Annotated in this window: 53 protein-coding genes (2 of these 53 cut by a window edge); 18 read left to right on the top strand and 35 right to left on the bottom strand. The window is 34.6% G+C overall.

Translation table 11 applies throughout. From position 1 onward, the window contains the following. Positions 1-1576 carry the beginning of a T9SS type B sorting domain-containing protein gene (locus tag BLV84_RS09655; protein ID WP_093244469.1) on the bottom strand. Its footprint begins 2951 nt before the window's first position, so the window shows 1576 of its 4527 coding nt (coding positions 1-1576); its start codon is at positions 1574-1576; its stop codon lies beyond the left edge, outside the window. A 172-nt stretch (positions 1577-1748) separates the two neighbouring features. On the opposite strand from BLV84_RS09655, the gene folE reads away from it, so the two are divergent. From folE to lgt, 4 genes are read left to right on the top strand one after another with little or no spacing between them, the layout of a single operon-like run. Continuing rightward, positions 1749-2426 (top strand): GTP cyclohydrolase I FolE, encoded by a 678-nt coding sequence (folE, locus tag BLV84_RS09650; RefSeq protein WP_093244468.1) that lies wholly within the window; start codon positions 1749-1751, stop codon positions 2424-2426. A 9-nt stretch (positions 2427-2435) separates the two neighbouring features. Beyond that, on the top strand, positions 2436-3923 hold the full coding sequence (gene cysS, locus BLV84_RS09645; RefSeq protein WP_093244467.1) for a cysteine--tRNA ligase: 1488 nt from the start codon (positions 2436-2438) through the stop codon (positions 3921-3923). Further along, the gene (gene yidD / locus BLV84_RS09640; protein WP_093244466.1) at positions 3920-4171 is read left to right on the top strand and encodes a membrane protein insertion efficiency factor YidD; all 252 of its coding nucleotides are present in this window, start codon (positions 3920-3922) and stop codon (positions 4169-4171) included. The genes cysS and yidD overlap by 4 nt, the downstream gene beginning before the upstream one ends. An 11-nt stretch (positions 4172-4182) precedes the next feature. After that, a complete protein-coding gene (lgt, locus tag BLV84_RS09635) occupies positions 4183-4998 on the top strand; it encodes a prolipoprotein diacylglyceryl transferase (protein ID WP_200796271.1) in 816 nt (271 codons plus the stop codon). A gap of 346 nt (positions 4999-5344) precedes the next feature. Here the strand turns inward: lgt and secDF are convergent, their stop codons facing one another. The 4 genes from secDF to gyrB form a co-directional block, all read right to left on the bottom strand. Continuing rightward, positions 5345-8365: a protein translocase subunit SecDF gene (secDF, locus tag BLV84_RS09630; RefSeq protein WP_093244465.1), complete on the bottom strand. Its 3021-nt coding sequence runs from the start codon at positions 8363-8365 to the stop codon at positions 5345-5347. A gap of 179 nt (positions 8366-8544) precedes the next feature. Further along, on the bottom strand, positions 8545-9471 hold the full coding sequence (locus BLV84_RS09625; protein WP_093244464.1) for a malate dehydrogenase: 927 nt from the start codon (positions 9469-9471) through the stop codon (positions 8545-8547). Between the two features lie 30 nt (positions 9472-9501). After that, positions 9502-10512 carry a DUF6588 family protein gene (locus tag BLV84_RS09620; protein ID WP_093244463.1) on the bottom strand — a complete coding sequence of 337 codons (1011 nt, stop codon included), beginning with the start codon at positions 10510-10512 and terminating at the stop codon, positions 9502-9504. A 12-nt stretch (positions 10513-10524) separates the two neighbouring features. Beyond that, the gene (gene gyrB / locus BLV84_RS09615; RefSeq protein ID WP_093244462.1) at positions 10525-12465 is read right to left on the bottom strand and encodes a DNA topoisomerase (ATP-hydrolyzing) subunit B; all 1941 of its coding nucleotides are present in this window, start codon (positions 12463-12465) and stop codon (positions 10525-10527) included. Positions 12466-12644: 179 nt separating this feature from the next. Between gyrB and BLV84_RS09610 the strand changes: the two genes are divergently transcribed. After that, entirely contained in the window at positions 12645-13184 is a 540-nt protein-coding gene (locus BLV84_RS09610; protein WP_093244461.1) for a DUF2911 domain-containing protein, read from the top strand. A 63-nt stretch (positions 13185-13247) separates the two neighbouring features. Here BLV84_RS09610 and BLV84_RS09605 read toward each other — a convergent pair whose 3' ends face one another. The 11 genes from BLV84_RS09605 to BLV84_RS09555 all read right to left on the bottom strand — a co-directional run bounded on the left by BLV84_RS09605 (position 13248) and on the right by BLV84_RS09555 (position 22343). Continuing rightward, on the bottom strand, positions 13248-14639 hold the full coding sequence (locus BLV84_RS09605; RefSeq protein WP_093244460.1) for a pyridoxal phosphate-dependent decarboxylase family protein: 1392 nt from the start codon (positions 14637-14639) through the stop codon (positions 13248-13250). Between the two features lie 12 nt (positions 14640-14651). Beyond that, positions 14652-16259, bottom strand: coding sequence for a bacillithiol biosynthesis cysteine-adding enzyme BshC (gene bshC, locus BLV84_RS09600; protein WP_093244459.1), 1608 nt, complete (start codon positions 16257-16259; stop codon positions 14652-14654). 70 nt (positions 16260-16329) lie between these two features. Next, entirely contained in the window at positions 16330-17631 is a 1302-nt protein-coding gene (rimO, locus tag BLV84_RS09595) for a 30S ribosomal protein S12 methylthiotransferase RimO (protein ID WP_093244458.1), read from the bottom strand. A gap of 4 nt (positions 17632-17635) precedes the next feature. Continuing rightward, a complete protein-coding gene (locus BLV84_RS09590) occupies positions 17636-17938 on the bottom strand; it encodes a hypothetical protein (RefSeq protein WP_093244457.1) in 303 nt (100 codons plus the stop codon). Beyond that, positions 17938-18897, bottom strand: coding sequence for a signal recognition particle-docking protein FtsY (gene ftsY / locus BLV84_RS09585; protein WP_093244456.1), 960 nt, complete (start codon positions 18895-18897; stop codon positions 17938-17940). Before ftsY ends, BLV84_RS09590 begins: the two co-directional genes overlap by 1 nt. A 122-nt stretch (positions 18898-19019) precedes the next feature. Next, complete coding sequence (locus BLV84_RS09580; RefSeq protein ID WP_093244455.1) at positions 19020-19169, bottom strand: DUF4295 domain-containing protein; 150 nt, start codon at positions 19167-19169, stop codon at positions 19020-19022. A gap of 7 nt (positions 19170-19176) precedes the next feature. Continuing rightward, on the bottom strand, positions 19177-19359 hold the full coding sequence (gene rpmG, locus BLV84_RS09575) for a 50S ribosomal protein L33 (protein ID WP_093244454.1): 183 nt from the start codon (positions 19357-19359) through the stop codon (positions 19177-19179). A gap of 7 nt (positions 19360-19366) precedes the next feature. Beyond that, positions 19367-19606 carry a 50S ribosomal protein L28 gene (rpmB, locus tag BLV84_RS09570; RefSeq protein WP_093244453.1) on the bottom strand — a complete coding sequence of 80 codons (240 nt, stop codon included), beginning with the start codon at positions 19604-19606 and terminating at the stop codon, positions 19367-19369. 104 nt (positions 19607-19710) lie between these two features. Then, positions 19711-20952 (bottom strand): competence/damage-inducible protein A, encoded by a 1242-nt coding sequence (locus BLV84_RS09565; protein ID WP_093244492.1) that lies wholly within the window; start codon positions 20950-20952, stop codon positions 19711-19713. Positions 20953-20956: 4 nt separating this feature from the next. Continuing rightward, on the bottom strand, positions 20957-21571 hold the full coding sequence (locus tag BLV84_RS09560; RefSeq protein WP_093244452.1) for a fumarylacetoacetate hydrolase family protein: 615 nt from the start codon (positions 21569-21571) through the stop codon (positions 20957-20959). Position 21572: 1 nt separating this feature from the next. Then, on the bottom strand, positions 21573-22343 hold the full coding sequence (locus tag BLV84_RS09555) for a 3'-5' exonuclease (RefSeq protein ID WP_093244451.1): 771 nt from the start codon (positions 22341-22343) through the stop codon (positions 21573-21575). 180 nt (positions 22344-22523) lie between these two features. Here BLV84_RS09555 and BLV84_RS09550 point away from each other — a divergent pair, with 180 nt between their 5' ends. Then, the gene (locus BLV84_RS09550; protein WP_234953128.1) at positions 22524-22925 is read left to right on the top strand and encodes a BLUF domain-containing protein; all 402 of its coding nucleotides are present in this window, start codon (positions 22524-22526) and stop codon (positions 22923-22925) included. Between the two features lie 62 nt (positions 22926-22987). On the opposite strand, the gene BLV84_RS09545 is transcribed toward BLV84_RS09550, so the two are convergent. Both BLV84_RS09545 and BLV84_RS09540 read right to left on the bottom strand, forming a co-directional pair. Next, a complete protein-coding gene (locus BLV84_RS09545; RefSeq protein WP_093244449.1) occupies positions 22988-23941 on the bottom strand; it encodes a transketolase family protein in 954 nt (317 codons plus the stop codon). 21 nt (positions 23942-23962) lie between these two features. After that, positions 23963-24808 (bottom strand): transketolase, encoded by an 846-nt coding sequence (locus BLV84_RS09540; RefSeq protein WP_093244448.1) that lies wholly within the window; start codon positions 24806-24808, stop codon positions 23963-23965. A 324-nt stretch (positions 24809-25132) separates the two neighbouring features. Between BLV84_RS09540 and BLV84_RS09535 the strand changes: the two genes are divergently transcribed. From BLV84_RS09535 to BLV84_RS09500, 8 genes are all read left to right on the top strand, one after another. Further along, positions 25133-25390 carry a hypothetical protein gene (locus BLV84_RS09535; protein WP_093244447.1) on the top strand — a complete coding sequence of 86 codons (258 nt, stop codon included), beginning with the start codon at positions 25133-25135 and terminating at the stop codon, positions 25388-25390. A 28-nt stretch (positions 25391-25418) separates the two neighbouring features. After that, positions 25419-25928, top strand: coding sequence for a hypothetical protein (locus BLV84_RS09530; protein WP_143521346.1), 510 nt, complete (start codon positions 25419-25421; stop codon positions 25926-25928). Between the two features lie 111 nt (positions 25929-26039). After that, on the top strand, positions 26040-26963 hold the full coding sequence (locus BLV84_RS09525) for a hypothetical protein (protein ID WP_093244445.1): 924 nt from the start codon (positions 26040-26042) through the stop codon (positions 26961-26963). A 237-nt stretch (positions 26964-27200) separates the two neighbouring features. Beyond that, complete coding sequence (tgt, locus tag BLV84_RS09520; protein WP_093244444.1) at positions 27201-28331, top strand: tRNA guanosine(34) transglycosylase Tgt; 1131 nt, start codon at positions 27201-27203, stop codon at positions 28329-28331. Between the two features lie 4 nt (positions 28332-28335). Further along, on the top strand, positions 28336-29406 hold the full coding sequence (locus tag BLV84_RS09515) for an LptF/LptG family permease (protein ID WP_093244443.1): 1071 nt from the start codon (positions 28336-28338) through the stop codon (positions 29404-29406). Positions 29407-29493: 87 nt separating this feature from the next. After that, positions 29494-30447 (top strand): acetyl-CoA carboxylase carboxyltransferase subunit alpha, encoded by a 954-nt coding sequence (locus tag BLV84_RS09510; RefSeq protein ID WP_093244442.1) that lies wholly within the window; start codon positions 29494-29496, stop codon positions 30445-30447. 162 nt (positions 30448-30609) lie between these two features. Then, positions 30610-32148, top strand: coding sequence for a replicative DNA helicase (gene dnaB, locus BLV84_RS09505; RefSeq protein WP_093244441.1), 1539 nt, complete (start codon positions 30610-30612; stop codon positions 32146-32148). Between the two features lie 14 nt (positions 32149-32162). Further along, positions 32163-33419, top strand: coding sequence for an asparagine synthetase B (locus BLV84_RS09500; protein ID WP_200796270.1), 1257 nt, complete (start codon positions 32163-32165; stop codon positions 33417-33419). Here the strand turns inward: BLV84_RS09500 and lptB are convergent. The 5 genes from lptB to BLV84_RS09475 are packed head-to-tail and all read right to left on the bottom strand — an operon-like array spanning position 33416 to position 37022. Then, a complete protein-coding gene (gene lptB / locus BLV84_RS09495) occupies positions 33416-34171 on the bottom strand; it encodes an LPS export ABC transporter ATP-binding protein (RefSeq protein WP_093244440.1) in 756 nt (251 codons plus the stop codon). The genes BLV84_RS09500 and lptB overlap by 4 nt on opposite strands. A gap of 6 nt (positions 34172-34177) precedes the next feature. Next, the gene (locus BLV84_RS09490) at positions 34178-34846 is read right to left on the bottom strand and encodes a hypothetical protein (protein ID WP_093244439.1); all 669 of its coding nucleotides are present in this window, start codon (positions 34844-34846) and stop codon (positions 34178-34180) included. Further along, on the bottom strand, positions 34839-35198 hold the full coding sequence (locus BLV84_RS09485; RefSeq protein ID WP_093244438.1) for a carboxymuconolactone decarboxylase family protein: 360 nt from the start codon (positions 35196-35198) through the stop codon (positions 34839-34841). The genes BLV84_RS09490 and BLV84_RS09485 overlap by 8 nt, the downstream gene beginning before the upstream one ends. 26 nt (positions 35199-35224) lie before the next feature. Continuing rightward, on the bottom strand, positions 35225-36058 hold the full coding sequence (gene tatC / locus BLV84_RS09480; RefSeq protein WP_093244437.1) for a twin-arginine translocase subunit TatC: 834 nt from the start codon (positions 36056-36058) through the stop codon (positions 35225-35227). Between the two features lies 1 nt (position 36059). Next, complete coding sequence (locus BLV84_RS09475) at positions 36060-37022, bottom strand: KpsF/GutQ family sugar-phosphate isomerase (RefSeq protein ID WP_093244436.1); 963 nt, start codon at positions 37020-37022, stop codon at positions 36060-36062. 91 nt (positions 37023-37113) lie between these two features. On the opposite strand from BLV84_RS09475, the gene recQ reads away from it, so the two are divergent. After that, positions 37114-39297 (top strand): DNA helicase RecQ, encoded by a 2184-nt coding sequence (gene recQ, locus BLV84_RS09470; protein WP_093244435.1) that lies wholly within the window; start codon positions 37114-37116, stop codon positions 39295-39297. A gap of 75 nt (positions 39298-39372) precedes the next feature. Here recQ and ctlX read toward each other — a convergent pair whose 3' ends face one another. From ctlX to BLV84_RS09455, 3 genes are all read right to left on the bottom strand, one after another. Continuing rightward, positions 39373-40302 (bottom strand): citrulline utilization hydrolase CtlX, encoded by a 930-nt coding sequence (gene ctlX, locus BLV84_RS09465; protein WP_093244434.1) that lies wholly within the window; start codon positions 40300-40302, stop codon positions 39373-39375. A gap of 3 nt (positions 40303-40305) precedes the next feature. Further along, positions 40306-41220: a dimethylarginine dimethylaminohydrolase family protein gene (locus BLV84_RS09460; RefSeq protein WP_093244433.1), complete on the bottom strand. Its 915-nt coding sequence runs from the start codon at positions 41218-41220 to the stop codon at positions 40306-40308. Positions 41221-41360: 140 nt separating this feature from the next. After that, positions 41361-41786: an organic hydroperoxide resistance protein gene (locus BLV84_RS09455; RefSeq protein ID WP_093244432.1), complete on the bottom strand. Its 426-nt coding sequence runs from the start codon at positions 41784-41786 to the stop codon at positions 41361-41363. An 88-nt stretch (positions 41787-41874) separates the two neighbouring features. On the opposite strand from BLV84_RS09455, the gene meaB reads away from it, so the two are divergent. Further along, complete coding sequence (gene meaB / locus BLV84_RS09450; protein WP_093244431.1) at positions 41875-42966, top strand: methylmalonyl Co-A mutase-associated GTPase MeaB; 1092 nt, start codon at positions 41875-41877, stop codon at positions 42964-42966. On the opposite strand, the gene BLV84_RS09445 is transcribed toward meaB, so the two are convergent. The 3 genes from BLV84_RS09445 to BLV84_RS09435 are packed head-to-tail and all read right to left on the bottom strand — an operon-like array spanning position 42956 to position 45106. Next, positions 42956-43525 (bottom strand): phosphatase PAP2 family protein, encoded by a 570-nt coding sequence (locus BLV84_RS09445; RefSeq protein WP_317041017.1) that lies wholly within the window; start codon positions 43523-43525, stop codon positions 42956-42958. The genes meaB and BLV84_RS09445 overlap by 11 nt on opposite strands. A gap of 2 nt (positions 43526-43527) precedes the next feature. Then, positions 43528-43755, bottom strand: coding sequence for a hypothetical protein (locus BLV84_RS09440; protein WP_093244429.1), 228 nt, complete (start codon positions 43753-43755; stop codon positions 43528-43530). After that, on the bottom strand, positions 43742-45106 hold the full coding sequence (locus BLV84_RS09435; RefSeq protein WP_093244428.1) for an MATE family efflux transporter: 1365 nt from the start codon (positions 45104-45106) through the stop codon (positions 43742-43744). Before BLV84_RS09435 ends, BLV84_RS09440 begins: the two co-directional genes overlap by 14 nt. A gap of 133 nt (positions 45107-45239) precedes the next feature. Between BLV84_RS09435 and BLV84_RS09430 the strand changes: the two genes are divergently transcribed. Then, positions 45240-45824: a hypothetical protein gene (locus BLV84_RS09430; RefSeq protein WP_093244427.1), complete on the top strand. Its 585-nt coding sequence runs from the start codon at positions 45240-45242 to the stop codon at positions 45822-45824. A 33-nt stretch (positions 45825-45857) separates the two neighbouring features. On the opposite strand, the gene BLV84_RS09425 is transcribed toward BLV84_RS09430, so the two are convergent. The 3 genes from BLV84_RS09425 to BLV84_RS09415 all read right to left on the bottom strand — a co-directional run bounded on the left by BLV84_RS09425 (position 45858) and on the right by BLV84_RS09415 (position 48947). Continuing rightward, positions 45858-47015, bottom strand: coding sequence for a sigma-54-dependent transcriptional regulator (locus BLV84_RS09425; RefSeq protein WP_093244426.1), 1158 nt, complete (start codon positions 47013-47015; stop codon positions 45858-45860). A gap of 204 nt (positions 47016-47219) precedes the next feature. Next, positions 47220-48335: a molecular chaperone DnaJ gene (dnaJ, locus tag BLV84_RS09420; protein WP_093244425.1), complete on the bottom strand. Its 1116-nt coding sequence runs from the start codon at positions 48333-48335 to the stop codon at positions 47220-47222. 6 nt (positions 48336-48341) lie between these two features. Next, positions 48342-48947, bottom strand: a complete 606-nt coding sequence (locus BLV84_RS09415) for a nucleotide exchange factor GrpE (RefSeq protein WP_093244424.1) — start codon at positions 48945-48947, stop codon at positions 48342-48344. Positions 48948-49078: 131 nt separating this feature from the next. On the opposite strand from BLV84_RS09415, the gene BLV84_RS09410 reads away from it, so the two are divergent. Beyond that, entirely contained in the window at positions 49079-49747 is a 669-nt protein-coding gene (locus BLV84_RS09410) for a YceI family protein (RefSeq protein ID WP_093244423.1), read from the top strand. A 75-nt stretch (positions 49748-49822) separates the two neighbouring features. Here BLV84_RS09410 and BLV84_RS09405 read toward each other — a convergent pair whose 3' ends face one another. The 3 genes in view from BLV84_RS09405 to rpoB are tightly spaced (at most 48 nt apart) and all read right to left on the bottom strand, a layout consistent with a single transcriptional unit that may run on beyond the window. Continuing rightward, on the bottom strand, positions 49823-50137 hold the full coding sequence (locus tag BLV84_RS09405) for a DUF3467 domain-containing protein (RefSeq protein WP_093244422.1): 315 nt from the start codon (positions 50135-50137) through the stop codon (positions 49823-49825). A 10-nt stretch (positions 50138-50147) separates the two neighbouring features. Next, a complete protein-coding gene (gene rpoC, locus BLV84_RS09400) occupies positions 50148-54455 on the bottom strand; it encodes a DNA-directed RNA polymerase subunit beta' (RefSeq protein ID WP_093244421.1) in 4308 nt (1435 codons plus the stop codon). Between the two features lie 48 nt (positions 54456-54503). Then, positions 54504-57671, bottom strand: the 3' portion of a protein-coding gene (rpoB, locus tag BLV84_RS09395; protein ID WP_093244420.1) for a DNA-directed RNA polymerase subunit beta. 651 nt of this gene lie beyond the right edge of the window; the window shows 3168 of its 3819 coding nt (coding positions 652-3819); its start codon lies beyond the right edge, outside the window — the gene reads right to left on this strand; it ends in the stop codon at positions 54504-54506.

Here is a 57671-nt window from a genome sequence, read left to right as displayed (position 1 = left end):
GCACAAAACGCCATGCTTCTTCCTGCGTACTCCATGGTGATTCAGGTCCAGCATTTCGACCTGGAGGAACAAATGCGACATCTCCTGTTTTATTTTGAATTCCTACAATTGAACTTCCATTATTAAAACTACATTCGTCTTTATTTTTGATGTAAACCTCAATCACGTTAGTTGTTTGGTATAAAATAATCTGTGAAGTTTGGTGCTGAGTATTACAACTATACTGAGAAGTATTATAAATATTGAAAACAAATCGATCACTTTTCCCATCTTCGCTTTCTATAAATCCATAGTTAATTGACTGGTCTGCAGGATTATTACCAGAATATGGATGCAAATCTTGAAGAACACCAAAAATCGAGTTGACATATGGCGCATTAATACCTCCTGCATCTGTTGGTATTCCTTCGTTGTAGCTAAAATCTGCATAACCTCCTGGCGTATAGCGACCACCTGGCACAACACCAGCAATATCAAAACTGACCGCTCCATTATCGGTAATGATTATATCATCATAGCAATTTCCAAAAAAGTTAACTTCATAAGCTAATTGAAAAGCTTGAGACCAATCATCATCACCATCCAGCTCAGTAAAAACCTCAGTATCTGAAGGATAACACGCATCAAAGATGTAAGGAGTATTAGAAGGGAATTCATCCGAAATATTAATCACCTCGTAAGAAGTTGCTTCTTTTACATCCATATAAGTGGCAGATAAATCAACCGTCATTGGTGTACCTGGCTCTTCACATAAACGTATATTATCACCAGCATCTAAATTTACAGAACCTGGGCTGTTATTTGGATTTAAAACTACTCTAACGGTAAGTGTTAAATTCTCTCTTTGTTGACAATTGTAGCCATCTTCTAAATCTAAAGTAATAACAAAATCACAGAGTTCTGAATATCTATAAGTCACCTCTGCACCTTCACCGGTTCCATTACCAAAATCCCAATTATAATGCGCATTTTCCTGAGCGTAATTATCTTGAAAATGAGAACTCGTCTCAATCGTAAAATCTTCATTAAAGTAGACCAAATAGTCAATATCATCTGGATAATTAGGATCATTTTGAACATTAACACCTCCCGTAAAACTAACTATTTCTGGAGCATCTGTAATACATTGAGGCCGCGTACCAATAATTGCCTTCCAGCCCTGAATTTCATCATTGGAAAATGGAGAATCGAACTCAAATGTTAAACATCCAGAACTGTTAGCATCTGTCCCTGAATAAACACTATTCAAATCTGGTATTAATACCTCACCCTGCTGTGTGAAATCGTATAATAAGTCAGCTAATGTATTTTCTCCATCATAAATTTTTAAATGAGTGGGACCAATGTTAAAAAAATCAATAAATTCAATTGTGGTGTATAAATCACCATCAGGACAAATGGTATAAACAAAACTACCTTCCTGAATACTTGAATCAGGTGGACCTGGATCATAAAAAAAACCAGAGTTTGTAGTTACAGTTTCTCCGTCTTCCATGTAAAAATCTTGAGCAAATGACTCAGAAAAACTGAAAATGAAAAAAAGTATAAAGATGTTAAAATATGTATTAAATTTCATTTTAAATATATTTTATGGGGTATAAATATTAACAATTATTTAAATTTTCGAGCGAAATATAATAAATAAAAGTGAAAGAATGGTTAATCTTTTTTGATTAAAACAACTTATTAGGAATCATTCGAAATTAAAGCGTAAAAAAATTATCTTTGCAGCCTTATATGACATAATAATGAGTGATAATAAAAATACAGAATTCAACGATAATATAGGTGATAATCATGTTGCCACATGCACAGAAAACCCTTTAAAGCCTGATGCTTTTGCGATAAGTGATGACAAGAAAATTGAACTTATCCAAGATGATGTCAAAAAAATTCTTGATACTTTAGGAATGGATTTAAACGACGACAGCTTGAAAGGCACTCCTAAACGTGTTGCTAAAATGTTTGTTAATGAAATTTTTTCTGGTTTAAATCCTAAAAACAAACCAAAAGCCTCTACTTTTGAAAACAATTACCAATATGGTGAGATGTTAGTTGAAAAAAACATTACAGTTTACTCTACTTGCGAACATCATTTGCTTCCTATTATTGGTCGAGCGCATGTGGCTTATATTTCTTCTGGTCGCGTGATCGGTTTATCTAAAATGAATCGTATTGTTAATTACTTTGCTAAAAGACCGCAAGTACAAGAGCGTTTGACAATGCAAATTGTAAAAGAAATGCAAGAAGCACTTCAAACGGAAGATGTTGCATGTGTTATTGATGCAAAACACCTTTGTGTTAATAGCAGAGGTATTAGTGACATTGAAAGCAGTACAGTGACTAGTGAATACGGCGGAAAATTTAAAGACAAGCTTGTTAAAAAAGAATTCTTAGATTACATTAAATTAGACACCAAATTTTAAAGCTTTAAAATGAAAAGATACGAAACTCAAGAATTGAAAATCTACAATTCAATTAAAGGTGAAAAAGAAGTTTTCAAACCTATAAATGACGGCATGGTCGGGATGTATGTTTGTGGCCCAACGGTTTACAACAACGTCCATTTAGGAAATTGTAGAACTTTCATTTCATTCGATCTCGTTTTTCGTTATCTCAAGCATTTAGGCTACAAAATTAGATACGTCAGAAACATTACAGATGCAGGACATTTAGAAAATGACGCTGAAGAAGGTGAAGACAGAATTGCCAAAAAAGCAAGACTTGAAGAGCTTGAGCCAATGGAAATTGTTCAGAAGTATACCATTGACTTTCATGATATTTTGAGTCTATTTAACAATATCCCACCTAGCATTGAGCCAACTGCGACTGGACATATCGTTGAGCAAATAGAAATTATTAAAAAAATTATTGATAATGGATTAGCTTATGAAGCCAATGGGAATGTTTATTTTGATGTTTTAAAATATAATGAAAACAATCATTATGGCATTTTAAGTGGTCGAAAAATCGAAGACCTTATCGCAAACACTCGCTCATTAGCTGGACAAGAAGAAAAGAAAAATCCTCAAGACTTTGCTTTATGGAAGCGCGCAGAACCTCAACACATTATGCGCTGGCCTTCTCCTTGGGGCGTTGGTTTCCCGGGTTGGCATATCGAATGTACTGTTATGAGTAGCAAGTATTTAGGTGATTCATTTGATATTCATGGTGGTGGTATGGATTTAAAATTCCCACATCATGAATGCGAAATTGCTCAAGGAAAAGCAGCTAGTGGTAAAGATCCAGTAAATTACTGGATGCACGCAAACATGTTGACTTTGAATGGTAAAAAAATGGCCAAAAGTACTGGAAATAATATTTTACCTCGTGAACTCTTTACAGGTGAAAATACCAATTTATCTAAAGCTTACGCGCCATCTGTTGCGAGATTCTTTATGCTTCAAGCAAATTACAGAAGTATTTTAGATTTTTCTGATGAAGCATTACAAGCTGCTGAAAAAGGCTTTCATCGATTGATGAATGCGTATCAAGATATCGAATTATTAGAGTCAAGCGCATCATCATCTTTTGATGTTAAGCAATGGAAACAATCATGTTATGATGCAATGAATGACGACTTTAATAGTCCGATTTTAATTGCACAACTTTTCGAGGCCGTTAAATTTATAAATTCAGTAAAAGCTGAAAAAGCAAGGATAAGCAAAGCCGATCAAGAACTTCTAAAGCAAACTTTATCAGATTTCATTTTTGATGTTTTAGGTTTAGAAGAAACTGAAGAAGCAAATAATGATGATACAGAAAAAATTGATGGCTTAGTGTCTATTTTGATTAAAATCAGAAATAAAGCCAGAGCTGATAAAGATTTCACAACAGCTGATACTGTTCGTGATCAATTAATCGAAATGGGAATTGAACTCAAAGACGGGAAGGATGGTACGACTTATAGTTTAAAATCATGAGAATCCTGAAGGCTTTTATCAAATTTTTACTCAAGTTTTTTATTAAAGGCTATCAATTAATCATATCTCCTCTTTTAGGTCAAAATTGTAGATTTCAACCTACATGTTCACACTATACGAAAGAAGCTATTGAAAAGCACGGGATTCGTCGTGGATTACAATTAGGCATTCATCGTATTTCAAAATGTCATCCTTGGGGAAGTTCAGGTTTTGATCCTGTTCCTGAAAATAAAAATAATTTAAAATAATAATTTAAAATATGATGTTACACGCAATTACTTGGGATCCTTCATTAGGAATTGAACTTGGCTTCATCACAATACGTTATTACAGTCTCATGTTTCTTGTAGCTTTTGTTTCTGGATGGTACATCATGAAATATGTTTTTAATAAAGAGAATATTGATGAAAAAAAATTAGACAGTTTATTTATTTATACTGTTATAGCAACACTTTTAGGAGCACGATTAGGTCATGTCATTTTTTATCAAAGTGAGTTGATATTTGAAGACCCACTCTCTATATTTTTACCTTTTCAATTTGTTCCAGAAATAAGATTTACTGGCTTTCAAGGTTTAGCAAGTCATGGTGCGACAATTGGGATTGCAATAGCTATGTATTTATACAGCAAGAAGATTTTACATAAAAAGATCACTTGGATTTTAGATCGCGTCATTTTACCCATTTCTTTTGGTGCGATTTTTATCAGAATCGGAAACTTCTTGAATTCAGAAATTGTAGGAGAACCAACTCAATCGGATTACGGAGTTATTTTTACACAATTAGGAGAAACTTTCCCTAGACATCCAGCTCAACTTTATGAAGCTGTTTCATATTTGATTTTATTTATCATTTTATGGTTTTTATATAATAAAACAAAAGTCAAAAACATCAGCGGATTTCTCTTTGGAGTTTTCTTTACTTTACTATGGACAATCAGGTTTTTTGTTGAATTTATCAAAGAACCACAAGTCCCAGAACGTGCTGATTGGCTTCTCAACACAGGACAACTCTTGAGTTTACCAATGCTTATTATAGGTTTAGTGATAATTATTATATCTTATAAAAGGAAATAAAGAAAATTAGCCTTACATTTTAAGAACCATTTGATTAGACATAGCTATCAAATGGTTTTTTTTATTTAAAAACTATTGATAGCACCTTCTAAGCATCAAACAAAAGTCTTTTGATAATTTAAAATTAAGTATTGCAAAAGAATCACTAAACAAGCTTTTCATAGCCTGAAAGCGTATACTACGCTTAAAGATTAAATCTCAATATAAATCCATAATAATGATTAATATATTGCGATGTATAAACTCAATGATTTTAAAATAAGAATGATCACCGTTAATGATATAAAAAAAGCTTGTTCAAAATATTGAACAAGCTTATTCATTAAAACTTTATTTCTTAGAAAGATTAACTGACTGTTTGTGCTGAGTCTTCTTCTTGGAGTTCGTCAGCTTTATTCGAGTTAGTTAAATCAATTCCTTTCTTTTTTACAGTATCAAACATAATTGGTGTTGCGATAAACACTGAAGAATATGTACCAACAATCACACCGATGATTAAGGCAAACATAAATCCACGGATACTATCTCCTCCAAAAATAAATATTGCTAATAATACAACAAGTGTAGTTAAAGATGTATTAACCGTACGGCTAACTGTACTACTTACTGACGTATCAATAAGCTTACGCATTGGCCAAGATGTATGTTCGTTAAAGTATTCACGAACCCTATCGAACACAACAACCGTATCGTTTAGAGAGTAACCAATAACGGTCAGAATTGCAGCAATAAATGCTTGATCAATTTCTAAACTAAATGGTAAAACACCGTATAGTAATGAGAACAGACCTAATACAATAATAACATCATGCGTGACCGCTACAACAGCACCTAAACTAAACTGCCATTTTCTAAATCTAATTAAGATATAAAGGAAAACAACAAATAAAGATCCAAATATAGCATAGAAAGAGGCCGTTTTAATATCATCAGCAATTGTAGGACCTACCTTAACGGCAGACATAACTCCTAGTTTAGCTTCAGCATCAACTGTATTTTCTACACTAAATTGAGCATAAGTTAAATCAGCTGGTAAATATTCTTTTAAAGAGCTATAAAGTTTCTCTTGAATTTCGCTATCAATTGCATCACCTTCTTCATCAATTCTGTAATTCGTTGTAATTTTCAATTGGCTATCAGCACCATAAGTTTTAGCTTCGATACTTTCAAAAGTTTCCAATAAATGGTTTTCAACTTCAGTAGGATTCACACCTTGATCAAATCTAACAGTGTAAGTTCTACCTCCAATAAAGTCAACACCTTGGTTTAATCCTTTTGTTGCCAAAGAACCAATACTCACAATTAAAGCGATTGCTGAAATGATGTAAGCAACTTTTCTTTTAGACAAGAATTTAATGTCGACATTTTGAAAGAAGTTCTTAGTCACTCCAGTTGAGAAGGCTAAAGATTTTCCATTTTTACCATAACCATCAATCAATAAACGTGTGATGAAAATTGCCGTAAATAGTGAAGTTAAAATACCTATTAATAAAGTTGTCGCAAAACCTTTAACTGGTCCAGTACCAAATGTCAATAAGATAATACCTGTTAATCCAGTGGTAACGTTTGCATCTAAAATAGAAGACAATGCGTTTCTGAAACCATCTCTTATCGCATCAGCTTGTGCTTTTCCTTTGTAAAGCTCTTCTCTGATACGCTCAAAAATAAGAACGTTTGCATCAACAGACATACCAATTGTCAGAACAATACCTGCAATACCTGGTAAAGTCAGTGTTGCACCTAAGCCAGATAAGACACCAAAAATTAAAAGAATATTAAGGATTAACGCGACATCAGCGTAAAGTCCTGCTTTACCGTAGTAGAAAATCATCCATAAAAGAACAAGAACCAAAGCAATCATAAATGAATTGATACCACTATCAATCGCTTCCTGACCCAATGAAGGTCCAACAATTTCACTTTGCACAATGTCAGCTGAAGCAGGTAATTTACCAGCTCTTAAAACATTTGCTAAATCTTGCGCTTCTTGAATTGTAAAGTCTCCTGTAATCTCACTTCGTCCACCAGAGATTGCTCCTGAAGAAACACCCGGCGCTGAATAAACAACATTATCAAGAACAATTGCAATTTGAGTTCCTTGAGCAGATGCACGACCTGTCATGTCTTCCCAAATTTTAGCACCTCTTGCATTCATCTGCATACTCACTGCAACACTTCCAACTTGGTTGTAAGTTTGTTGAGCATCAGTAATAACTGAACCGCTTAATTGTGGTTCATTATTTCTATTATTAATCAATGCATAAAGGTCAATAAACTCGCTATTTTTAGCAGGCTTACCCCACGCAAATTGTAAAAATTTCTTATCAGAAGGCAAAGCGCTTTTAACTTTTGGCATTGCCAAGTATTCATTCACCTTAGCCGTATCTTTCATCGCAAATGTTGCAACAACTGGACCTTCTTGAGCCCCTAAGTTTGCAACTAAGCTTAATAAAGGATTAGATTTAGAGAAGTCTGTTGAATCTTCAGATGAAGATAAAAGCTCTTCTAAATCTTCTTCTTCAGCTTCAGTAGCTTCTGTTTCTTCTTTTAAAGCTTTAGTATCTTTTAATGATTCCGCTACAATCTGATCAGCAGTCATGATATATTGTTGAACTTCTCCAGCTTTATAAACATCCCAAAACTCTAATTGAGCTGTACTTTGTAATAAAGTTTTAATTCTAGATATATCTTTCGCTCCTGGCAACTCAACAAGAATACGACCAGAGTCACCTAATCTTTGAATATTAGGTTGAGCAACACCAAACTTATCAATACGCTCTCTTAAAACCTCAAAAGCTGATGTGATACTTTCATTGATTTTACGTCTGATAATAGGCTTCACCTGATTATTAGTCATTTCAAAATTGACTTCATCAGCTAATGCTTTTGTCCCGAAAATATCAGGAGAAGCTAGCTGAGCACCTTCAATCTTATCAAACTCTTCAAAGAAAAGCTCAAGATAATTATCTTGACTATTACTTCTTCTATCACCAGCATTAGAAAGCGCTTCATTAAATTTAGGATCTTTTGAATCATTTGAAAGTCCTCTTAATAAATCTGGAACAGAAATTTGTAAGATAACATTTATCCCTCCTTTTAAATCTAAGCCTTTGTTGAGTTCTTTCTGTTGTGCAGTTTCGTAAGTAACACCGGCAAATACAGGTTCTTTAGCGACAGAATCTAGATAATTCTTAACTTCAAGATCTCTTTTTACAGCATAGTTTTCAACTGATTCAGGAATTTTGTTTTGTGCAAATTCTTCTGCTTTACTTTCAACATTGCCTGCAATAAAAGTGAATGAAAGTTGGTAAATACTTACCAATCCAAACAGTATCGCAAACAATTTTATTAATCCTTTGTTTTGCATTATTTATAAATATTAGTGTACTTGTATTAAAATCGGACAAATATAGGGTTTCAATAGAGAAATGACAATTATTTTTTTAAAGATAATTTAAGAAATTCAAAACGTGATTTTTTGAATTTTTCTCTAAAATAAAAAGACCCGAATCCTCAATGAATTCGGGTCTTAAACTCTATTTGTTTTTAAAGTTCAAGAAGTTCATTTGTTTTCTTAACAGCTTCTGCACTTTCTTTTAACTTATTTTTCTCTGCATCATTAAGGTCAAGTTCAACGATTTTCTCGATACCATCTTTACCTAAAATAACTGGCACACCGATACAAAGATCATTTAATCCATACTCACCCTCTAAATATGTAGAGCAAGGAAACATTTTCTTTTGATCACATGCGATGGATTGAACTAAAGCTGATACAGCAGCACCAGGCGCATACCAAGCACTTGTTCCTAACATTTTTGTCAATGTTGCACCTCCAACTTTCGTATCTTCAGAGACTTTCTCCAAACGCGCATCATCTAAATATTCAGTAACTCTTACACTATTTCTAGTAGCAAGACTTGCTAACGGAACCATACCTTTATCGCTATGACCACCGATAACCATTCCCTGAACATCAGAAGAAGGGCAATCTAAAGCCTCAGCAAGTCTGTATTGAAAACGCGCGCTATCTAAAGCTCCACCCATACCTATGATTCTATTCTTAGGTAAATTGATTGTTTTATGCGCTAAATAAGTCAATGTATCCATTGGATTACTCACAACAATTAAAGTAACATCAGGAGATTGTTCAACAATTTTTGTAGCGACTTCTTTAACGATCCCTGCATTAATACCGATAAGCTCTTCTCGGCTCATACCTGGTTTGCGAGGAATTCCGCTCGTAATAACAGCGATATCACTATTTGCAGTTTTAGAATAATCATTTGTAGAACCAACGATTTTCGTATCAAATTTATTTAATGATGCAGTTTGCATCAAATCCATTGCTTTTCCTTCTGCATAATCTTCTTTGATATCTAAAATAACAACTTCAGATGCAAAATTTTTAATTGCAATATACTCGGCACAACTAGCACCAACTGCTCCTGCTCCTACGACTGTAACTTTCATATTATAATTGTTTTTATGTTATGTTAATATTTAATTTCCAAAACTTAGTCCAACACTTAAAGTATTAAAGTCTTGAACACTATATGCGGCATTTAATCTTACAAAACCTAATTTCAATCTTGCACCAACTAAAGCTTTAAAACTATTGACATTTGATTTTACTGAAAAAGGATCTTTAAATTTGCCTAAATCTTGTATATCTTGAATACCTTCATTAAACTCATAAGTTCCTTTCATGGCCGTTGTTGCTTTACCAGAAACGTAGCCTAGACTTCCATAAAAATTAATGATTGGCAGTTTAGTTGAAACAATAGCAGCATAATGCCAAGAATTGATATCAGCATCAATTAATTGATCATCATAATCTATAAAAATTGGACTTATTTTTGTTAAATCATATGAGCCTTTTAATTTTGTATAACCTATAAAACCTGAAATGCCAACAGGTAAATGCTTCATAAAAGGCACCCACTCTGTAAATTCATGTTGTATGCCAAAGCCGTATAAACTTGCCTCAACATCAGATGTTTTAATTTCTGGGAGAAATCGAACTTTAGCTTCAAAATGATAAGGTAAACCCATGCTAAACTGTGCATAAGCGCCTGGCATAAAGTCAATATTTTCTGAAGATAAACCTTGAGGTAGCTCAAAATTGACGAGACCGTTAGTTCCATCAACTAAAACACTAATATCAGTTTCGTTAGCTCCTAAAGCTGAAGCAACTTGAAGAGATTGAGCACCAGAAGCAAAGCTGATGTTATTATAATCACTGGTATTCATGGTAAAACTTCGACTTTCATCACTTGTAAATGACATATTACCAGCAATTGTAATTTCGAATTGAAAAAGTGATTTAACTTCACCTGAAGTGTACCAATTGTTACTCATATTATTAATCACAGCATCAGTAGCTGGTGAGAAATAACCTTGAGCAAATGTCTGGGCATCTTCGATACCGGCAGACATAAACTCAACTAATTCATCTTGCGCTTTAGCTTTTACACTGAAAAAAATTAAAAATAATAATACATAGACTCTCATAAATGGTGGATTTTACGCATCAATGTTGGCGTAAATCGCATTTTTCTCAATAAATTCACGACGAGGCGGCACTTCATCACCCATTAACATAGAGAACACACGATCGGCCTCTCCGGAGTTGTCCACAGTCACTTGTCGTAAAATACGATGCTGAGGGTTCATGGTTGTATCCCAAAGCTGTTCTGCGTTCATCTCACCAAGACCTTTGTAGCGCTGGACACTGACACTGGTTTTGTATTCTTGAACAATTTCGTCCCTTTCCTTTTCGCTCCACGCATATCGTTTTCTATTTCCTTTTTTGATTAAATAAAGCGGTGGCGTTGCAATATAAATATGCCCTGCTTCAATTAATTCCTTCATATATCTGTAGAAAAATGTCAAAATAAGTGTTGCAATGTGGCTACCATCCACATCGGCATCACACATAATAACAATTTTATGATATCTTAATTTTGATAAGTTTAATGCTTTTGAGTCTTCCTCCGTTCCTACGGTAACACCTAAAGCTGTGTAAATATTTTTGATTTCTTCGTTTTCAAAAACACGGTGTTGCATCGCTTTTTCAACATTCAATATTTTACCTCTTAATGGTAAAATCGCTTGAAATTCACGATCACGACCTTGTTTTGCAGTTCCACCCGCCGAGTCACCCTCGACAAGAAAAACTTCACATTTTTCAGGATCTTCCTCTGAGCAATCTGACAACTTACCCGGCAAACCTCCACCGCTCATCACAGTTTTTCTCTGCACCATTTCACGCGCTTTCTTAGCGGCATGACGTGCTTGTGCAGCTAAAATCACTTTCTGAACAATTGTTTTTGCATCATTCGGATTTTCCTCCAAATAGATTTCTAACATTTCTGAAACCGATTGCGATACTGCTGAAGAAACTTCTCTGTTTCCTAATTTGGTTTTCGTCTGCCCTTCAAATTGAGGGTTGGCAACCTTAACAGAGACAATTGCTGTCAAGCCTTCTCTAAAATCATCACCTGCAACTTCAAACTTTAACTTGTCAAGTAAGCCAGATGAATCAGCGTACTTCTTTAAAGTTGACGTTAATCCTCTTCTAAAACCTGATAAATGCGTTCCTCCTTCATGTGTGTTGATATTATTCACATAAGAGTGTAAATTTTCAGCGTATGAATTATTATATATCATCGCGACTTCAACAGGAATATCATTCTTTTCGCCTTCCATAGAAATCACATCTCCGATGAGTGGCTCTCTCGTTTCATCCATAAATCGGATAAATTCTTTCAAGCCTTCTTCAGAATAAAACTCTTCTCTTAAAGATTCACCATTTTCGTCTTTTTGACGATGATCAGTAATACTGATTTTAATGCCTTTATTTAAGTAAGCTAATTCTCTTAAACGGTTCGCAAGTGTTTCAAACTTATATTCTACACTGTCTTGAAAAATTTCAGGGTCTGGCAAAAAAGTAACTTCAGTTCCGTAAAGTTCTGTTTTTTCTGTAGGCTTTACAGGATAAAGCGGCTTTCCTTGCTTGTATTCTTGTTCCCAAATTTGTCCGTTTTTAAAAACTCTAACATGCGTGTGTATAGAAAGAGCGTTAACAACAGAAACGCCAACACCGTGCAAACCACCAGAAACTTTATAAGAATCTTTATCGAATTTACCTCCAGCACCAATTTTAGTCATAACAACTTCAAGTGCTGAAACGCCTTCTTTCTTATGTATATCTATAGGAATACCACGTCCGTTATCATTTGTAGTAATTGAGCCATTTTCATTAATAATCACATCGATTTTATCACAATGGCCTGCCATTGCTTCATCAATCGAGTTATCTACTACTTCATAAACCAAGTGATGCAAACCTCTAATACCGACGTCACCAATGTACATCGATGGTCTCATCCTCACATGTTCCATGCCTTCCAAAGCCTGAATACTATCCGCAGAGTAATTATGCTTCTTAATCTCTTCGCTCATAATTTATTTTTAAAATCACTCACAAATATAAGCAAACTGAACGTCACTTATTAACTTTAGTTGACCTAAATCTCAAATTAATCTAACTTAAGAAGTTAACTTTACCACAGGTTAAGTTTTTAACAATAAATCAAGCTTGAGTTTTAATATTTTCGATTAAACTTGTAAAAAATATGACTATGAAGAAAAGTATTCTCCTTATCCTATTTGCTTTTAGCATCAGCAGTCTAAGCTTTGCTCAAGATTTTTCAGATCTAGACAAAAGCCCTATGGATGCCGTCATTGTTAGAAATAAAGATAACTCCCCTTTGGTAAGAATTATTTATTCTAGACCTCAGAAAAGAGGGCGAGAAATTTTTGGTGGTTTAGTTCCCTTTGATGAAGTTTGGCGAACAGGTGCCAATGAAGCGACGGAAATAACTTTCTATGACGATGTCAATTTTGGAGATAAACACGTGATGGCTGGGACATATAGTTTATTCACAATTCCGGGAAAAGAAAAATGGACGATCATCATCAATGAAATGACAAACGCTTGGGGCGCATATAATTATGAAAAAGAAAAAGATGTGATTCGTGTCAAAGCTAAAGCCAATCAAACCGCAGCATCTGTTGAAAAATTCTCAATCACTTTCAGACCTCACAGCGATGGCGCTCACTTACTCATAGGTTGGGATGATACTTATCTTGAAATCCCTATCACTAATAAAAACTTATAACTAAAAAGCTCAAAACGGAAATGTTTTGAGCTTTTTAAATTTACATTACAAATAACACTTCTGCTATTCAATCATTGTTTTTAAAATGTCTTCAATATCCTTTTCTGTTGTATCAGGGTTGATAAAGCAGAATCTTGCACAAGTTTCATTTTCCGCATTGGTAATCCACTTAGTAGGAGTTACCAAAGCAAAACCTTCACTGTGATTTTTATAAGTCCAGTCGCGATAATCTTCAGCTGTCCATCCTATTCTTCTGAATAAAACACAAGATAAACCTGGCTCTCTTATCAATTCTACATGCGGCTGTTGTTTGATTTGTTTTGCAGCATTGTTTGCCAAACTTAAACCTCGCTCAATAGCTTGTGTATATTTTTCCGTACCGTGCATGGCTAAAGAAAACCACAACGGCAAGCCTCTTAAACGACGTGTTAATTGAATTTGATAATCTGAAGGATTAAAACCTTGCGCACCTTCATCTTTAAAAATATCCAAATAAGCACCTTTTTGAGAATGCGCATTTCTTGCCAATTCCATATTTTTATAGATAATCGCACCACAATCATAAGGTGAGAACATCCATTTATGTGGATCGATCGTTACAGAATCAGCTCTTTCAATACCATCAAATAAATGACGTACTGATGGCGCTGCTAAAGCTGCACCTCCATAAGCTGCATCAACGTGAAACCACAAATTTTCGCGTTCACAAATGTCTGCAATACCTGACAAATCATCAATTATTCCAGCATTAGTTGTGCCTCCAGTTGAAATAACAGCAAAAAGTCTTTTTCTATCAAATTCACTGAGTTCAGAAATACATTTATCTAAATATTCTCCTGTAAGTCTATGCTCATTATCATCATCAATTGTAATAATATCTGCATCAATCACCTTTGCCATTGACTTAACTGATGAGTGTGCACCTTTAGAAGTGATCATCAAGGCTTTTAAACCTTGATTATTTTCATCTAAATCCCTCCAATATTCACGCGCAGCAATCATTGCAGAAAGATTTGCGGAAGTTCCTCCACTCGTAAAAACACCAAAAGAATCTTCTGGCATACCTGTTAGAGACACAATCCATTTCATCGCTTGGTTTTCACAGAATATACCGCCTCCTCCTGTCATCCAGTATGCACCGTGAATACTTGCTGCAGATGTGACTAAATCAAATAAAATTGCAGCTCTTGTTGGCGCCGCAGGAACAAATGCCAAGTGTCGTGGATGATCTACTGGAACTGCCGCTTTGACAAGTGTATCTCTAAAAAGTTCGAATGCTTTCTCTCCACCAATACCTTCTTTAGTTATCGTTTCACCAACCAAATCTAAAAGATCTTGTTCTTTTTTTGGCTTCCCTAACTCTGGAGATGTATTTGAAATACGGTTAATTGCATATTTCATAATATCTAAAGTCATTTCAACCGTTTCTAGGTCGATGGAGTGCATACTTTTCATATAGTTTAGTTTTTAAGTATTGTAAACATTCAGACGAATACAAGCAAATTCCCCTGAAAGTGGTTTTAAATTTTCTTTTAATATGTCAATAAAATCAGGTCCACAATCTGCATAAACCTCACTAAAATTGAGGGTTCTTTCTTGCAAACCTTCATCAGGAAACAAAAGATCTTGAATAGATAAAACACGATTTATTTCATCCTTTAACTTTCGCTTTTGGGCTTTTAACAAACGCTTTTCTAGATGTTTCAATCCGTTGATTTGTTTTTGTTCTTGAGCAGCAACGGCACCTTCAAAAGATTGATCTGTGCGATGCGCCAATTGATGCAGATTTGAAAACTGATCTTTTAAGTGCTCGATTTGCTGACTAAAATCTATTTTGATATCAGTAATTTGGTAAGTTCTTTTGTCTGCCAATTGATTTGGTGATAAAAATAAATCAGATAAATTAAGGTCAAGGTTTTTCATCTTTTTCTCTGTTTTATCTGAATAAAGCATCACTGAATTACGAAGTAATAATATTGGAAAAGGAATGTTTTGTGAATCAAAATAAGATTTAAGCTGCAACCAATAAGCCAACTCTCCACCTCCACCGATATAACAAATATTAGGCAAAATCTTTTCTTGGTAAAGTGGTCGCATGATGACATTTGGAGAAAAACGTTCTGGATGATTTTCCAGTTCTTCTAAAAATTCATCTTTTGTAAAACGTATATCTGTATCAACAAGCTGAAAATGATTCTCCTCTTGAACAATTCTTAAACGTTGATTTTCTTTTAAATAAAAAAGATTAATTTCTCTTGGATTAACTTGCAACTTATAGCCTTTATCTGCTAATCTTTCAGATTGCTCTTCAACACAATCAGAAGCTTTTTGTTGTAACAAATCAGTTTTCATTTCATCAATAAACAAACGTTTCAAACTTGATTTCTGAGGCTCGATAACAACCAAACCATAAGATTGAAACAACTGATTGACGAGATAAAATGTCGCTTCAAATAAAGTAGAATGTTCTAAATAGGCTTTCTTAAAAAGTTGAACTAAATCTTGTCCACGTTTTGAATTTCCAAAAACTTCTTCTAATTCAGGGATTAAATCTTCAAGTGTTTCTGTGTTAAACTCTCCAACAGCGCCAGATTGATCAGAATTCCATTGAATTTTTTTCCTTTTAAAGTTGAAAAAATTGATTTCATCAAAATCATGATCTTCTGAAGCCATCCAATAAATAGGAACAAAATTCTTATCAGGATATTTTTCATTCATTTCTTCTGCTAAATTCAGCGTAGAAATGATTTTATAAATAAAATAAAGCGGTCCTGTAAATAAGTTTAACTGATGACCTGTCGTTATCGTGAATGTATTTTCAAAAGATAGAGCTTCAATGTTATCTCTGGTTTTCTGAGAAGTTTCAGCATAAGCGTATTGACTTTTTAAAGCATCAACAAGCACTTCTCGCGATGCCTTTAAATATGACTTTCCTTTTTGAATGGCTTGCTTTTCAAGATTTTCATAAGAGGGAAAATTTGAAATAAATTCTTTAAAGCTCTCGCTTTGCTCTACATAATCGTAGACAAGTTCTGAAAAATGTTGCGTCTCACGATATTTAAAACAGTCAATCATAGAAATAGATTTACTACAAAAATAAAACACCTATTCAAGAAGCTTACAAATTAAAAGTTAATTCATTTTTTTAAACAGGTTCACCATAAAGATCAAAATCTTCAGCTTCGGTAATTTTCACCATTGCAAAGTCACCGACCTTTAAGTAATGATCTTTTGCATCTACACGAACTTCGTTATCAACATCAGGCGAATCGAACTCTGTACGACCGACGAAGTAATTTCCTTCTTTTCTATCAAAGATACATTTGAAGGTTTGTCCAATTTTTTCTTGATTGAGTTCCCATGAAATTTGAGATTGAATTTCCATAATTTCATTAGCACGTTGCATCTTGACATCTTCAGGAACATCATCTTGTAAATTATAAGCATGCGTATTTTCTTCATGAGAATAAGTAAAACATCCTAAACGTTCAAATCTCATTTCTTTAACCCAAGCTTTCATCTCTTCAAAATCTTCTTCGGTTTCTCCCGGATAACCAACAATTAGAGTTGTTCGAATTGCCATACCTGGGACAACTTCTCTAAATTTATGAAGTAATTTATTCGTTTTTTCTTTAGTTGTTCCACGACGCATAGATTTTAACAATTTTGTAGAACTATGCTGTAACGGAATATCAATATAATTACAAACTTTAGGTTCATCTCTTATCACATCAAGCACATCAACTGGGAAACCTGTAGGAAATGCGTAATGTAAACGAATCCAATCAATACCTTCAACCTCAGCCAGTGCTTTAAGAAGTTCTGCTAAATTTCTTTTTTTATAAAGATCTAAGCCGTAATAAGTTAAATCTTGTGCAATAAGTATCAATTCCTTGACACCGTTTGCAGCTAATTTTTCAGTTTCCTGAACTAGTTCTTCAATAGGTTTTGATTTGTGACCACCACGCATCAATGGGATTGCACAAAAAGAACAAGGTCTGTCACAACCTTCTGCAATTTTTAAGAAAGCATAGTTTTTAGGTGTTGTTGTCATACGCTCACCAATTAACTCGTGCTTATAATCTGCACCTAAAGCCTTCAATAAAGCTGGCAAGTCCGTTGTTCCAAAATATTGATCAACGTTTGGAATCTCTTTTTCTAAATCAGGCTTATATCTTTCAGATAAACAACCAGTCACAAAAACTTTCTCAACTTCACCTGCTTCTTTTTGTTGAACAAAATCTAAAATTGTATTGATTGATTGCTCTTTTGCATTATCAATGAAACCACAAGTATTGATGACGACAACATCACCTTCTTGCTCATGAGCAACATCTTTTTGATTAGCTTTAAGCTGCCCCATCAAAACTTCTGAATCGTAAACATTTTTGCTACAACCCAAAGTGACAACATTGATTTTATTTTTCTTGATCGATTTTGTTCGCATAAATTTATGAATTCAAATATGAATGAAGCCAGTGCACAGCTTCAGTTTCGTAATAACGCACAGCCGATATCACAACAATACTTATAATGACAAAAAGCCAGTTAACTTTTTTTATTTTCAGTAAATACCAAGCAGCTAAACCTGTTAGCGCAATTGGTAAGCAAATTACTAAATTCGGGAGTACCCAAGCACCTTGAAAAATGATCACAATCTTCATCGCTACAAAAAATAAGGCATAAAAAACGGTAATTTTAGCGACTGTCAACTTTGTGCGTTCAGCGCTAAATGGTTTGGGTTGGTTTTCCATTAAGCTTTATTAAAAAAAGAATCAACAAACTCAAATTTATTGAAGATTTGTAAATCATCAACACCTTCACCAACACCGATATATTTCACAGGAACTTTAAATTGGTCACTAATCCCGATCACAACGCCACCTTTGGCAGTTCCGTCCAGTTTTGTGACGGCAAGAGAAGTGACTTCAGTCGCAGCAGTAAATTGTTTTGCTTGTTCAAAAGCATTTTGACCAGTTGAACCATCTAAGACCAAGAGAACTTCATTCGGGACATTATCTGTCACCTTTTGCATAACGCGTTTAATTTTAGTCAATTCATTCATTAAATTGACTTTATTGTGCAAACGGCCAGCTGTGTCTAACAACACAACATCAGCGTCTTGCGTAATCGCGCTTTGCACAGTATCAAAAGCAACAGAAGCTGGATCGCTTCCCATCTTTTGTTTGACAATTGGTACGTCAACTCTATCAGCCCAAATTTGAAGCTGATCAATGGCTGCAGCACGAAAAGTATCGCCAGCACCCAACACAACTTTTTTACCTTTGTTTTTGAACTGTTGTGCTAATTTACCAATCGTTGTCGTCTTTCCAACACCGTTAACGCCTACCACCATAATGACATAAGGCTTGATACCGTCAGGAATATGGAGAGATTCATAATTCCCATGTTCTTGCTCACTTAATAAACCAGCAATTTCTTCACGCAAAATCTGATTCAACTCATCAGTGCCCATATACTTATCTTTAGAAACGCGCTCTTCGATTCTATCGATAATTTTGATTGTTGTGGCAACACCAACATCACTAGAAATGAGGACTTCCTCCAAATCATCTAAAACCTCATCATCAACTTTAGACTTACCAGCAACGGCTTTGGTTAGTTTACCGAAAAAGCTCGATTTAGATTTTTCTAAACCTTCATCAAGTTTTTCTTTTTTATCCTTTGAAAAAATTTTTTTAAAAAAGCTCATATCTCAAAAATTAAGCAAAATTCAAAAATGATATTTGCGTGATCGAGTTGCAAATATAGTTAAAAAGAAAAAGCCGTCACTAGAATGTAACGGCTTAAAAATATTGTATTGAGTCGAACTTACTATTTCTTAAAATAGTTATTCACATCTTCAGGAGCCATGATTCTCTCCTCAAATGCATAAGCACCACTTTTTGACGATTTTACCATTTTAATGGCTTTCGTTAAACGTTTGCTTCCTGTTTGAATTGTCGCTACCGATTTCTTTGCCATAACTTAATTATTTAATTTCTTTATGAGTAGTCATTTTCTTCATGATAGGGTTAAATTTCTTTAACTCTATACGGTCTGGAGTATTTCTCTTATTCTTGGTTGTGATATAACGAGACGTTCCTGGTAAACCAGAATCTTTATGCTCAGTACATTCTAATATCACTTGAACTCTATTTCCTTTCTTTGCCATAACTTAATTATTTTTTCAAGAAACCTTTTGCTCTAGCCTCTTTTAAAACAGCTGAAATTCCTTTCTTATTAATTGTCTTTAACGCTGACGTTGAAACCTTCAAAGTAATCCACTTATCTTCCTCAGGAATATAAAAACGCTTCTTGATTAAATTAACGCTAAATTTTCTTTTCGTTCTATTTAAAGCGTGAGAAACATTATTTCCCGTCATCGCTCTTTTACCTGTAAGTTCACAAACTCTAGACATTATTCTTATTTTTAAGTGTTATTTAAAACAGGATGCAAATTAAATACTTTTTTGCGTAATAGCCAAGCAGATAAGTAAACTATATTTAAAAAATATCAGTTTTTTTATTCAATAGCATCGTATATCAGCTCTAAAGCTTTATTGACAGCCTTTTCGGTGACACGCTCACGATTTTTACCAAAATTAAATTCGTGAACCTTTGTTTCTGAGTCAGTTGAAATAGCAATAAAAACTGTACCAATTTCTGCATCGCTATCTCCTTTGGTTGGGCCAGCATTTCCTGTTGTCGCAATTGCATAATCTGCCTTAAACATCATTTTAACGCGCTCTGCCATTTCTTTGGTGATTTCTGCACTCACAACTGAATACTGAGAGATCAGTTCTTCAGAAATTCCTAAAACATCATTTTTTGCTGATGTTGCATAACTGACAACTGCACCTTTAAAGTAATTCGATGCGCCAGGGTTTTCTGTAAATTTGGCAGCCAATCTTCCTCCTGTACAACTTTCTGCGGTTACCAAAGTTTTGTTTTTCAAACGACAGAATTCAGCTATTCTTTCTTCAACACTCGCTTCTTCTTCATAGCCTTTAATAATGTCTCCGATAATACGATTAAGCTTTTCAACTTCGTTATTGAGCGCGTCTTTTAACTGCTGCTCATCATTTCCTCTCGCGCTTAATCGCAAGCGAACACGTCCTAAACTTGGTAGATAAGCAAGCTTGATAAAATCCGGTAAATTAATTTCCCAATCTTGTAATTTATCGGCAATTGCACTTTCACCTAAACCATAAGTCAATACAGTTTTGTGTAAAATATAAGGTGTTTCAAAACGATCTTGTAAACGCGGAATAGCTTCGTTAACGAAAATAGACTTCATCTCGTAAGGCACGCCTGGCATAGATATGAATATAACGTCATCCTCTTCAAACCACATGCCTGCTGCCGTTCCAAATTCATTCTTTAAAGTGATAGATTTTGACGGTAAGTAAGCTTGATTTCTGTTGGCTTCTAAAATAGGTGAATCAATAAATTTTTTAAATAAACTTTCGATGTGCGTCAAAACATTCTGACTTAAAACAAGTTCATCTTTAAAAAACTCACACAATGTATGCTTTGTAATATCATCATTTGTCGGCCCTAAACCTCCTGTCATAATAACGATATCAGCACGCTTCTTAGCAGCGATTAATGTATCAAGGATATGTTGCTTTTCATCCTGAATCGATGTGATTTGATAAATGTCAATTCCGATTTTATTGAGTTGTTTCGCTAAAAAGGCAGAATTGGTATCAATAATTTGACCGATTAAAATCTCATCACCAATCGTAATTATTTCAGCTTTCATCATCTTATTTAATGTTCAAATTTATCAGTTCTTTATCTTCAATTCTTGCAATCAATTTGTCACCTGGCTTTACTTGTCCAACACCTTTTGGTGTTCCTGTAAAAATAATATCACCGATTTTTAAAGTAAAATATTGCGATACGTATGAAATGATTTCATCAATTTTCCAAAGCATTTGCGACGAATTTCCTTCCTGAACGATTTCGTTATTTTTCTCTAAAGTGAAATTAATGTCATTTAAGTTTTCAAAGTCACTCACTGAAAGCCATTGATTTGACACCACAGCAGCACCATCAAAAGATTTTGCTTTTTCCCAAGGCAAGCCTTTTTCTTTTAAAGAATTTTGTAAATCACGTGCTGTAAAATCTAATCCAAGCCCAATTTGATCATAATATTTATGTGCAAATTTTGACTGAATATGCTTTCCTAATCTATTGATGCGCACAAGTAATTCAACTTCGTGATGCACATCCTTAGAAAATTCAGGAATAACAAAAGGTTGTTTTTTAGGAAGCAAAGCTGAATCAGGCTTCATAAAAACGACTGATTCAGTTGGCTTTTCATTTTTCAACTCAGCCGCATGATCTGCATAATTTCGGCCAATACAAATTATCTTCATCTTACTTTGTCGCTAATTTTCTCAATTTGATTCTTGTTAAAACTTTTTTGGTGTAAAGTGGAAAGTCAGCATTTTGAATCCAACCAAAATAGCCTGGTTCTTTCTCTAAAACATCTTCAACTTTTTTGCCTTTATGTTTTCCGAATGAAAAAACTTCTTCTCCTTTTTTATTATAAGTAATAAATCCGGCCAAATCAGCAAACTTTTTATGTGCACTAAATTCTGCTAACCATTTTGTATCATTTTCAAGATCATCATAAAAATCCAATTGAGATTTCAGAACTTCATAAGTTGCTAAAGTATCTGCTTCTGCAGAGTGCGCGTTGGTTAAATCTTTTTGGCAATAAAACTTGTAAGCCGCTTCTAATGTTCTTTTTTCCTTTTTGTGAAAGATTGTTTGTACATCAACAGCTTGAACTTTTTTCATATCAAAATCAATATCAGCTCGCATCATTTCTTCTGCTAAAAGCGGAATATCAAATCTGTTACTGTTATAGCCAGCGAGATCACAGCCTTCGATAAGTTGATTGACTTTAGGTGCTAATTCTTTAAAAGTTGGCTCATTAACCACGTCTTCATCCTTAATGCCATGCACAGCCGTTGTTTCTTGTGGAATTGGCATTTCAGGATTTACGCGCCATGTGTAACTTTCCTTATTTTGATTAGGGTGTATTTTTAAGATAGATATTTCAACAATTCTATCTTTAGCGATTTTAATTCCTGTTGTTTCTAAATCAAAAAAACATATAGGCCTGTGCAGTTTCAAATCCATAAAACAAATTTATTTACAAAGGTATCAATTAGAATTGATCAGATACTAAAAGCTATTTATTTTAGCGAGATTTTAGAACTCATACAATTGAATTAAGTGATTTAAAATGAACAATTCGAAAAAAAATTTTAAATTTACTGAAAACTAATAATTTATTTGAAATTGAAATTTGTAGCCTACATGAGTTTTCAGACGCAAATGATGACTCAAAAAGATGTTGAAGACTTCCTGTTATATATACGTGAAAAGAACTCGCGTTTGGGAATTACTGGCATTTTACTTTTGATACAAGGAAAATTCATTCAATACATTGAAGGCCCATCAACTAAAATTGACAAACTTTATAAAACAATTGAAAAAGACAAGAGGCATAAAGACATGATGCTACTTGACACTGGATCGATTAATGAACAACAATTTAAAGATTGGTCAATGGCTTATCACGAGGTAAGCGAGAAACAGGTTAAAGATATCATGAAAGACAAAAGTCTTGACCTAAAAAAGATATTTATTCCTAAAGAGAAGGATAATCACCCAGCTTTGGAGGTTCTCTACAACTTCGTCAATACTTTGACAAAATAAAAACTGCTCCAAAATTAAATCAATTTTGAAGCAGCTCTTTAAATCTTAACAGTTGGAAAGAATTATTTACGCTTAATCACTTTCTGTGCTTTCTCAACGATAGCTTTAGCATTTAAACCATATTTTTCCATTAATTGTGCAGGTGTTCCGCTTTCACCAAAAGTATCTTGCGTTGCCACAAATTCTTGAGGTGTAGGTTGATGCTCAGCTAATGTGCGCGCAACGCTTTCGCCTAAACCACCAAAGAAGTTATGCTCTTCTGCAGTGACAATACATCTCGTTTTTGAAACAGAATCTAGTATTGCTTTTTCATCTAATGGCTTAATTGTGTGAATGTTAATCACCTCAGCCGAAACTCCCTTTTCATTAAGTTCTTTTGCAGCCTCTAGCGCTTCCCAAACTAAATGTCCTGTTGCAACAATTGTCACATCAGTTCCTTCAGTTAATTGCACAGCTTTACCGATTTCAAACTTCTGATCCTCTGGCGTAAAGTTTGCCACTTTTGGACGACCAAATCTCAAATAAACTGGGCCATCATGCTCTGCAATTGCAAGCGTTGCAGCTTTGGTTTGATTGTAATCACAAGTATTGATGACTGTCATTCCAGGCAACATTTTCATCAAACCAATATCTTCTAAAATTTGGTGGGTTGCACCATCTTCACCTAAAGTTAAACCTGCGTGAGAGGCACAAATCTTGACATTTTTTCCCGAATAAGCCACAGACTGACGAATTTGATCATAAACACGACCTGTTGAGAAATTTGCAAAAGTTCCTGTAAACGGAATTTTACCACCAATTGTCATTCCCGCAGCGATACCAATCATGTTGGCTTCTGCAATTCCGATTTGAAAAAAACGCTCTGGATGATTTTCTTTAAAAGCATCCATTTTTAAAGAACCTATTAAGTCGGCACAAAGCGCAACAACATTTGGATTCTTTTTGCCGAGCTCTTCTAATCCAGCACCAAAGCCAGATCTTGTATCGACGTTACCTGTATTATTATAAGTTTTCATGAAATTCTTGTTTAAAATTGATTAGTAATCACCTAAAGTTTCTGGATTTTGCTCAAGAGCGGTTTTCAACTGCTCATCGCTAGGTGCTTTACCATGCCAAGCGTGCGTTCCCATCATAAAATCGACACCGTTACCCATCTCAGTTTCCATCAAAATCACAACAGGTTTTCCTTTACCTGTTCTTGATTTTGCTTCATTTAAAGCAGATTTAATTGCATCACAAGAATTCCCTTCTTTTAATTCAATCACATCCCAATCAAAAGCTTCAAATTTTGCTTTTAAGCTTCCTAAAGGTAATACATCATCAGTGGCGCCGTCAATTTGTTTTTTATTATAATCGACAGTTGCGATAAGGTTGTCCACCTTGTTCCCAGCAGCATACATAATTGCTTCCCAATTCTGACCTTCTTGCAACTCACCATCACCGTGTAATGTGTAAATCAACTTATCGTCATTGTTTAGTTTTTTAGCAGCAGCTGCACCAATAGCAACAGATAAGCCTTGACCAAGAGAACCTGATGCAATTCTGATACCTGGCAAAGCTTCATGTGTTGTTGGATGACCTTGTAGGCGAGAATCTATTTTTCTAAAGGTGTTTAATTCATCAACTGGAAAAAAACCAGAACGCGCTAAAACACTATAAAAAACAGGAGAAATATGTCCGTTAGACAAGAAGAATAAATCTTCATTTTCACCATTCATTTTAAAATCTGTTGAGTAATCCATCACTTCTTGGTAAAGTACAGAAAAGAATTCTGCGCAACCTAAAGAACCACCTGGGTGACCTGAATTCACTTGATGAACTTGTCTAAGAATATCACGTCTTACTTGCGTGACAAAATCTTGAAGTTGTTGTGTTGTTGACATTATTGTATAAAAAATTAAATTTGCGCAAAAATAATGTTTTTAATTCAGATTATAAACTCAAGCTGGGGTGAAGTTGTTTTTGTGCTGAGTTTTCTATCAATTTTTCAGTATGGATTGAATTTATTGGCACAATATAAACGACCTCATAAAACCCAAGAACTTAATCCATTTAAATTAAATTGCACTTAAGTGTTAAAAAATATTTTTTAACAAAAAATAAGCATTAATTAATTAACTTGATGTTTTAATCTAAAAACATATTATATATCTGAAACTCAAGAAATAGGTGGTTGGGGAGTTGTAAATAAAGAAAAAAAGGACATTATGGAAATTTATTTTCCTGATGAACTAGCTAATTCACCATATCATACCGAAAAAGAATTAAAAAAATTTCTAGTTGTTAAAGACGAAGTGTATGGTGATGTTATTTTTCTTAAAGGAGAATATAACCTTAAAAAAGGTAAGAAAGGATATAATTATGACATTAAATCAAATCAAAATGATAAAAAAAATTATTTTAATATTATTTTTTTCCATCACTGTAAGTTGTGGAACTTCAAAAAAACAAGTAAGCAGTCATAAAATAAATTCAAATATAGTTTCCCAATATTTGGAACAAACTTCTGATTTGTCTGGAATTCCACAAAATAAATTCTACTATGTTTCAACTGCTTCTGACTCAGATTTTCTAAAAAAAATACAACCTTCAATTTTAACCTTTGTCAAAGGAAACAAAACAGCAATCATAGATAATCTTCAGTTGCCAGAAAACAAAAATGTACAAGGTTTAAATTCTTCTTGTGGAATAAATGAAGTCACTAAAAAGATTATTCAATATAATTTAAAGTCGAGTTCAGATATAGACTATAAAACTATGGTTTTAAAAAATATAAAAAACTATCAAAAATTTAATTTCCCAAAAGATAGCCTTGTTTCGGTATTATTATACTCAAAAAAAATGGGAAGTTTTGCTAATCAATATGTAGAAGCTGCCAAAAGACTCAAGAAAGAATTTAGTATAGATTACATCATTGTTACAATGGATGGCGAGGAATTGAAAGACATAGAGGATATTTATTATGACTCATTCAATAATGACGTCCAAATTCAAGTCAATTAAAAAAGCAAAGTTTATAATAGAATTCATAAAATTAATACCAAAAAGAGCTTAACAATAAATTAAGTATATTCGATAATAGATAAATTTAAGATTCATCTAAAAGTTTAAGCTATGAAAAGTAAATCATTAAAAATTGAAAAGCCTTGTGATGAAGAATGGGAAGACATGGAATATACTGAAAATGGTCGTTTTTGCGATTTATGTTCAAAGAATGTTATTGACCTTACTCAACTCAATCAACTTGAAATAACTGAGCTCTTAAAAGGATCAGATGCCAAGATTTGTGTAAGAATGACGCAAAAGCAACTAAGTTTACCATTAATAGATATTGACACGACTAAAAATTATAATTTGACAACAAACCATGTTGCTATAGGGCTCATGATCGCAGCAACTTTATCTGTTAGTCAGCCCTTACATTCACAAAATAATAAAATTAAAACTGAATTTATTCAAGCATCAGGTTCTAATCAAAAAACAGGAAAGAGTTTTCATGAAATAAAATCTAATCCAAATAAATATATTGATTTAAAGGTCTTTAAAGGCAAAATTATATCAATCAAAAGCGGAGAACCTATCGCTGATGCAAAGATTAGCTTAATTACACCTGCTAAAATATTTCAAACCTATTCGGATCTTAAAGGAAGTTTTTCACTTGAAATCCCTGAGTCGGTTTTACAAAAAGAAAATGTAGTCAATATTTCATTTGATCACAAAAGTAATATCTATGAAACTAAAAATTTTATCTTTACAAGAGAGGAGATCAACCAAACTCAAGACATTAAAATCAGAAATTCATATGTGGTTTTAGGTCAACTTTCTAAATCTTATAATAAAGATGAAGCCATCCTTTTGATTGATAATAAAGAAGTGAAATTAGAAGAAATTATTAAAAAAATTTCAGAAAATAAAGCAAACAAAATTAAGAAACTCAGTGATGTTTATGATATTTTTTACCTTGAACCTAATTTCGCAAAAATATTGCGTTCAAAAAATTATGAAAACGGAATTTATGTTTTCAAAAAGAAAGAATGATCAGAAATCAGCCAGTTTTCCAATCATAAATTTAATCCTCCAAAAGCAACCTTGTTTTTGTTTAATTGACATCTTCATCTAGAAATAATCATTGCCATTTTTTGAATTAGTTTATTTCAACAGCACAACTTTTTTCACTTGAAATCACAAACTTTAAATAAATGACTTATACCCATTCTGTTTTTTGGTTTTAAATGAAATTGAGTTCATTATATTTGCCGTCTATTTAAGATTGATATGACATTTGAAAAATTAGCTGTAGATCCAAATTCAAAAGCCAGAGCTGGCAAAATCACAACTGATCACGGCACAATAGAAACGCCCATTTTTATGCCTGTTGGCACAAGAGCCACAGTTAAAGGTGTTCACCAACGCGAGCTGAAAGAAGAAATAAATCCTGATATTATTTTAGGAAACACTTATCATCTTTACCTTCGACCAGGAACTGACATTCTGGAAAAAGCTGGAGGTTTACATAAATTCATGAATTGGGATCGCAATATCTTGACAGATAGTGGTGGTTTTCAAGTTTATTCGCTTTCAGCAAATCGAAAAATAAAAGAAAACGGCGTTAAATTTAAATCCCATATTGATGGTTCAACGCATTTATTTACACCAGAAGGTGTGATGGACATCCAAAGAAAAATTGGCGCTGACATCATCATGGCTTTTGATGAATGCACACCTTATCCTTGTGATTATCGCTACGCAAAACGCTCCATGCATATGACGCATCGTTGGCTTGATCGCTGTGTGAAACGCATTAATGAAACTGATCCGCTGTACGGCCACAATCAAACACTTTTCCCGATTGTACAAGGCAGCACTTATAAAGATTTAAGAGAGCAATCCGCTGAATATATCGCTAATGTCGGTGCTGAAGGAAATGCAATTGGCGGTCTTTCAGTTGGCGAGCCTGATGATGAGATGTATGCGATGACTGAGCACGTCAATTCCATCTTGCCAGAAGACAAGCCTAGATATTTGATGGGCGTTGGGACTCCTGTTAATTTACTCGAAAATATTGCACTAGGTGTCGATATGTTCGACTGTGTGATGCCAACAAGAAACGCCAGAAATGGAATGCTTTTTACTGCAAATGGCTTTATCAACATCAAAAACAAAAAGTGGGAAGACAATTTTTCTGCTATTGATGAAAATGCTTACACTTGGGTTGACACTGCTTATTCAAAAGCATATTTAAGACATTTATTTAGTGTGAAAGAACTTTTAGGCCTGCAAATTGCATCAATACATAATTTAGGTTTTTATTTGTGGCTGATGAGAGAAGCACGTCAAAAAATTATCGACGGAACTTTCAGAACTTGGAAAGAACAAATGGTAAAAAATATGAATACAAGACTCTAAGCTTTTGAAAATATTAGACTGGTACATACTTAAAAGATATCTCGGCACATTTGGTGTATTGATTCTGCTATTTATTCCTATTGGAATCGTTGTTGACTTATCAGAAAAAGTTGATGACATGATAGAGAATGAAGCACCTCTTGATGCAATTTTGCTTTACTATCTTGATTTCACGATTTATTTTGCCAATCTACTCTTCCCTATCCTATTATTCTTATCCATTATTTGGTTCACCTCTAAACTAGCAAACAACACAGAGGTGATTGCATTTTTGAGTTCAGGGGTTTCATTTACAAGGTTTTTAAGACCTTACATTATTGGTGCAACTATTGTTTGTAGCGTCGCCTTGCTTTTCAGTTTGTATTTATTTCCTAATGCGAGTGAAGGTTACAATGAGTTTAAATATGCTTATCTTAAAAAAGGACGTGAAACGCGTATTACAAAAGATGTTTATACACAAATCAATGACAACGAATTCATTTATGCAACCAATTTTAGACCAGAAAATAAATCCGCTCAAAATTTCACTTTAGAACATTTTGAAGGAGAAGATCTTAAATTCAAAATAAGCGCAAGACGTATTAAGTTTAACGACACCACTTACACTTTATCAAATTATTTAAGAAGAGATATCGGCGAAAGAGAAGATCAATTTGTTAGAAAATCATCTTATGATACTATCATGCCATTTGATATAGAAGCGCTAACGCCAGTTAATTACATCGCTGAAACTTTAGACTACAACGAACTCAATGAGTTTATAGAACAAGAAAAAAAGAAAGGTTCGGGATTAATCAACACTTACTTGGTTGTTGCTTATAAAAGATGGAGCATTCCTATTTCAGCATTTATACTCACCATTATTGCGGTTTCTGTCTCCGCCATGAAGCGCCGAGGCGGTATGGGTATTAATTTAGCGATAGGAATTGTGATTGCATTTGGCTATATTTTTATGGATAAAATTTTCGGAACAATCGCTGAGAAATCTACGTTTTCTCCTTTGCTAGCGGTCTGGTTTTCAAACATTGTCTTTAGCATTTTGGCCATTATTCTCTTACGAAAAGCCAAACGCTAATTAATAATTAAGCTTGAAAGCAAAAATTTTAGCTGAAGTTCGACACTGTTTTATATATTTGCTCATTGATTGATAAAAATCTAAATCATGGAATATTTAGAGTTTGAATTACCTATTAAAGAACTAGAAGAACAATACAAGAAAGCTTGTACAATTGGTGAAGACAGCGAAGTTGATGTCAGCAACACCTGTCAACAACTTGAGAAAAAGATCGAGGATAAAAAGAAAGAGATTTATAAAAATCTAACTGCTTGGCAACGTGTTCAGCTTTCAAGACACCCAAACAGACCTTACACCTTAGACTACATCAAGGCTTTATGTGGCGATACTTTTCTAGAACTTCACGGTGACAGAAATTATGGTGATGACAAAGCAATGATTGGCGGTTTAGGAAAAATCGGAAACCAATCTTACATGTTTATTGGTCAACAAAAAGGACATAACACCAAAACAAGACAATACCGTAATTTTGGTATGGCAAACCCTGAAGGTTACCGAAAAGCTTTGCGTTTAATGAAAAGCGCAGAGAAGTTTGGCATTCCTGTTGTCACTCTAATTGACACGCCAGGCGCTTTCCCAGGTCTAGAAGCTGAAGAAAGAGGTCAAGGTGAAGCCATTGCGAGAAACATTCTTGAAATGAGCCAATTGGAAACACCAATTATTTCAGTCATTATTGGTGAAGGTGCCAGTGGTGGCGCTTTAGGAATTGGCGTTGGTGATAAAATCTTAATGTTAGAAAACACATGGTATTCTGTTATTTCTCCTGAATCTTGCTCATCTATTTTATGGAGAAGCTGGGAGCATAAACAAACTGCGGCTGAGGCTTTAAAGCTTACAGCTAAAGACATGAAGAAACTTAAAATTATCGACCAAATCGTTAAAGAACCATTAGGTGGCGCTCATAAAGATCCTGAAAAGAACTTTAAGACGGTTGCAAATGCGATCACTAAAACTTACAATGAACTTAAGAAACTCACTAGTGAAGATTTAGTCAATGAGCGCATGAATAAATACATCAACATGGGTGTTTACAACGATTAATTATATTCATATTTACATAATTTATTAAAATCCGAACAACTTATTTTGTTCGGATTTTTTTAGTTATCAACACTTTATGAACAAATCGACTGTTCATAAGTCCTCTAACAAATTAACAATAAACCGAGGTTTTAAAAGCTGTATTTTCTTATTTTCGCTTTTATGGAACAAACACGAACAACACCACAAACCTTCAAGAAAAAATCAGAAGTGATTGAGATGCAACGCGGCAAAATACCACCTCAAGCTGTTGATCTTGAGGAAGTTGTCATTGGTGCAATGCTCATTGACAAAAAAGGTGTTGACGAAACAATTGATATCCTAAAACCTGAAGCATTTTATAAAGATGCTCACAAAAATATTTATGCAGCCATTCAAACTCTTTTTGAAAAAGGGGAAGCAATAGACTTATTAACAGTCGCTAACGAGCTTAAAAAAGAAAAAAAGTTGAAATCTAGTGGTGGCGAATATTATCTCATTCAGCTCACCCAAAAAGTTTCATCTTCTGCACATATTGAGTACCACTCAAGAATTATTTTACAGAAATATATTCAACGTAAATTAATCCATATTTCGAGTGAAATCATTGAAGAAGCTTTTGATGAAGCCACTGATGTTTTTGATTTACTTGACCATGCCGAATCTAAACTTTATGAAGTTACTCAAGGCAATATCAAGAAATCTTCAGAAACGGCGCAACAACTTGTTTTACAAGCAAAAAAAAGAATTGAAGAAATTTCAAATAAACAAGGTCTAAGTGGAATTCCTACTGGCTTTACCGACCTCGATAAACTTACTTCTGGTTGGCAACCTAGTGATTTAATTATTGTTGCTGCACGTCCTGGTATGGGTAAAACAGCATTAACCTTATCTATGGCAAGAAACATTGCTGTGGGTCAGGATATTCCTGTCGCCTTTTTCTCACTTGAGATGTCATCTGTGCAACTTATCACGAGGTTGATTTCCTCTGAAACTGAACTTTCTTCTGAAAAGTTAAGAACAGGAAATTTAGAGAAACATGAATGGGAGATGTTGAATGTCAAGGTGAAATCACTTGAGAAAGCACCTTTGTTTATTGATGACACACCTTCATTATCTATTTTTGATCTGAGAGCAAAAGCAAGACGACTATCCTCACAACATGGCATCAAGTTAATCGTAATCGATTATTTGCAATTAATGACTGGTGGCGCAAGTGCTAAAAATGGGAACCGTGAACAAGAAATTTCTACCATTTCCAGAAACTTAAAAGCTCTAGCAAAAGAATTAAGCGTCCCTGTTATCGCTCTATCTCAGTTATCTCGTGCTGTTGAAACAAGAGGCGGAAGTAAAAGACCTTTACTAAGTGACTTGAGAGAATCTGGTGCAATTGAGCAAGATGCGGATATTGTCTCATTTATCTTTAGACCTGAATATTACGATATTGATACCTGGGATGATGGCTCGGAAGAAAGCACAAAAGGTCAGGCCGAATTTATTATTGCAAAACACAGAAATGGTGGACTTGACAACATCAGACTGAAATTTATTGGCCAACTTGGTAAGTTTGATAACTTAGATAACTTCGGTTCAGAGTTACACGAAATTAGCTCAAGTATGAATGATGATGATATTTCAACACAAAATTTACCTAAAGGTGAAGATGTTTTTGGACCATCTAGTCCAAATCTTCATGACGACGATGACGGTGTTCCTTTTTAATAAAAAGAAAACTTATGAAAACTAAGCTTTTTATTGTTTTGTTTTGCTTGACCCAAGTTACATGGTCGAATTTTATTTTAATTCCTATGGATTATGAGTCGCAAAGTCAGCATTTAAAAGCTTATGGTATCACCTATTGGTTGCTTGAAAAAAATACAAAAGTACAATGGTTGCTTAATCATCGGGGTGGCTCGTTTCTAACCACAGCATCAGATGAATTAAAAAGAGAATGCACAATTCGCGGTGTTGATTATGAGATACTTTCAACAAATGAAGCTGAAAACTTATTAAAAGAAATTGACAGCCCTTCACTAAACAAAAGTTCGATCACTTTAGAAAAAGCTCCTAAAATTGCAGTTTATACACCAAGCGGAAAAGCACCCTGGGACGACGCAGTAACGATGGTTTTAACTTATGCTGAAATTCCTTATGAAAAAATTTATGATAAGAATGTTTTAGAAGATGAACTTCTCCTTTACGATTGGCTTCACCTTCATCATGAAGATTTTACAGGACAATATGGTAAATTTTATAGAGCCTATCGCGCAAGACCTTGGTATATCGAACAAAAAAAAGAGGCCGAGGCTTTAGCTGAATCTTTAGGTTTTGATAAAGTCTCAGAATCTAAACTTGCTGTTTCTAAAAAAATTCGTGATTATGTTGTCGGCGGCGGATTTATGTTTGCGATGTGTAGTGCAACAGATTCTTTTGACATCGCACTTTCTGCAGAAGGTGTAGATATTTGCGAACCCATGTTTGATGGTGATGCGAGCGAACCTGGCTATCAAAATAAGATTGATTACGAGAAGACATTTGCTTTTACAGATTTTATTCTTGAAAAAAATCCGATGGTTTACGAATATTCATCAATTGATATGACTGACAAAAGGAAGGTTCCTCAGGATAAAGATTACTTTACTTTAAGCGAATATTCAGCTAAATGGGATCCGATACCAACGATGCTTACACAAAACCATACAGCAATGGTTAAAGGTTTTATGGGACAAACAACAGCGTTTAATCCAAATCAGATTAAGTCTCACGTTTTGGTATTAGGAAAAAACAGAATCAATAATGAAGCGCGTTATATTCATGGTATTAAAGGAAAAGGATTTTTCACTTTTTACGGTGGCCATGATCCAGAAGACTACAGACATATGGTTGGTGATCCTAAAACAGAATTGAAGCTTCACCCAAAATCTGCTGGTTATAGGCTGATTTTAAATAATATTTTATTTCCTGCGGCAGAAAAAAAGAAAAAGAAAACTTAATCAAAAAGTTTCTTTTTACGTAATTCAAAGTTTTGTCCTAAATAAACTTTACGCACCATTTCATCTTCGGCTAATTCTTCAGGCACGCCATGCTTTAATATTCTACCTTCAAACATCAAGTAAGTATGATCGGTAATTGCAAGCGTTTCTTGAACATTATGATCTGTAATTAAAATACCGATATTTTTCTTTTTAAGTTGAGCAACAATCTTCTGGATATCCTCAACAGCAACGGGATCAACACCTGCAAAAGGTTCATCTAGTAAAATGAACTTAGGATCAGTAGCTAAAGCGCGTGCAATTTCAGTACGTCGACGCTCACCACCAGAAAGCAAATCACCTCTATTTGTTCGAATATGGTTTAGGCCAAACTCTTCAATTAGGCTTTCCATTTTTTCTTCTCGTTGTTTTTTATTCATTTTAGTCAGCTCCAAGACACTCATTATATTGTCTTCGATACTCAATTTTCTAAAAATAGAAGCTTCTTGTGCGAGATAGCCAATGCCGTTTTGAGCACGTTTGTACATTGGATACTTTGTAATATTCGTATCGTTCAGAAATATCTTCCCGCCATTTGGCTTGATCAGTCCAACAATCATATAGAAAGAAGTTGTTTTCCCTGCACCATTTGGTCCAAGCAAACCGACGATTTCTCCCTGACTCACTTCCAAAGAAACACCTTTCACGACGTTAACTCCTTTGTAAGATTTTATGATATTTTCTGCTCTTAAAGTTGCAACTGATTGATCCATTTTAAATTATTTTAATTTTTTGTGCGCATTGTTTTTACTGATAAACATTTCGATAACACCTATTAGAATCAGCAAGTAAGCAAACAATTCTATACCTTCTTGTGCTCCTGTTTTGAGTGGGTATACAAAATCTTCAAGAGAAATGATTTTTTCACCTTTAGCCTCAGCAACACTTTTCACATAAATCGGTTCCATCAACCAATTCCATATTTTTTTGCTCCCAAAAAGTCTTGAGAAAACATGTAATGTCAAGAAGCCAATGATAAAAATTCCGAATCCGTAAGATTTTGATAGACTAAAAACATCTTTAATAAATGCTTTTCGTTTACTGATTATTAAATAAACAGTGGGTATAAAAACAACAAGTGCTAAAATTTGCCATGCGTAATCGAATAGATTATAATTGAGCCAAAAATCAAACTCTCTTATAAAATGCACCATCAGCATGCCTGCCATAGCATAATTGAAAGTTTTAAACTTTTGGAATCTCGTCGCAATTAATGAAAAAATAACAGCAAGAATCAAGAAAACTTCTTGAAAAATCTCAATCATCTCTTCCTCAAGAACTTGTCCATTGGCAAAATCTTGCTTGATAATTAAGGCAACTGAAAGCATTGCTAATGCATATAAGACAATACTAACCGCTAAAGGCGTAAGCTTTTTATAATTATTCATTATTACCCAATTTTTCTTCTAAGGCATCCCAATATTCATAAGCTCTCCTCAAATGTGGAATAACAATTGTTCCGCCAACCAAAGTTCCTATACTCATGGCTTCAACAACTTCAACTTTTGTAAATCCAGCTTTATAGCTTGATTCTAAGTGGTATTTAACGCAGTCATCGCAGCGCAAAACCAATGAAGCTACTAAACCAAGAAGTTCTTTCGTTTTTTTATCTAATGCTCCTTCTGCAAAAGAGTTTGTGTCTAAGTTAAAAATTCTTTTAAGGACTTTGTTGTTATCCTTCAAAATTTTATCATTCATTCGTGCTCTGTACACATCGAATTCTTCTACTAAATCACTCATTCTAAATATCTAATTATAAATTTAACTTAAGCATTTTGGCGCTCTCTTCTTTTCTGTCTTCTCACAACAATCCTTGAAATAAAAATACTGATTTCATAAAGAACTAATACAGGAATTGCCACGATCACTTGACTCGCGATATCTGGCGGAGTAATAACTGCCGAGATAATCAGGATAAATACAAGTGCATATTTACGATGTTTTCTTAAAAACTGAGGCGTGACTAGTCCTAATTTTGTCAGAAAATAAATAATGATTGGGAGTTCAAATATCAATCCGCAAGCTAATACAGACGCACGAACCAAACCGATATAAGAATCTAAATCAAAATCATTAAAGACTTCAGAGCTAATTGTATAATTTCCTAAAAAGTTGATAGATAAAGGTGTGATGACGTAATAACCGAATAAAACACCTATGAAAAATAAAAATGAAGAAAAAACAATAAACAAACGTGCGTATTTCTGTTCATTCATACTTAAAGCCGGCTTTAAGAAAGACCAAAACTGATAAATCACATAAGGGAATGCAATAATGAAACCTGCAGTAATGGATGTCCAGATATGCGCACTGAACTGCCCAGCGACTTTTCGACTTTGAATTCGAAAAGGAAGCTCATCAAAACAGAAACTTTTTTCGAAACCTAAGGTTCTAGAGAATTGACACAAAACATCATAAGTTACAAAGCTAGCATCTTTGGGTGCAAACAAAATTCCAAAAGTGATATCCTTTAAAACAAAAGCGACAGCTCCACCTAATAGTATTGCTAAAACAGAACGAACTAAATGCCATCTTAAATCCTCAAGATGATCCATAAATGACATATTTGCTGGATCTTTTTTGCGTTTTTTCTTTGCCATTTTATATAATTCCTTCTTTTACTAGATTATGGATATGCACCACGCCAGCGTATTTTCCATTTTCTTCTGAAATCACTTGAGAGATATCATTAGTTTCCAAAATTTCCATCGCATCAATCGCCATCGCATCATTTGAAATAGTTTTAGGATTTTTACTCATAATATCTTTCGCTTTCAGCTGAGAGACATCAGTGTTATTTTTGAGCATTCTCCTTAAATCACCATCTGTTATGATTCCAACAATTTTATCATTTTCTATCACTGCAGCTACACCAAGCATTTTTTCAGAGATTTCAATGATAATATCTCTTAAACTTGCATCGATAGAAACTTGTGGTTTTTGATTATGCTTTGTCACATCGCTAACACGGAGATACAGTGCTTTCCCTAAAGCTCCACCTGGATGATATCTTGCAAAATCAGAACTTGAAAAGCCTCTCAAATTCAATAAAGCTATTGCCAAAGCATCACCCATCACCAATTGAGCAGTTGTGCTGGTTGTCGGTGCCAAATTATTTGGACAAGCTTCCTTCTCTACATGTGTATCCAAAACATAGTTTGCTTCTTCAGCTAAAAATGATTTAAGATTTCCAGTAATGGCAATTAAAGTATTTCCAAAGCTTTGGATAAAAGGAACCAAAACCTTTATTTCTGGTGTTGTGCCACTTTTAGAAATACAAATAACAACATCATCTTTTTGAATATTTCCTAAATCGCCATGAATTGCATCAGCGGCATGCATATATATAGAAGGTGTTCCAGTTGAGTTAAGCGTTGCCACAATTTTCTGAGCGATAATTGCACTCTTTCCAACGCCAGTAATCACAACACGTCCTGAAGAATTAAAGATAACATCAACCGCTTTTTCAAAATCAATATTAATAGATTCTACTAAAGATGAAATCGCTATTGCTTGCAACTGAATTGTTTCCTTTGCTAAAGTTTGTATCTTTGATTGAGACATAATTAAATTTTATTGACGCATTTGTCGTTCTTGATTTTATACGTATCTTTAAAGATGCAAATGTAATTAAAACGTAATATAATCTACTAAATTGGCACAATACAATTTACACAAAGAACTAAAAAAGTATTTTGGATTTAACGAATTCAAAGGACTTCAAGAAGAGGTTATCAAGAGTATTTTAAACGACAAAGATACATTTGTCATCATGCCTACTGGAGGTGGAAAATCTCTTTGTTATCAACTCCCTGCATTGATTAAAGAAGGAACTGCAATTGTTGTTTCTCCATTGATCGCTTTGATGAAAAACCAAGTTGATACACTACGTGGCATATCTGACAATCCAGGTGTAGCGCATGTTCTCAACTCCTCGCTTAATAAAACTCAAGTCAAACAAGTTAAATCAGATATTTCTAACGGCATCACGAAACTTCTTTATGTTGCGCCAGAATCTTTAACAAAAGAAGAGTATGTAGATTTTCTTAAATCAGAAACAATCTCGTTTTTAGCAATTGATGAAGCGCATTGTATCTCTGAATGGGGACATGATTTTAGACCTGAATACCGAAATTTAAAGAAAATTATCGGAAGAATTGGAGACAATATTCCAATTATAGGCCTAACGGCAACTGCAACGCCTAAAGTTCAGGAAGATATCTTGAAAAATTTAGGTATCACAGATGCTAACACATTTAAAGCTTCTTTTAATAGGCCAAACCTTTATTACGAAATAAGACCAAAAACCTCTCAAGTTGATTCTGAAATCATCAAATTTGTCAAGAAAAATCAAGGCAAAAGCGGAATTATTTATTGCTTAAGCCGGAAACGTGTCGCTGAATTAGCGCAAACTCTTCAAGTCAATGGCATCAAAGCCATTCCTTATCACGCTGGTTTAGATTCAAAAACAAGAAATAAACATCAAGATATGTTTTTGATGGAAGACATCGATGTTGTTGTTGCAACGATCGCTTTTGGAATGGGAATTGACAAACCTGATGTCAGATTCGTTATACATAATGACATCCCTAAAAGTATAGAAAGTTATTATCAAGAAACTGGTCGAGCTGGCCGTGATGGTGGCGAGGGACATTGTTTAGCTTTTTACAATTATAAAGATGTTGAGAAGTTAGAAAAATTCATGAGCGGTAAACCTATTGCTGAGCAAGAAATAGGTCATGCTTTACTTCAAGAAGTAGTCGCTTTTGCTGAAAGTTCCGTTTCTAGACGTAAATATATTCTCCATTATTTTGGTGAAGAGTTTGATACTGAAACTGGCGCTGGTGGTGATATGGATGATAATGTGAGATATCCAAAAAAGAAAGTAGAAGCTAAAGATGAAGTAGTTCTTTTACTCAATACCATCAAAGAAACAAAAGGTATTTATAAATCTAAAGATGTCGTTTCTACCTTAACAGGAAACGTTAATGCCTTAATCAAATCACACCGAACAAACGAACTACCAATTTTTGGTCAAGGAAAAAATAAAGACAGTAATTACTGGAAAGCACTTCTCAGACAAGTTATTGTCAATGGAATGCTTCGCAAAGATATTGAAAGTTATGGTGTTGTCAAATTAACAGATCAAGGCCGTTCATTTCTTGAAAAACCTGAATCATTTATGATGACGGAAGACCATACTTATTATGAAGATGTCGCTCAACCTAAAAACAATAAAGTTGCCGTAAGCGATGAACAGCTACTAAAAATTTTAAAGGACCTCCGTAAAAAAGTAGCCAAGAAAAAAGACGTTCCTCCATTTGTTGTTTTTCAAGATCCTTCTCTAGAAGATATGGCTTTAAAATATCCGATTACTCTAGAAGAAATGGCTAATATTCATGGTGTTGGTGAAGGAAAAGCTAAAAAATATGGTCGAGAGTTTGTCAAATTAATCGCTGATTATGTTGAAGAAAATGATATTTTCAGACCAGATGATTTAGTCGTCAAAACCACAGGATCAAATAGTAAGAGCAAACTCTATATTATTCAAAACGTTGATCGTAAGCTTCCGCTTCCAGATATTGCTTCATCAAAAGGAATGGAAATGAATGAGTTTATTCAAAAGATGGAAGCCATCGTTTATAGCGGTACAAAATTAAATATCACTTATTGGGTTGATGAAATTTTAGATGAAGATCAACAAGAAGAAATTCATGAATATTTCTTAGACGCGTCAACTGACAAGATCGACGAAGCTTTAGAGGAGTTTGATGGCGATTATGACGAAGAAGAATTACGCCTTTACAGAATTAAATTCATTAGCGATATCGCTAATTAGATATAAAAAACTGTCTTGAAAACAACACTATCATTTTGGAATGATATGTAATTAGTTTTCAAGACAGTTTTTATTTTATGCTTTCGGATTAAAAATCTCAGCTAACATACAGCGAGCGCTGCCTCCTCCATGAGTTTCTATGGTATGGAGATCAGCGTATAAAATTTTAGAAGTTCTTTCTATTGTTTTAATCTGTGCTTCAGTCAAAGATTTAAAAGCACTTTCACTCATCACCAAATACTTATCCTTATCGCCTTGAACTTGCAACATGTTTCCTGCAAAATGATGCATTTGATCTTCTGTGATGTCAATGATTTCTTTACCATCTTGCTTTAAAGCTTTAATCACAGTCTTTTTTTCTTTTTTATCATCTATACTTGCTAAGCAAACGATAGCAAATTCTTCAGCTAAGCACATCATCACGTTTGTGTGGTAAATTGGCAAGCGTTGATCGTTAACCGTTTGATATGCTTTAAATAAAACAGGAGTAAACTCAAAGTCTTCACAAAACTCAATACATAAATCCTCATGCGCACGAGGAGAAAGCGCACAATATGCTTTCTGATTTGCGCGGTCTAAAATCAAGTTGCCAGTCCCTTCAAGAAAAACACCTTCATCTTCAGCAGATGTATAATCTACAATATTTTTAATTTGAAAACCATCTTTTTCAATAGCTTCAATAATTTCTTGACGACGTTCAGGACGTCTATTTTCAGCAAACATTGGATAAAGCGCTATGTCACCATTTTGATGAAAAGAAATCCAATTATTAGGAAAAATTGAATCGGGAATATTTAAATTTTTGTCATCATCCACAACAATAACATGAACACCAACGGCTCTTAATTTATCAACAAAATCATCAAATTCTTTTTGAGCTTTCGCATTAATCGTCGCTTCTAAATCTGATGTTTTCTTCTGGAAATAATTGTTAACGGCTGTCTGTTCATTCATACGAAATGCGACAGGTCGAATCATTAAAATTGAATTCGTGATTTGTTTCATATATTAATTTCTTATAAGTGGAAGTGTTGAGCATCTCAACAAACCTTCCTGTTTAGCAATTTCTCTATAGTTAACTTCTTCAACAGTAATGTCATGCGATCTCAACCAATCATTTAAACGGGTGAAATACGCATCTGAAATAACGACATCAGGCGCAATAGAAAAAACATTGCTCGTCATGTCATACATTTCATCTTTGGTAATTTCAAAAACATTGTCAGCTCCAAAATAATCAACTAACCATTGGTATTCTTCTTCTTCAAGAAATCCATTTCGATGAATAATCGCTTTATCCTTTCCGATAGGCTGAAAACAACAGTCTAAGTGCAAAGCATTATTTTTAGGATCTTCATTATCCTTTCTTAAATTAAATGACTTAACTTTTTTATTGGGAAATTCATCTTGAAGTGCTTTAACAGCCACAGGATTTGTTCTTGCTGTGATATAATCAGAATAATCTTTACCGCGGTATGTTCCTACAAAAATATAATCGCCATGCGGCATAACGTCTCCACCTTCAATATGACAATGCTCTGGTAATTCTATAATTTTATCTTGATCTATTTTTTCTAGAACATAATTAATCGCTTCGATTTCTTGATCGCGATCAGGAAGTATATTTGCTTTCACAAATTTGTCTTCAATTACAAAACCTATATCGCGGCTAAAGATTTGATTATAATTTTCAATCATTTCAGGTCTGTAAACATCAATATCGTATTTCTTAAAAATTTCAGCAACAGCCTCCATTTCTTTAACCATATCCTCATTTTTAGGATAAGTTCCATTTTTGATATGCAACTTTGATTTAGGATCATAAGCATCTTCAAGTTTTGGTTGGTCACCTGATGATTTTGCAGTTCCTAAAACAACGGCTTTTAATCGTGAAGTTTCGTCTTGTATATTTAGTTTTAACATCGTCAAAAATTTAGATTGCAAAGGTAATAAACCTAAATGTGATTCACCTTTATTTTAAATGATAAGTCCTGTTTAGTCATTCTAAAGCAAAAAAAATCCTCAACTTAAATTGAGGATTTTTATAGAAATATTTTTATACTTTATTGATCAAGTAACAAGTTTAAAGTGACATCAATATTGTCGCGAGTTGCGCGAGAGAATGGACAAATTACATGCGCCTCATTCATCAACTTCTCTCCCATTTCAACAGAATCAGCTCCTGGAATATAAGCGTCTATGACAGCAGCTAGCTGAAAGTTATCTTCTTCAGTTTTACCAATACTTATATGTGCTTTCACTTTAAAATCACCAAGTTTTTGATTTAATTTTTCAGCAGCAGCTTCTAAAGCGCTACCATAACAAGCCGAGTATGCAGATGCAAAAAGTTGCTCAGGGTTGACACCATCGCCTTTACCACCCATTTCTTTAGGCATGGCAACATTCATATCAATAGGTCCGTCTTCTGTTTTTACATGTCCTTTTCTTCCACCAGTTGCGGTGGCTTTAGCTGTGTATAGAGTATTCATAAGATATATTTTTATTTTAAATAAATGTAACATAGTTTTGTAAGCTTAGCGAAGATAACTTGCTAAATTTGTATTAAATATTATCGAATTGGCAGCAAAACAAACACATTCAACAGCTTTAGGAAATCGAGAAAATTCAGCATGCGAAAATTTGAGTCAAAAATCTGCTGAAAGGATTAAAAAACTAAGACGTCAGAAAGTTGATATAAAGAAACTGTCTAACGAATTATTAAACTCAAACTTAACAGCTTTAAGTCAGGCCATTACTTTGGTTGAAAGTCAAAGCAATAGACATGAGGATAGCGTTAAAAAACTGATTGAGAATTGCTTACCTCATGCAGGAAATTCAGTTAGAATTGGAATCACTGGCGTGCCCGGAGTTGGCAAAAGCACGTTTATTGAAAGTTTTGGCATGCATTTGATTTCACAAGGTCATAAAGTTGCTGTCCTTGCTGTTGACCCCTCAAGTTCAATATCTGGTGGAAGCATTCTCGGTGATAAAACACGCATGGAGAAATTGGTTCAATCACCACATTCTTATATCAGACCCACTGCTTCTGGGACTTCTCTCGGTGGTGTTTCCAGAAAAACACGTGAAAGCATAGCTTTATGTGAGGCTGCTGGTTTTGATATTATTCTTATAGAAACAGTTGGTGTTGGTCAAAGCGAGACTTTGGTTCACAGTATGACGGACTTTTTTCTTTTACTCAAACTTGCTGGTGCAGGTGATGAACTTCAAGGGATTAAAAGAGGGATTATTGAAATGGCCGATGCCATTGTTATCAACAAAGCTGATGGCAACAATATCGATCAAGCTAAAAGTGCAAAATTAGAGTTTAATAGAGCGCTTCAGTTATATCCTCCAAAATCAAATGATTGGAAGCCAAAGGTACTTTTAGCCAGCGGACTCAAGCATCAAGGCATTGATAAAATCTGGGAGTTAATCGAGCGTTTTGTCAAACAAACAAAAAGCAATCAGTCTTTTGATGATAACAGAGCTCTACAAGCGAAATATTGGTTGACGCAGAGCATAGAGGAAAATCTAAAAAAAGACTTTTATTCACATTCAGAAATCAAAATTGCTCTGAAAAAAGAATTATTAAAAATTGACCAGAAAAAAACGACAGCTTTTGAAGCTGCAGAGAACTTACTTAAACTCTACAAAAAAACTAAGCTTTAGTTAAATTCAGTTTCTTTCTAGCCCAAACATTGAGTTTATAAAAAAGCGTACCGATAATTGTTCCAAAAAGTGCGCCGACAATAATATCTCCAGGATAATGCACGCCAACATAAATGCGACTATAAGCAATAACAAAACCCCAAATTAAAAGATAAGTAAAGATATACTTGACTTTATTTTTCAGCAGATTTCCAATAAAAAACACAACTGCAAAAGAGCTGACAGCATGTCCTGAAAAGAAGCCAAAATCACCACAACGTTTTGCAACAAAACGGGCTTGCATCATAAAATCTTCGTTGCAAGGTCTAGGACGCATAATCGTGTCTTTGAAAAGATTTGACAATTGATCTGTTACTGTTATCATCAAAGCAACAGTAATCATAATTGTTCCTAAACCTTTTAAACCATAATGCTTGTAGCACAAAAACAAAAAGACAGCGTAAAGCGGGTAAGAAGTTTCTTTTTCTGTGATAAAAACCCAAAAAACATCCCAAGTACGAGATCCAAGATTATTGAGGTATAAAAAGAGTTGGTGATCTAATTCAACAAGCGTATGCATGATTAATCTTGGTATCTATCAACTTCACGATCGTAAAATTCAGAAGCTTCTTTGATTAAATTATTTGTCTCTTCAATAAAATCATCCTGATTATCAGCGTTAATATCTTCAAGCCATTCGATTTCATCATCTTTTAAATCAATAATAAATCTAGGATATTCCGTGTGAATGATAAAAATTGATTCTGGTAAATCAGTATTGTCACCAAGTATAAATCTAGGTAGTTTCATAAGCTTTTTTTAATTTTTCTTTCTTAGGATGTGTCAAATTATTGAAACGAATATACAATAATATTGCAGAAACTGTGAGGCCGGCCAATAGACCAAACCATATTCCTGCACTTCCATAATATTCTTCTTGCCCAAAATAAATAGAAATTGGGAAACCGATTAACCAATAAGCCACAAAACAGATGATCGTCGGCACTTTTACATCTTGCATACCACGTAAAGCTCCTAAAAATGCAACTTGCAAACCGTCACTTAATTGAAACAATGCTGCGACAACAAGTAGTTGAGCTGCTAAATTAATGACCTGCTGATCATCTATATAAAGCGTTGGTAAGAATGATTTTAAAAGAATAAAGGCAACTGTAAATACAGCAGAAATTAAAAAGGTTTGTAGATAAATTGAATTTGCAATACGTCTTAAATTGATATAATCCTTTTTTCCTTTTTGATTAGCAACACGTATTGTGGCTGTCACACCTAAACCTGTTGCTACCATAAAAGTCATCGAAACCAGGTTGAGTGCAATTTGATTTGCAGCTTGTGCATTTGTTCCTATTGTTCCCGCTAATATAACCGATGCGGTAAAAATTCCGCCCTCAAACAACATTTGTAAAGCGGTTGGAAAACCAAGACTTAATAATTTTTTGAAGGTTTCTTTTTTTAGAGAACGCTTCATCAAAACAAAATAAGGTTTGAGTTTAGATTTATTTTTGAGAATAAAGTAAAGCATGACCATCATAAATACACGCGATAATAAAGTTCCTATCGCTGCTCCTTCCAGTTCTAATCTCGGGAAAAACCATATCCCATAAATCAGTAGATAGTTAAATATAACATTTATAACATTTGCAGCAATTGTTGCGTACATGGCATATTTTGTCATTGATAAACCGTCGGCAAATTGTTTTAATCCCTGAAATATCATCATAGGTATCATGGAGATAGCGACAATATTTATATAAGGAATGGCTAAATCAACAACTTCTGCAGGTTGATCTAAATAATATAAAACAGGTCTTGCCACAATGAGAAATAGAAATAAGAGTATGCCGTTAACGCCACACATGACCATACCATGCTGAAAAAAAGACCTCCCTTTTACAATATCACCTTCACCATCAGCTTCAGCAACTAAAGGTGTAATTGCAAAACTAAATCCCAATCCAATCAGCAAAGCAAAAAAGATCATGGTATTCCCTAATGAAACCGCAGCAAGCTGTGCTGCACCTAACCTCCCGATCATAACATTGTCAACAAAGCCGACAAGAACGTGGCCGAGTTGGCCTAGCATAACAGGCAAAGCAAGATTAAGGTTTTGCTTAAATTCTTTTGTATAAATTGATATATTCAAAGCTATTTTTTTCAGGCTGCAAAAGTAAGACTTGTCTTTGAGAAATAAGCCAAATCATCAAAATTTAAGTTTTAAGCATTAATAGTTTTTTTTGAATTAGAGTTAAAGTAAATTTGTCATAAATTTTTTAAAGTTGAACAAAGAACGAATCATTTCAAACGTCGCTAAGCTTTTGCAAGAAATCCCTACTTCAATGGAAATTGTAAAAGACGACCATAAAAAAGAACAACGTTTTCAATACCTGGCTAGACATATGGTTGAGAAAGCCATTAAAAGAGATGCTTTATTAACTTGTGATGATGATAGCGGAATCGCTATTTTCTTTAAAGAAGATGGCACATCTGAAGGGTTTTGGTACGAAATGATTAACGACATCAAGCTTGCCTTAAATGTCACAGGCATCAAAAAAGGTTTAAAAGCTTTAAAAAATCAAAAGTTCATCCGTAAACAAAGACCCAATAAAGGTGCTTATCTTTATTGTTGGTTTTGGGGGGTTTTACCAGATTCTAGAGGCTTGACCGATAAGAAAACGCCTTATAAAATGAAGGACCAGATGTTTGAAATTGCCAAGAAAGAGCAATTACCAATCTATGCTGAAACTAGATTAAGAAGGGTTTCTGTTGCCTATAGAAGATATGGTTTTGAACTTCTTAAAGAATGGGAACACCCAAGCGGAGACACGATGTACTTTTTAAAATATGATCCGACTAAACATTAATTCTTGAAAACAGTCGTAAAAGATTAACTTTATTTAAAAGTAGAGTTTCATATCTTCTTCATCGATTTTTTGTTTCCCAAGAATCATTAAGCGTTCTATCACATTTCTTAATTCTCTGATATTTCCTGGCCAATCATGCGCCATGAGGATGTCAAGAGCTTTACCTGATATCGCTTTTGTTTTCACACCTTGCTGTTTGGCTATAGATTCCAAGAAATAATTTACCAATAATGGAATATCGCTTTTTCTATCCTTAAGTGCAGGCACATTAATTAAAATCACTGCTAATCGATGGTATAAATCTTCTCTGAAAAGAGATTGTTTTATCTCAGTTTTTAAATCTTTGTTCGTGGCGGCAATAACGCGAACATCAACCTTGATATCTTTATCGCTACCTACTCGCTGAATTTTATGTTCTTGCAAAGCTCTCAGTACTTTGGCTTGGGCTTTCAAACTCATGTCTCCAATTTCATCTAAGAAAAGTGTTCCTCCATCAGCAGCTTCAAATTTTCCAGCGCGATCTTTATTGGCCGAAGTAAAAGCGCCTTTAACATGACCGAACAACTCACTTTCAATAAGTTCAGAAGGAATTGCAGCACAATTGACTTCTATAAATGGCTTTTTTGAACGGTCACTCTGTTCGTGTAACCAATTTGCTACCAATTCTTTCCCAGTACCATTTTGACCTGTGATAAGAACGCGAGCATCTGTTGGTGCAACTTTAGCAATAATTGTTTTAATCTGGTCAATCTCCTCTGACTCACCAACCATCTTAAACTTCTTACTGACTTTTTTCCTTAATTTTTTATTTTCTTGATGTAAATCATTATGAGATAATGCAATTCGGATTGTATTTAATAAGCGATTTAAATCAGGTGGTTTAGAAATATAATCGAAAGCTCCCATTTTCATGGTTTCAACAGCAGTTTCTATGTCGCCATGACCAGAAATCATAATCATAGGAAGATCGATTTCTTGTTCTTTGACATAACTCAAAACTTCAACGCCATCTTTTTTTGGCATTTTGATATCACATAAAACTGTATCTAACTTTTCAGACTCAATTATCTTAATAGCTTCCTGGCCATCTTTAGCTTCAAATATTTCAAATTTAGAATCTTCTTCCGTTAAAATATTTTTCAAAACTCTTCTGATGCTTGCTTCGTCTTCTGCTATTAAAATCTTCGCCATATTTTGTGTTTTAAATCAAAAATTAATTGAATTGACAATATAAGAAAAAATATGAGCTAAAGTTTAAAGAAAGATAAGAGCAGCTATAAAATACAAAACCCATCCGACGAATCGAATGGGAAAAAAATTGCTATGAAAAAGAAAACGTCACTACGAGTTAGGAAGTGACGTTCAAATATATAAAAATTTGTTAATATTTAACGATTATGAAAACATATCTTTCACTTTTTCGAAAAATGATTTATCAGATTTCTCTGGACTTGGTTCAAAATTTGAATCCTCCATATTCTTTTCAAAGAATTGCTTCTGTTCTTTTGATAAAGTTTTTGGCGTCCAAACATTGACATGCACAAGTAAATCACCTGTTCCATATCTGTTTAAGCTAGGTAAACCTTTATGACGCAGTCTCAAAATCTTTCCACTTTGTGTACCTGGTTCAATCTTGATACGAACTTTTCCATTCACTGTAGAAATTTCTGTGCTTGCACCTAAAGCAGCTTCTGGAAAACTCACATATAAATCATAATGTAAATTATTTCCATCTCTCTTCAATTTCTCATGTTCTTCAACCTCAATCAGCACAAGCAAATCACCACTGATGCCTTCGCCTGCAGGTTCATTTCCTTTGCCAGAAACTTTCAGCTGCATACCATCTTCAACACCTCCAGGTATTTTAATGGAAACAAGTTCTTGCTCCATTTTTAATCCACTAGCGTCTGTGCCTTTACCTTTTTTGTCAAGCATTTTACCAGTTCCGCTACAATTTGAACAAGGTGCAGAAGTCTGCATACGCCCTAAAATTGTGTTTTGGATCTTTGTCACTTGACCAGAGCCATTACAAGATGAACAAGTTTTGTAGGTGGTATCAGCAGGTTTCTTTTTACGAGAGACTTTAATTTTCTTTTCGACGCCAGAAGCAACTTCTTCTAATGTCAACTTGACACGAATACGCAGGTTACCGCCTTTGGCTTGTCTGCGACCGCCGCCGCCAAAACCGCCGAAGCCGCCAAAACCTCCGCCGCCTCCGCCGAAGATATCGCCAAACTGGCTAAAGATGTCGTCCATGTTCATGCCGCCACCGCCAAAGCCGCCAGATCCATCAAATGCACCATGACCGAATTGATCATACTTTTGACGTTTTTCTTGATTCCCAAGTATTTCATAAGCTTCGGCTGCTTTCTTAAACATGTCCTCAGCTTTAGAATCGTCAGGGTTTTTATCTGGATGATATTTTATGGCAAGTTTTCGATATGCTTTTTTAATTTCGGCTTGAGAAGCATCTTTAGAAACGCCTAATATATCGTAATAATCTTCTTTCATAAATGTTTATTTTCCTGTTACAACTTTTGGATAACGAATAATCTTCTCGCCTAAAGTGTAGCCTTTTTCAATAAGGTCAATAATTTTTCCTTTTAAATCATCAGAAGGAGCTGGAATTTGTGTGACAGCCTCATGCAAATCAGCATCAAAAATGTCACCTGACTTAACAGCAATAGGTTCTAAACCTTTTGATCTCAATGTTTCTCTAAATTTATTACTAATGAGCTCAACACCAGAAAAAGATTCTGTATCTTTTGATTTCTTGAGTTCTACTAAAGCTCTATCAAAATCATCTAATATTGGTAATAAAGCTTGCATCACCTCTTCTCCTGCTGTTTTAAAAAGCTCGATGCGTTCTTTACTGGTTCTTCTCTTATAGTTTTCAAACTCAGCAAATAAACGCAGATACCTATCTTTTTCAGCGTTTAAAGACTCCTCCAATTGCTCCTCTTTACTTAATTCCTTCTTTTCCTCTACATCTTGAGCCTCTTGCTCATCATAAGATTCTTTTTGATCAACATCTTTTTCTTCTTGTGGTTTTGATTGTACATCTACATCTTCCCTTTTAAGCTCTTGATTTATATCGTTTTGGTTTTGCTTTTTTTTCATCATTAATAATTTAATTCTGTTATTTCAAATCCATTGCCACATTGATAATAATGTCAAAATGTCAGCGTAAAAAGTTTATAAGAATAAATTTAAAGTTTAAGATAAGATGTAACTTTACAACAAAAATTACAAACATGAAACGATTAAGATTACCAATTTATGCCCTTGCATTTGGTCTGATTTTGACATCTTGTCAAAATACTGAAACAACAAAAACTTCTGAAAAAACTGAAGTTGCTGAAAAAAGTGAAAAAGCGACAATTTACACTCTTAACACAAGTGATTCTCATATAGAGTGGGAAGGAGCAAAACCAGCTGGAAAACACTATGGAAAATTAAGTTTTAAAGAAGGTGAAATTTCAGTCAATGGAAAAACACTTGAAGCTGGAAACTTCAAAATTGATATGGCTTCTATTACAGTTGAGGACTTAGAGGGTGATGACAAAAATGATCTTGAAATGCATCTTAAAGGAACAGCAGAAGGTAAAGAAGATCACTTTTTTGATATCAAAAATCACCCAACTGCAAACTTTGAAATCACGAAAGTTAGCAAGACTGAATCAGGTCACAAAATCAATGGAAACTTAACGATTAAAGGTGTGACTAAAAACATCAGTTTTCCTGCTGATCTAAGCTTTGGTAATGACGAAAAGACTTTAAAACTAGCAACTAACGAGGAAGTTGTTATTGACAGAACTGAGTGGGGCATCAACTTTATGTCTAAATCGATTATGGACGATGTCAAAGACAAGTTCATCAACGATGAAATCAAAATTAAGTTTGTTTTAAAAGCTGAAAAGTAATAGAATTTACTTTTTTCAATATAAAAAGGGCTGCAAATTAATTTGCAGCCCTTTTTTGGTTTTTAGTGAAATTTATTATGCTTCACCTGTGGGTCCGAAGTTAAGAGGAATATTCTGGCGTTCTTCTTTTTGAATTTCACCATGTCTCTTCTCATACTTATCGATATTATCCTTTAAAGCATTCAACAAGCGCTTTGCATGTTGAGGTGTTAAGATCACACGTGATCTGACTTTGCTCTTAGGCGTCCCAGGCATAACATTGACATAATCTAATACAAACTCAGTTGGCGAGTGATTAATAATCACGAGATTACTGTAAATCCCTTGCGCGATATCTTCATCTAATTGAATATTTAGTTTCTGACGTTTATCGTCTTTTTGATCACTCATAACCTATTGTTTAATTAAAATTCACTTTTGTATCTTGATTTTGTTGCATCATTTCGTTTAACTCTTCTTTAGAACCAACGATGATGTCATCAAACTCTCTAAGGCCTGTTCCTGCAGGAATTTTATGTCCTACAATAACATTCTCTTTTAATCCTTCTAGCTTATCAACTTTACCACTCACTGCTGCTTCGTTAAGAACCTTAGTTGTTTCTTGGAAAGAAGCGGCTGATATGAATGATTTAGTTTGTAAAGAAGCTCTTGTAATTCCTTGTAATATTGGTTTTGCAGTTGCTGGCTCTACGTCACGTGCATCAACTAGGTTCTTGTCTTCACGTCTTAATAAAGAATTTTCATCTCTTAAGTCACGTAAAGTGACAATTTGACCTGGTTTTAGGTTAACGCTATCACCTGCATCTTCAACAACCTTTTTACCAAAGATATTATCATTTTCTTCAATGAAGTCTTGCTTGTGAACCAATTGATTTTCAAGGAAAATAGTATCACCTGGATCTTGTATTTTCACTTTTTGCATCATTTGACGAACAACAACTTCAAAGTGCTTATCATTAATTTGTACACCTTGTAAACGGTAAACCTCTTGAACTTCATTGACTAAATACTGCTGAACAGCACTTGGCCCTTTAATATTCAAGATATCTTCAGGTGTTACTGAACCATCAGATAAAGGCATTCCTGCTCTAACATAATCATTTTCTTGAACAAGAATCTGATTTGAAAGTTTAACAAGATATTTCTTGATTTCACCTAGTTTAGACTCAACGATAATCTCACGGTTACCTCTTTTGATTTTTCCGAATGAAACAACACCGTCAATCTCACTGACAACAGCAGGGTTTGATGGGTTACGTGCTTCAAATAGCTCAGTCAATCTTGGAAGACCACCTGTAATATCACCAGCTTTAGATGATTTACGAGGAATCTTCACTAAGACTTTACCTATCTTAATACCTTCTTCATCATCCACCATTAAGTGAGCGCCAACTGGTAAGTTGTACGATCTGATGATTTCTCCTGAGTTATCTTTAATATGTAATGTCGGAATCTTACGTTTATTCTTAGATTCTGTAATTACTTTTTCTTCAAAACCAGTTTGTTCATCACTTTCAACTTCGTAAGTCACACCTTGTGTAATGTTTTCAAACTCAACTTGACCAGCAAATTCAGAAATAATCACACCATTATAAGGATCCCACTTACAAATAACATCACCTTTAGACACTTTTTGACCAGGCTTAACAAATATCTGAGAACCGTAAGGAATAACATTAGAACTTAATGTGATTCCGGATTTTTTATCAACAACTTTAGCTTCAGAAGTACGTGAAATCACGATATCTACTTCTTTACCTTCATTATCTTCACCTTTAACGGTTTTTAAATCTTCAATCTCAACAATACCGTCGTATTTAATCTCTAATTTACTTTCTTCAGAAATGTTTCCTGCAATACCACCTACGTGGAAAGTACGCAGTGTTAACTGAGTTCCTGGCTCACCAATCGATTGAGCAGCAACAACACCAACAGCTTCACCTCTTTGAACAGTTTTATTAGTTGCGAGGTTACGTCCGTAACACTTCACACAAATACCTTGTTTAGCCTCACATGATAGTGGAGAACGAACTTCAACAGAATTTAATGGAGATACCTCAATTTTATCAGCGATATCTTCCGTAATTTCTTCACCTGCAGAGACAATTAATTCTTGTGTAATTGGCTCAATAATATCATTAAGCGCTGTACGGCCAATGATTCTTGCACCAAGTTTTTCAACAACTTCTTCATTCTTCTTCAAGGCTTGAACTTCAATACCTCTTAAAGTTCCACAATCTGATTCTCTGACGATGACGTCTTGAGAAACATCAACCAAACGACGCGTTAAGTAACCAGCATCGGCAGTTTTAAGAGCCGTATCGGCAAGACCTTTACGAGCACCGTGAGTAGAGATAAAGTATTCTAGAATTGATAAACCTTCTTTAAAGTTTGCAAGAATTGGGTTTTCAATAATCTCTCCACCTCCTGCTGTCGATTTCTTAGGCTTAGCCATCAAACCTCTCATACCAGTTAACTGACGGATTTGTTCTTTAGAACCCCTCGCACCAGAATCAAGCATCATAAATACAGAGTTGAAGCCTTGATCATCTTCACGAATACGCTTCATTGCAAGCTCTGTTAAGTTTGCGTTTGTTGCCGTCCAAATATCAATAACTTGGTTGTAACGCTCGTTATTCGTAATCAGACCCATGTTGTAGTTACCTGTAATACCTTCAACTTGGCTTTCAGCATCACGAATCATCTCTTGCTTTTCTGCTGGGATAATAATATCACCTAATGAGAATGAAAGTCCACCTCTGAAGGCAGAGTTATAACCAAGAGACTTAATCTTATCTAAAAACTCAGCTGTTTCAGGAACTGAAGTGACTTTAAGTACACGTGCAATAACGTCTCTCAAAGCTTTCTTTGTCATGACATCATTGACAAAACCAATTTGTTCTGGCGTTGCTTGATTGAACAAGACACGACCAACGGTTGTATCGATTATTTGGTTAACTAATTCGCCTTCGTCATTAAAATCTTTTGTTCTGATTTTAATACCAGCGTTTAGTGCAACACGGTTTTCGTTATAAGCAATTTCAACTTCTTCATCAGAATAAAAAGTCAGGCCTTCACCTTTCACTGGCTTTTCTTCAGTAGAAATTCTATGCTTTGTCATATAATATAATCCAAGAACCATATCCTGAGAAGGAACAGTAATTGGAGAACCATTTGCTGGGTTAAGGATATTGTGAGAAGCCAACATTAATAATTGTGCTTCAAGAATAGCCTCAGGCCCTAAAGGTAAGTGAACAGCCATCTGGTCACCATCAAAGTCGGCGTTAAATGCCGTACAAACTAATGGGTGAAGACTAATCGCTTTTCCTTCAATCAACTTAGGTTGGAAAGCTTGAATACCAAGCCTGTGAAGTGTAGGCGCACGGTTTAATAAGACCGGATGCCCTTTCAAGACATTTTCAAGAATATCCCAAACCACTGGTTCTTTCTTATCTATAATCTTCTTTGCTGACTTCACAGTTTTCACAATACCTCTTTCGATTAATTTACGAATGATAAAAGGTTTGTAAAGCTCTGCAGCCATGTCTTTAGGAAGACCGCACTCGTACATTTTCAATTCTGGTCCAACGACGATGACAGAACGTGCAGAATAATCAACACGCTTACCAAGTAAGTTTTGTCTAAAACGTCCTTGCTTACCTTTCAATGAATCTGAAAGTGATTTTAATGGTCTATTAGAATCTGTTTTAACAGCAGATGACTTTCTTGTGTTGTCAAACAATGAATCGACAGACTCCTGAAGCATACGTTTTTCGTTACGTAAAATAACCTCAGGTGCTTTGATTTCCATCAAACGCTTCAAACGGTTGTTACGGATAATCACACGACGGTAAAGATCATTCAAGTCAGAAGTAGCGAAACGCCCTCCATCTAATGGTACTAAAGGACGTAATTCTGGTGGTATTACCGGAATTGCCTTCATGATCATCCATTCTGGATTGTTTTCACGATTTTCTTTTGAATCTCTTAAAGCTTCAACAACCTGAAGTCTTTTCAGCGCTTCAGTCTTACGTTGTTTTGAGGTTTCATTATTTGCTTTGTGTCTTAAATCGTAAGATAATTGATCAAGATCAATACGTCTTAAAATTTCTAATAAGCACTCAGCACCCATTTTGGCGATAAACTTATTAGGATCATCATCATCAAGCATTTGATTGTCCTGAGGAAGCGTCTCTAAAATATCAAGATATTCTTCTTCAGTTAAGAAATCCATTTTATTGATTTCTTCACCCTCAGCATTTTTAGCAATACCAGGCTGAACGACGACATATCTTTCATAATAAATGATCATATCGAGCTTCTTAGAAGGAATTCCAAGAAGGTAACCAATTTTGTTAGGTAAAGATCTGAAATACCAGATGTGTGCAACAGGAACAACTAAATTGATATGTCCGACGCGATCACGACGCACTTTCTTTTCAGTGACTTCAACACCACAACGGTCACAAACGATACCTTTGTAACGGATTCTTTTATATTTACCACAAGCACATTCGTAATCTTTAACTGGGCCAAAAATACGCTCACAGAAAAGGCCATCACGTTCAGGCTTATGTGTTCTATAGTTAATAGTTTCAGGTTTAAGCACTTCACCTCTAGAAGCAGAAAGTATACTTTCTGGAGATGCTAAACCTATTGAGATTTTATCAAATCTCGGTTGTGTATTCTTTTCATTATTTCTTGCCATAATACAAGTTGCTAAAGAATTATTCTAAAAATTTATTACTAACAATTATTACTTGTTATCCCCTTCAAGTTGGATATCTAATCCAAGTCCTTTTAACTCATGCATTAATACATTGAAAGACTCTGGTAATCCTGGTTCTGGCATTGGCTCACCCTTAACGATTGCTTCGTAAGTTTTAGCTCGACCGATCACATCATCAGATTTAACAGTTAAGATTTCTCTTAACGTGCTTGATGCGCCATAAGCCTCAAGTGCCCAAACCTCCATTTCACCAAAACGCTGACCACCAAACTGTGCTTTACCACCTAATGGCTGCTGCGTAATCAATGAATAAGGCCCGATAGATCTCGAGTGCATCTTATCTTCAATCATGTGACCAAGTTTCAGCATGTAAATCACACCAACAGTTGCTGGTTGATCAAAACGCTCACCTGTACCACCATCATAAAGGTATGAATGTCCGAAACGTGGAATACCAGCTTCGTCAGTCAATTCATTGATATGATCTAGAGAAGCACCATCAAAAATAGGTGTTGCGAACTTCTTACCTAATTTTTGACCAGCCCAACCAAGAACAGTTTCATAAATCTGACCGATGTTCATACGAGAAGGTACACCCAGTGGGTTTAAAACAATATCAACCGGTGTTCCATCATCTAAGAAAGGCATATCTTCTTGACGTACAATCTTAGCAACAATACCTTTGTTACCGTGACGTCCTGCCATCTTATCACCTACTTTAAGTTTACGTTTTTTAGCAACATAAATTTTAGCAAGTTTTAAAATTCCTGATGGAAGTTCATCTCCAACAGTAATTGTAAACTTCTCACGTCTTAAAGAACCTTGTAAATCGTTTTGTTTGATTTTATAGTTATGCAACAAGTCAGCAACAAGTGAGTTTGTTTTAGCATCTGTTGTCCAAGTTCCTCTTGTTAAATGAGAAAAATCTTCAACTGAGTTCAACATCTTTTGTGTGTACTTTTTACCTTTAGGAAGAACATCTTCACCTAAATCATTTTGTACACCTTGAGCTGTTTTGCCACCAACAAGAGAGAAAAGTTTTTCGATAAGAATGTTTCTTAATTCTTCAAACTTCACCTCAAATTTAGATTCTAACTTCTCAATTTCTTGCTTATCTTGAGCACGTCGGCGTTTGTCTTTAACAGCACGTGAAAATAATTTTTTATCAATAACAACACCGTTTAATGATGGAGAAGCTTTTAATGATGCATCTTTAACATCACCGGCTTTATCACCAAAAATAGCGCGCAATAATTTTTCTTCTGGCGTTGGATCGCTCTCACCTTTTGGTGTAATCTTACCAATTAAGATATCACCTGGCTTGATTTCTGCACCAACTCGGATCATTCCATTTTCATCAAGGTCTTTTGTTGCCTCTTCTGAAACGTTAGGAATATCACTTGTCAATTCTTCATTACCAAGCTTTGTATCTCTGACTTCAAGAGAGTACTCGTCAATATGAATAGATGTCAAGATATCATCACGAACAACTTTTTCAGATATTACAATAGCATCCTCAAAGTTATAACCTTTCCATGGCATAAAGGCCACTTTCATGTTACGACCAAGTGCTAATTCACCTTTTTCAGTTGCGTAACCTTGACAAAGAACCTGTCCTTTATCAACTCGATCACCAATTTCTACAATTGGCTTCAAGTTGATAGATGTTCCTTGGTTCGTTCTTCTAAACTTAATAAGATCATAAGTTTTAGAATCAGTATCAAAGCTAACAAGTCTATCATCATCAGTACGATCATACTTGATTGTGATCTGGCGTGCATCAACATATTCAACCACACCTGGACCTTCAGCGTTAATCAACACTCGAGAATCTTGTGCAACACGTCTTTCAAGACCTGTTCCAACGATTGGTGAATCAACACGCAATAATGGAACTGCTTGACGCATCATGTTAGATCCCATCAAAGCACGGTTGGCATCATCATGTTCCAAGAATGGAATTAAAGATGCTGAGATTGATGAAATCTGGTTAGGTGCAACATCAACGTAGTGAACCTCTTTAGGATCAACAACTGGGAAGTCACCTTCCATACGTGCAATAACCTTTTCGGCATCAATCACGTTATCCTTTGTTAAAGGAATATTTGCTTGAGCAATTAATTTATCTTCTTCTTCTTCAGCAGAAAGATAAAGTGGTTCTGATTCAAAATCAATTTTACCATCTTCTACTTTACGATAAGGCGTTTCGATAAAGCCCATCGAGTTAATCTTTCCATAAACAGACATGGAAGAAATCAGACCAATGTTTGGTCCCTCAGGTGTTTCAATAGGACATAAACGACCATAATGCGTATAATGTACATCTCGCACCTCAAAGCCAGCTCTTTCACGTGATAGACCTCCTGGCCCTAAAGCTGATAAACGACGTTTGTTTGTCAGTTCAGCAATTGGGTTGGTTTGATCCATAAATTGAGACAATTGGTTTGTCCCAAAGAAAGAGTTAATGACAGATGAAAGCGTCTTCGCATTGATCAAGTCAATAGGTGTAAATACCTCGTTGTCACGAACATTCATTCTTTCACGAATCGTACGTGCCATACGTGCTAGACCAACACCAAACTGTTGAGATAACTGCTCACCAACTGTACGTACACGACGGTTAGATAAGTGATCAATATCATCAACTTCTGCTTTAGAGTTAACTAACTCGATTAAATATTTAATAATAGTGATGATATCATCATTAGTCAATACACGACTTTCCATGCTGATATCAAGACCTAATTTTTTATTCATTCTGTAACGACCAACTTCACCTAAGTTGTAACGTTGCTCACTAAAGAAAAGTTTATCGATAATGCCACGCGCAGTTTCCTCATCAGGCGGCTCAGCATTACGAAGTTGACGGTAAATATGCTCTACAGCTTCTTTTTCAGAGTTTGTAGGGTCTTTTTGCAATGTGTTATAAATAATTGCATAATCACCAGTTGTATTGTCTTCTTTGTGAAGTAAGATTGTTTTAGAACCTGTTTCTAAAACTTCTTCAATATGTTCTTTTTCAAGAATTGTATCTCGATCAAGAACGATTTCATTTCTTTCGATAGAGACCACCTCCCCTGTATCTTCATCAACAAAGTCTTCATACCAAGTATTTAGGACTCTTGCAGCAAGGCTTCTACCAATATGTTTTTTTAATCCTGTTTTTGAAACTTTAACCTCTTCTGCTAGGTCAAA

Origin of the sequence: Psychroflexus halocasei (genome assembly GCF_900107595.1) — a bacterium.
Lineage (GTDB): Bacteria > Bacteroidota > Bacteroidia > Flavobacteriales > Flavobacteriaceae > Psychroflexus > Psychroflexus halocasei.
The sequence above is the reverse complement of the archived record's forward strand: the minus strand, read 5'-3'. Positions and strand labels throughout refer to the sequence as shown.

Coding starts and splice junctions, on each gene's coding strand:
- folE (WP_093244468.1), top strand. CDS start 1,749: ATGAGTGATAATAAAAATACAGAATTCAACGATAATATAGGTGATAAT.
- cysS (WP_093244467.1), top strand. CDS start 2,436: ATGAAAAGATACGAAACTCAAGAATTGAAAATCTACAATTCAATTAAA.
- yidD (WP_093244466.1), top strand. CDS start 3,920: ATGAGAATCCTGAAGGCTTTTATCAAATTTTTACTCAAGTTTTTTATT.
- lgt (WP_200796271.1), top strand. CDS start 4,183: ATGATGTTACACGCAATTACTTGGGATCCTTCATTAGGAATTGAACTT.
- secDF (WP_093244465.1), bottom strand. CDS start 8,365: ATGCAAAACAAAGGATTAATAAAATTGTTTGCGATACTGTTTGGATTG.
- BLV84_RS09625 (WP_093244464.1), bottom strand. CDS start 9,471: ATGAAAGTTACAGTCGTAGGAGCAGGAGCAGTTGGTGCTAGTTGTGCC.
- BLV84_RS09620 (WP_093244463.1), bottom strand. CDS start 10,512: ATGAGAGTCTATGTATTATTATTTTTAATTTTTTTCAGTGTAAAAGCT.
- gyrB (WP_093244462.1), bottom strand. CDS start 12,465: ATGAGCGAAGAGATTAAGAAGCATAATTACTCTGCGGATAGTATTCAG.
- BLV84_RS09610 (WP_093244461.1), top strand. CDS start 12,645: ATGAAGAAAAGTATTCTCCTTATCCTATTTGCTTTTAGCATCAGCAGT.
- BLV84_RS09605 (WP_093244460.1), bottom strand. CDS start 14,639: ATGAAAAGTATGCACTCCATCGACCTAGAAACGGTTGAAATGACTTTA.
- bshC (WP_093244459.1), bottom strand. CDS start 16,259: ATGATTGACTGTTTTAAATATCGTGAGACGCAACATTTTTCAGAACTT.
- rimO (WP_093244458.1), bottom strand. CDS start 17,631: ATGCGAACAAAATCGATCAAGAAAAATAAAATCAATGTTGTCACTTTG.
- BLV84_RS09590 (WP_093244457.1), bottom strand. CDS start 17,938: ATGGAAAACCAACCCAAACCATTTAGCGCTGAACGCACAAAGTTGACA.
- ftsY (WP_093244456.1), bottom strand. CDS start 18,897: ATGAGCTTTTTTAAAAAAATTTTTTCAAAGGATAAAAAAGAAAAACTT.
- BLV84_RS09580 (WP_093244455.1), bottom strand. CDS start 19,169: ATGGCAAAGAAATCGGTAGCGACAATTCAAACAGGAAGCAAACGTTTA.
- rpmG (WP_093244454.1), bottom strand. CDS start 19,359: ATGGCAAAGAAAGGAAATAGAGTTCAAGTGATATTAGAATGTACTGAG.
- rpmB (WP_093244453.1), bottom strand. CDS start 19,606: ATGTCTAGAGTTTGTGAACTTACAGGTAAAAGAGCGATGACGGGAAAT.
- BLV84_RS09565 (WP_093244492.1), bottom strand. CDS start 20,952: ATGAAAGCTGAAATAATTACGATTGGTGATGAGATTTTAATCGGTCAA.
- BLV84_RS09560 (WP_093244452.1), bottom strand. CDS start 21,571: ATGAAGATAATTTGTATTGGCCGAAATTATGCAGATCATGCGGCTGAG.
- BLV84_RS09555 (WP_093244451.1), bottom strand. CDS start 22,343: ATGGATTTGAAACTGCACAGGCCTATATGTTTTTTTGATTTAGAAACA.
- BLV84_RS09550 (WP_234953128.1), top strand. CDS start 22,524: ATGAGTTTTCAGACGCAAATGATGACTCAAAAAGATGTTGAAGACTTC.
- BLV84_RS09545 (WP_093244449.1), bottom strand. CDS start 23,941: ATGAAAACTTATAATAATACAGGTAACGTCGATACAAGATCTGGCTTT.
- BLV84_RS09540 (WP_093244448.1), bottom strand. CDS start 24,808: ATGTCAACAACACAACAACTTCAAGATTTTGTCACGCAAGTAAGACGT.
- BLV84_RS09535 (WP_093244447.1), top strand. CDS start 25,133: ATGGAAATTTATTTTCCTGATGAACTAGCTAATTCACCATATCATACC.
- BLV84_RS09525 (WP_093244445.1), top strand. CDS start 26,040: ATGAAAAGTAAATCATTAAAAATTGAAAAGCCTTGTGATGAAGAATGG.
- tgt (WP_093244444.1), top strand. CDS start 27,201: ATGACATTTGAAAAATTAGCTGTAGATCCAAATTCAAAAGCCAGAGCT.
- BLV84_RS09510 (WP_093244442.1), top strand. CDS start 29,494: ATGGAATATTTAGAGTTTGAATTACCTATTAAAGAACTAGAAGAACAA.
- dnaB (WP_093244441.1), top strand. CDS start 30,610: ATGGAACAAACACGAACAACACCACAAACCTTCAAGAAAAAATCAGAA.
- BLV84_RS09500 (WP_200796270.1), top strand. CDS start 32,163: ATGAAAACTAAGCTTTTTATTGTTTTGTTTTGCTTGACCCAAGTTACA.
- lptB (WP_093244440.1), bottom strand. CDS start 34,171: ATGGATCAATCAGTTGCAACTTTAAGAGCAGAAAATATCATAAAATCT.
- BLV84_RS09490 (WP_093244439.1), bottom strand. CDS start 34,846: ATGAATAATTATAAAAAGCTTACGCCTTTAGCGGTTAGTATTGTCTTA.
- BLV84_RS09485 (WP_093244438.1), bottom strand. CDS start 35,198: ATGAGTGATTTAGTAGAAGAATTCGATGTGTACAGAGCACGAATGAAT.
- tatC (WP_093244437.1), bottom strand. CDS start 36,058: ATGGCAAAGAAAAAACGCAAAAAAGATCCAGCAAATATGTCATTTATG.
- BLV84_RS09475 (WP_093244436.1), bottom strand. CDS start 37,022: ATGTCTCAATCAAAGATACAAACTTTAGCAAAGGAAACAATTCAGTTG.
- ctlX (WP_093244434.1), bottom strand. CDS start 40,302: ATGAAACAAATCACGAATTCAATTTTAATGATTCGACCTGTCGCATTT.
- BLV84_RS09460 (WP_093244433.1), bottom strand. CDS start 41,220: ATGTTAAAACTAAATATACAAGACGAAACTTCACGATTAAAAGCCGTT.
- BLV84_RS09455 (WP_093244432.1), bottom strand. CDS start 41,786: ATGAATACTCTATACACAGCTAAAGCCACCGCAACTGGTGGAAGAAAA.
- BLV84_RS09445 (WP_317041017.1), bottom strand. CDS start 43,525: ATGCATACGCTTGTTGAATTAGATCACCAACTCTTTTTATACCTCAAT.
- BLV84_RS09440 (WP_093244429.1), bottom strand. CDS start 43,755: ATGAAACTACCTAGATTTATACTTGGTGACAATACTGATTTACCAGAA.
- BLV84_RS09425 (WP_093244426.1), bottom strand. CDS start 47,015: ATGGCGAAGATTTTAATAGCAGAAGACGAAGCAAGCATCAGAAGAGTT.
- dnaJ (WP_093244425.1), bottom strand. CDS start 48,335: ATGAAAGAAGATTATTACGATATATTAGGCGTTTCTAAAGATGCTTCT.
- BLV84_RS09415 (WP_093244424.1), bottom strand. CDS start 48,947: ATGATGAAAAAAAAGCAAAACCAAAACGATATAAATCAAGAGCTTAAA.
- BLV84_RS09410 (WP_093244423.1), top strand. CDS start 49,079: ATGAAACGATTAAGATTACCAATTTATGCCCTTGCATTTGGTCTGATT.
- BLV84_RS09405 (WP_093244422.1), bottom strand. CDS start 50,137: ATGAGTGATCAAAAAGACGATAAACGTCAGAAACTAAATATTCAATTA.
- rpoC (WP_093244421.1), bottom strand. CDS start 54,455: ATGGCAAGAAATAATGAAAAGAATACACAACCGAGATTTGATAAAATC.